Annotated in this window: 50 protein-coding genes (1 of these 50 only partly in view); 23 read left to right on the top strand and 27 right to left on the bottom strand. The window is 72.4% G+C overall.

Annotation, left to right across the window (positions count from 1 at the left end):
* The 3 genes from AB0J97_RS36115 to AB0J97_RS36105 form a co-directional block, all read left to right on the top strand.
* Positions 1–184, top strand: the 3' end of a protein-coding gene (locus AB0J97_RS36115; RefSeq protein ID WP_364097387.1) for an ATP-binding protein. 908 nt of this gene lie to the left of the window's left edge; 184 of the gene's 1,092 nt are visible here — the last part of the coding sequence; its start codon lies beyond the left edge, outside the window; the stop codon is at positions 182–184.
* 156 nt (positions 185–340) lie between these two features.
* Positions 341–1,381 carry a phenylalanine--tRNA ligase subunit alpha gene (gene pheS / locus AB0J97_RS36110; RefSeq protein ID WP_357703426.1) on the top strand — a complete coding sequence of 347 codons (1,041 nt, stop codon included), beginning with the start codon at positions 341–343 and terminating at the stop codon, positions 1,379–1,381.
* Positions 1,381–3,936 carry a phenylalanine--tRNA ligase subunit beta gene (locus tag AB0J97_RS36105; protein WP_364097384.1) on the top strand — a complete coding sequence of 852 codons (2,556 nt, stop codon included), beginning with the start codon at positions 1,381–1,383 and terminating at the stop codon, positions 3,934–3,936. The genes pheS and AB0J97_RS36105 overlap by 1 nt, the downstream gene beginning before the upstream one ends.
* Before the next feature lie 42 nt (positions 3,937–3,978).
* Here the strand turns inward: AB0J97_RS36105 and AB0J97_RS36100 are convergent, their stop codons facing one another.
* Complete coding sequence (locus AB0J97_RS36100) at positions 3,979–4,593, bottom strand: Uma2 family endonuclease (protein ID WP_364097382.1); 615 nt, start codon at positions 4,591–4,593, stop codon at positions 3,979–3,981.
* 80 nt (positions 4,594–4,673) lie between these two features.
* Here AB0J97_RS36100 and AB0J97_RS36095 point away from each other — a divergent pair, with 80 nt between their 5' ends.
* Complete coding sequence (locus tag AB0J97_RS36095) at positions 4,674–4,907, top strand: hypothetical protein (RefSeq protein WP_364097379.1); 234 nt, start codon at positions 4,674–4,676, stop codon at positions 4,905–4,907.
* A gap of 120 nt (positions 4,908–5,027) precedes the next feature.
* On the opposite strand, the gene AB0J97_RS36090 is transcribed toward AB0J97_RS36095, so the two are convergent.
* From AB0J97_RS36090 to AB0J97_RS36075, 4 genes are all read right to left on the bottom strand, one after another.
* Complete coding sequence (locus AB0J97_RS36090; RefSeq protein ID WP_364097376.1) at positions 5,028–6,332, bottom strand: MFS transporter; 1,305 nt, start codon at positions 6,330–6,332, stop codon at positions 5,028–5,030.
* A gap of 98 nt (positions 6,333–6,430) precedes the next feature.
* The gene (locus AB0J97_RS36085; RefSeq protein ID WP_357703333.1) at positions 6,431–6,790 is read right to left on the bottom strand and encodes a nuclear transport factor 2 family protein; all 360 of its coding nucleotides are present in this window, start codon (positions 6,788–6,790) and stop codon (positions 6,431–6,433) included.
* Positions 6,791–6,840: 50 nt separating this feature from the next.
* A complete protein-coding gene (locus tag AB0J97_RS36080) occupies positions 6,841–7,245 on the bottom strand; it encodes a hypothetical protein (protein WP_357703335.1) in 405 nt (134 codons plus the stop codon).
* Positions 7,246–7,422: 177 nt separating this feature from the next.
* Positions 7,423–9,084: a class I adenylate-forming enzyme family protein gene (locus AB0J97_RS36075; RefSeq protein ID WP_364097372.1), complete on the bottom strand. Its 1,662-nt coding sequence runs from the start codon at positions 9,082–9,084 to the stop codon at positions 7,423–7,425.
* Between the two features lie 275 nt (positions 9,085–9,359).
* Here AB0J97_RS36075 and AB0J97_RS36070 point away from each other — a divergent pair, with 275 nt between their 5' ends.
* The 4 genes from AB0J97_RS36070 (at position 9,360) to AB0J97_RS36055 (ending at position 14,199) form a co-directional block, all read left to right on the top strand.
* Entirely contained in the window at positions 9,360–11,021 is a 1,662-nt protein-coding gene (locus AB0J97_RS36070; protein ID WP_364097369.1) for an endo-1,4-beta-xylanase, read from the top strand.
* A gap of 254 nt (positions 11,022–11,275) precedes the next feature.
* On the top strand, positions 11,276–11,845 hold the full coding sequence (locus AB0J97_RS36065) for a dienelactone hydrolase family protein (RefSeq protein WP_357703341.1): 570 nt from the start codon (positions 11,276–11,278) through the stop codon (positions 11,843–11,845).
* A gap of 228 nt (positions 11,846–12,073) precedes the next feature.
* A complete protein-coding gene (locus tag AB0J97_RS36060; protein ID WP_364097366.1) occupies positions 12,074–13,123 on the top strand; it encodes a TOMM precursor leader peptide-binding protein in 1,050 nt (349 codons plus the stop codon).
* Positions 13,120–14,199, top strand: coding sequence for a hypothetical protein (locus AB0J97_RS36055; protein WP_357703345.1), 1,080 nt, complete (start codon positions 13,120–13,122; stop codon positions 14,197–14,199). The genes AB0J97_RS36060 and AB0J97_RS36055 overlap by 4 nt, the downstream gene beginning before the upstream one ends.
* 54 nt (positions 14,200–14,253) lie before the next feature.
* Here AB0J97_RS36055 and AB0J97_RS36050 read toward each other — a convergent pair whose 3' ends face one another.
* From AB0J97_RS36050 to AB0J97_RS35995, 12 genes are all read right to left on the bottom strand, one after another.
* A complete protein-coding gene (locus AB0J97_RS36050; RefSeq protein WP_364097363.1) occupies positions 14,254–17,352 on the bottom strand; it encodes a DUF87 domain-containing protein in 3,099 nt (1,032 codons plus the stop codon).
* Complete coding sequence (locus AB0J97_RS36045) at positions 17,349–17,984, bottom strand: hypothetical protein (RefSeq protein ID WP_364097360.1); 636 nt, start codon at positions 17,982–17,984, stop codon at positions 17,349–17,351. Before AB0J97_RS36045 ends, AB0J97_RS36050 begins: the two co-directional genes overlap by 4 nt.
* Before the next feature lie 3 nt (positions 17,985–17,987).
* Entirely contained in the window at positions 17,988–19,004 is a 1,017-nt protein-coding gene (locus AB0J97_RS36040; protein WP_364097357.1) for a DUF559 domain-containing protein, read from the bottom strand.
* 55 nt (positions 19,005–19,059) lie between these two features.
* Positions 19,060–19,734 (bottom strand): sensor domain-containing protein, encoded by a 675-nt coding sequence (locus AB0J97_RS36035; protein WP_364097354.1) that lies wholly within the window; start codon positions 19,732–19,734, stop codon positions 19,060–19,062.
* A gap of 92 nt (positions 19,735–19,826) precedes the next feature.
* Positions 19,827–20,261, bottom strand: coding sequence for a helix-turn-helix domain-containing protein (locus tag AB0J97_RS36030; RefSeq protein ID WP_364097351.1), 435 nt, complete (start codon positions 20,259–20,261; stop codon positions 19,827–19,829).
* Positions 20,262–20,301: 40 nt separating this feature from the next.
* Positions 20,302–21,900, bottom strand: coding sequence for an ABC transporter ATP-binding protein (locus tag AB0J97_RS36025; protein WP_364097348.1), 1,599 nt, complete (start codon positions 21,898–21,900; stop codon positions 20,302–20,304).
* Positions 21,897–22,994, bottom strand: coding sequence for a serine hydrolase domain-containing protein (locus tag AB0J97_RS36020; protein WP_364097345.1), 1,098 nt, complete (start codon positions 22,992–22,994; stop codon positions 21,897–21,899). Before AB0J97_RS36020 ends, AB0J97_RS36025 begins: the two co-directional genes overlap by 4 nt.
* Complete coding sequence (locus tag AB0J97_RS36015) at positions 22,991–24,169, bottom strand: anhydro-N-acetylmuramic acid kinase (RefSeq protein WP_364097342.1); 1,179 nt, start codon at positions 24,167–24,169, stop codon at positions 22,991–22,993. The genes AB0J97_RS36020 and AB0J97_RS36015 overlap by 4 nt, the downstream gene beginning before the upstream one ends.
* On the bottom strand, positions 24,166–25,065 hold the full coding sequence (murQ, locus tag AB0J97_RS36010; protein ID WP_364097339.1) for an N-acetylmuramic acid 6-phosphate etherase: 900 nt from the start codon (positions 25,063–25,065) through the stop codon (positions 24,166–24,168). Before murQ ends, AB0J97_RS36015 begins: the two co-directional genes overlap by 4 nt.
* On the bottom strand, positions 25,062–25,889 hold the full coding sequence (locus tag AB0J97_RS36005; RefSeq protein WP_357703364.1) for an ABC transporter permease: 828 nt from the start codon (positions 25,887–25,889) through the stop codon (positions 25,062–25,064). Before AB0J97_RS36005 ends, murQ begins: the two co-directional genes overlap by 4 nt.
* Complete coding sequence (locus tag AB0J97_RS36000) at positions 25,886–26,854, bottom strand: ABC transporter permease (protein WP_364097336.1); 969 nt, start codon at positions 26,852–26,854, stop codon at positions 25,886–25,888. The genes AB0J97_RS36005 and AB0J97_RS36000 overlap by 4 nt, the downstream gene beginning before the upstream one ends.
* Complete coding sequence (locus AB0J97_RS35995) at positions 26,854–28,401, bottom strand: ABC transporter substrate-binding protein (RefSeq protein WP_364097333.1); 1,548 nt, start codon at positions 28,399–28,401, stop codon at positions 26,854–26,856. The genes AB0J97_RS36000 and AB0J97_RS35995 overlap by 1 nt, the downstream gene beginning before the upstream one ends.
* Positions 28,402–28,485: 84 nt before the next feature.
* Here AB0J97_RS35995 and AB0J97_RS35990 point away from each other — a divergent pair, with 84 nt between their 5' ends.
* Together AB0J97_RS35990 and AB0J97_RS35985 are read left to right on the top strand one after the other, a co-directional pair.
* Positions 28,486–29,370 (top strand): MurR/RpiR family transcriptional regulator, encoded by an 885-nt coding sequence (locus AB0J97_RS35990; protein ID WP_357703370.1) that lies wholly within the window; start codon positions 28,486–28,488, stop codon positions 29,368–29,370.
* A 135-nt stretch (positions 29,371–29,505) separates the two neighbouring features.
* Entirely contained in the window at positions 29,506–30,024 is a 519-nt protein-coding gene (locus AB0J97_RS35985; RefSeq protein ID WP_364097330.1) for a peptidoglycan recognition family protein, read from the top strand.
* Here AB0J97_RS35985 and AB0J97_RS35980 read toward each other — a convergent pair.
* The 7 genes from AB0J97_RS35980 to AB0J97_RS35950 form a co-directional block, all read right to left on the bottom strand.
* Positions 30,021–30,557, bottom strand: a complete 537-nt coding sequence (locus tag AB0J97_RS35980; protein WP_357703374.1) for an NUDIX hydrolase family protein — start codon at positions 30,555–30,557, stop codon at positions 30,021–30,023. The two genes, AB0J97_RS35985 and AB0J97_RS35980, sit on opposite strands and share 4 nt — an antisense overlap.
* Before the next feature lie 208 nt (positions 30,558–30,765).
* Entirely contained in the window at positions 30,766–31,770 is a 1,005-nt protein-coding gene (gene nrfD, locus AB0J97_RS35975) for an NrfD/PsrC family molybdoenzyme membrane anchor subunit (protein ID WP_357703376.1), read from the bottom strand.
* Positions 31,767–32,546: a 4Fe-4S dicluster domain-containing protein gene (locus AB0J97_RS35970; RefSeq protein ID WP_357703428.1), complete on the bottom strand. Its 780-nt coding sequence runs from the start codon at positions 32,544–32,546 to the stop codon at positions 31,767–31,769. Before AB0J97_RS35970 ends, nrfD begins: the two co-directional genes overlap by 4 nt.
* Before the next feature lie 63 nt (positions 32,547–32,609).
* Positions 32,610–35,846: a formate dehydrogenase gene (fdh, locus tag AB0J97_RS35965; RefSeq protein WP_364097325.1), complete on the bottom strand. Its 3,237-nt coding sequence runs from the start codon at positions 35,844–35,846 to the stop codon at positions 32,610–32,612.
* Complete coding sequence (locus AB0J97_RS35960; protein ID WP_364097322.1) at positions 35,843–36,133, bottom strand: hypothetical protein; 291 nt, start codon at positions 36,131–36,133, stop codon at positions 35,843–35,845. Before AB0J97_RS35960 ends, fdh begins: the two co-directional genes overlap by 4 nt.
* Positions 36,134–36,237: 104 nt before the next feature.
* Complete coding sequence (locus AB0J97_RS35955; protein WP_364097319.1) at positions 36,238–37,650, bottom strand: rhamnulokinase family protein; 1,413 nt, start codon at positions 37,648–37,650, stop codon at positions 36,238–36,240.
* Complete coding sequence (locus AB0J97_RS35950) at positions 37,647–38,660, bottom strand: substrate-binding domain-containing protein (protein WP_364097316.1); 1,014 nt, start codon at positions 38,658–38,660, stop codon at positions 37,647–37,649. Before AB0J97_RS35950 ends, AB0J97_RS35955 begins: the two co-directional genes overlap by 4 nt.
* A 133-nt stretch (positions 38,661–38,793) precedes the next feature.
* On the opposite strand from AB0J97_RS35950, the gene AB0J97_RS35945 reads away from it, so the two are divergent.
* The 4 genes from AB0J97_RS35945 to AB0J97_RS35930 all read left to right on the top strand — a co-directional run bounded on the left by AB0J97_RS35945 (position 38,794) and on the right by AB0J97_RS35930 (position 43,886).
* Positions 38,794–39,111, top strand: a complete 318-nt coding sequence (locus AB0J97_RS35945; RefSeq protein WP_357703384.1) for an L-rhamnose mutarotase — start codon at positions 38,794–38,796, stop codon at positions 39,109–39,111.
* Positions 39,112–39,121: 10 nt separating this feature from the next.
* Positions 39,122–40,276, top strand: coding sequence for an L-rhamnose isomerase (gene rhaI, locus AB0J97_RS35940; RefSeq protein WP_357703386.1), 1,155 nt, complete (start codon positions 39,122–39,124; stop codon positions 40,274–40,276).
* A 5-nt stretch (positions 40,277–40,281) separates the two neighbouring features.
* On the top strand, positions 40,282–42,321 hold the full coding sequence (locus AB0J97_RS35935; protein ID WP_364097313.1) for a bifunctional aldolase/short-chain dehydrogenase: 2,040 nt from the start codon (positions 40,282–40,284) through the stop codon (positions 42,319–42,321).
* A 167-nt stretch (positions 42,322–42,488) separates the two neighbouring features.
* Positions 42,489–43,886, top strand: coding sequence for an alkaline phosphatase PhoX (locus AB0J97_RS35930; protein WP_364097310.1), 1,398 nt, complete (start codon positions 42,489–42,491; stop codon positions 43,884–43,886).
* On the opposite strand, the gene AB0J97_RS35925 is transcribed toward AB0J97_RS35930, so the two are convergent.
* Positions 43,877–44,416 carry a hypothetical protein gene (locus AB0J97_RS35925; RefSeq protein WP_364097307.1) on the bottom strand — a complete coding sequence of 180 codons (540 nt, stop codon included), beginning with the start codon at positions 44,414–44,416 and terminating at the stop codon, positions 43,877–43,879. The two genes, AB0J97_RS35930 and AB0J97_RS35925, sit on opposite strands and share 10 nt — an antisense overlap.
* Before the next feature lie 164 nt (positions 44,417–44,580).
* Here AB0J97_RS35925 and argC point away from each other — a divergent pair, with 164 nt between their 5' ends.
* The 8 genes from argC to AB0J97_RS35885 all read left to right on the top strand — a co-directional run bounded on the left by argC (position 44,581) and on the right by AB0J97_RS35885 (position 52,575).
* The gene (argC, locus tag AB0J97_RS35920; protein WP_364097304.1) at positions 44,581–45,603 is read left to right on the top strand and encodes an N-acetyl-gamma-glutamyl-phosphate reductase; all 1,023 of its coding nucleotides are present in this window, start codon (positions 44,581–44,583) and stop codon (positions 45,601–45,603) included.
* Positions 45,600–46,751, top strand: a complete 1,152-nt coding sequence (gene argJ, locus AB0J97_RS35915) for a bifunctional glutamate N-acetyltransferase/amino-acid acetyltransferase ArgJ (RefSeq protein ID WP_364097301.1) — start codon at positions 45,600–45,602, stop codon at positions 46,749–46,751. The genes argC and argJ overlap by 4 nt, the downstream gene beginning before the upstream one ends.
* Positions 46,748–47,623: an acetylglutamate kinase gene (argB, locus tag AB0J97_RS35910; RefSeq protein ID WP_364097298.1), complete on the top strand. Its 876-nt coding sequence runs from the start codon at positions 46,748–46,750 to the stop codon at positions 47,621–47,623. Before argJ ends, argB begins: the two co-directional genes overlap by 4 nt.
* Complete coding sequence (locus tag AB0J97_RS35905) at positions 47,620–48,786, top strand: acetylornithine transaminase (protein ID WP_364097295.1); 1,167 nt, start codon at positions 47,620–47,622, stop codon at positions 48,784–48,786. Before argB ends, AB0J97_RS35905 begins: the two co-directional genes overlap by 4 nt.
* Positions 48,783–49,730, top strand: coding sequence for an ornithine carbamoyltransferase (gene argF / locus AB0J97_RS35900; RefSeq protein WP_364097292.1), 948 nt, complete (start codon positions 48,783–48,785; stop codon positions 49,728–49,730). Before AB0J97_RS35905 ends, argF begins: the two co-directional genes overlap by 4 nt.
* Positions 49,727–50,233: an arginine repressor gene (locus AB0J97_RS35895; protein ID WP_357703405.1), complete on the top strand. Its 507-nt coding sequence runs from the start codon at positions 49,727–49,729 to the stop codon at positions 50,231–50,233. Before argF ends, AB0J97_RS35895 begins: the two co-directional genes overlap by 4 nt.
* A 78-nt stretch (positions 50,234–50,311) precedes the next feature.
* The gene (gene argH, locus AB0J97_RS35890) at positions 50,312–51,733 is read left to right on the top strand and encodes an argininosuccinate lyase (RefSeq protein ID WP_364097289.1); all 1,422 of its coding nucleotides are present in this window, start codon (positions 50,312–50,314) and stop codon (positions 51,731–51,733) included.
* The gene (locus AB0J97_RS35885; RefSeq protein ID WP_364097286.1) at positions 51,715–52,575 is read left to right on the top strand and encodes a DNA-3-methyladenine glycosylase; all 861 of its coding nucleotides are present in this window, start codon (positions 51,715–51,717) and stop codon (positions 52,573–52,575) included. The genes argH and AB0J97_RS35885 overlap by 19 nt, the downstream gene beginning before the upstream one ends.
* Here AB0J97_RS35885 and AB0J97_RS35880 read toward each other — a convergent pair.
* Entirely contained in the window at positions 52,515–52,916 is a 402-nt protein-coding gene (locus AB0J97_RS35880) for a PH domain-containing protein (protein ID WP_357703411.1), read from the bottom strand. The genes AB0J97_RS35885 and AB0J97_RS35880 overlap by 61 nt on opposite strands.
* Before the next feature lie 85 nt (positions 52,917–53,001).
* On the opposite strand from AB0J97_RS35880, the gene tyrS reads away from it, so the two are divergent.
* On the top strand, positions 53,002–54,267 hold the full coding sequence (gene tyrS / locus AB0J97_RS35875) for a tyrosine--tRNA ligase (RefSeq protein WP_357703413.1): 1,266 nt from the start codon (positions 53,002–53,004) through the stop codon (positions 54,265–54,267).
* Positions 54,268–54,330: 63 nt separating this feature from the next.
* On the opposite strand, the gene AB0J97_RS35870 is transcribed toward tyrS, so the two are convergent.
* Entirely contained in the window at positions 54,331–55,830 is a 1,500-nt protein-coding gene (locus AB0J97_RS35870; protein ID WP_364097283.1) for a glycosyltransferase family 39 protein, read from the bottom strand.
* Positions 55,831–56,742 lie beyond the last annotated feature (912 nt).

The following is a 56,742-nucleotide window of genomic DNA, read 5'->3' as shown; positions in this document are numbered from 1 at the left end:
CTTCCGGCAGTTCTGGCGGGGCGGCAACAGCCGCCGCCGCGGCGGCACCGGGCTCGGCCTGTTCATCGTGAAGGGCCTGGTCGAGGCACACGGCGGCACGATCACCGTGCAGCGCGCGCCCGAGGGCGGCGCGGAGTTCCGATTTACCGTGCCCACCGGCACACCCGACTTCGCCACGGTCTGAAGCCCCGAGCGGCTTGCCGCCTGAGCCCGTCGAAGTCGGTCCGGTGGGCGGGCCCCACTAGACTCGTTTCCGCTCAAGCCCTGGATACGGAGCTCACTCTTGTCTGACTACGACCCCGTCGAGGTGACGCCGTTGCACGCCGACGAGCTGTCCCGCATGGAGGCCGACGCCCTCACGGCGATCAAGGCGGCCGACAGCCTCGACGCACTCAAGCAGGCCAGGCTGGCGCACGCGGGCGACCGCTCGCCCATCGCCCTGGCCAACCGCGAGATCGGCGCCCTGCCGCCGGCCGCCCGAGCCGAGGCCGGCAAGCGCGTCGGCGGCGCCCGCAGAGCGATCGGCGAGGCGCTGGCCGCCCGCCAGGCCGAGCTGGAGGCCGAGCGCGACGCCCGGGTGCTCGTCGAGGAGACCGTCGACGTCACCCTGCCGTGGGACCGCCGGCCGCGCGGCGCCCGCCACCCGCTGACCACGCTGCAGGAGCGCATCGCCGACGCGTTCGTCGCCATGGGCTACGAGGTCGCCGAGGGCCCCGAGCTCGAGGGCGAGTGGTTCAACTTCGACGCGCTCAACATCGCCACCGACCACCCGGCCCGCTCCGAGCACGACACGTTCTTCGTGGACTCCACCGAGTCGGGCATGGTGCTGCGCACCCAGACCTCGCCGGTGCAGATCCGCGCGTTGCTGCAGCGCGAGCTGCCGGTCTACGTGATCTCGCCGGGCAAGACGTTCCGCACCGACGAGCTCGACGCCACCCACACCCCGGTCTTCCACCAGACCGAGGGGCTGGCCGTCGACGAGGGCCTGACCATGGCCCACCTCAAGGGCACGCTCGACAGGTTCGCCGAGGTCATGTTCGGCAAGGGCATCACCACCCGGTTCCGGCCGAACTACTTCCCCTTCACCGAGCCGTCCGCCGAGATGGACCTGAAGTGCTTCGTCTGCCGCGGCGCCTCGGCGATCCCCGGCAACCCGCCGTGCCGCACCTGCAAGTCCGAGGGCTGGATCGAGTGGGGCGGCTGCGGCATGGTCAACCCGCGGGTGCTCATCGCCTGCGGCGTCGACCCCTCGCGCTACTCCGGGTTCGCGTTCGGCATGGGGATCGAGCGCACGCTGATGTTCCGCCACAACGCCGAAGACATGCGAGACATGATCGAGGGGGACGTGCGCTTCACGCTCCCGTTCGGAATGGAGATCTGATGAAGGTCCCGCTTTCCTGGCTGCGGGAGTACGTCGATCTCCCGGCGGCCACCGCGCACGAGGTGGCCGACAGGCTCACCATGGCCGGGCTCAAGCTCGAGGCCATCACCTCCTACGGCCACGACGTCAAGAACGTCGTCGTCGGCGAGGTGCTGGAGATCGAGGAGCTGTCCGGTTTCAAGAAGCCGATCAGGCACTGCAAGGTCGAGGTGGGCGAGGCGACGCCGCGCGAGATCGTCTGCGGCGCCACGAACTTCGTCGCCGGCGACCGCGTGCCGGTCGTGCTGCCCGGCGGCGTGCTGCCGGGCGGGTTCGAGGTGGGGGCGCGCAAGACGTACGGGCGCATGTCCGAGGGCATGATCTGCTCCGAGCGCGAGCTGGGCCTCGGCGACGACCACAACGGCATCATGGTGCTGCCCGCCGACACGCCCATCGGCACCGACGTGGTCGAGCTGCTCGGCCTGCGCGACGACGTGATCGAGCTGGAGATCACGCCCGACATCGGCTACGCGCTGTCCGTGCGCGGCGTGGCCCGCGAGGTGGCCACCGCGTTCGGCGTGGCCTTCCGCGACCCGGCCGACGTCGAGGTGCCCGCCGAGGCCGAGCCGTCCTGGCCGGCCTCCATCGGCGACCCGACGGCCTGCGACCGGTTCGTGCTGCGCGAGGTGCGCGGCTTCGACCCGGCCGCCCAGAGCCCGCTGTGGATGCGGGTGCGGCTGAGCCGGTCCGGCATGCGCCCGGTGTCGCTGGCCGTCGACGTCACCAACTACCTGATGCTGGAGCTCGGCCAGCCGCTGCACGCCTTCGACCGGTCGAAGCTGACCGGCGAGATCGTCGTACGGCGGGCCCGGGAGGGCGAGCGGCTGGAGACGCTCGATCACGTCGTGCGCGAGCTCGACCCCGACGACATCCTCATCACCGACGAGTCGGGCCCGATCTCCATGGCGGGCACGATGGGCGGGCTGGAGACCGAGATCTCCGACGGCTCGACCGACATCGTCATCGAGGCCGCCCATTTCTCGGCCACCGGCATCTCGCGCGAGTCGCGCCGGCACGGGCTGGTGTCGGAGGCGTCCAAGCGGTTCGAGCGCGGCGTCGACCGCGAGCTGCCGCTGGTCGCCTCCTGGCGGGCGGTGCAGCTGCTGGCCGAGCTGGGCGGCGCGACCGTGCAGCCCGGGGTGACGCACGCCGAGGTCGACGTCACGCCGGCGCGCATCGCGATCCCGGCCGGTCATCCGTCGGCCGTGGCGGGCCTCCCGTACGCCAAGGAGGTCGTCGTCGGCCGCCTGGAGCAGGTGGGCTGCGTCGTGACCGACGGCGACGACCCGGCCGTGCGCCAGGGCGGCGTCGACCCGACCGGCGTCGTGACCGGCGGCGAGCTGGCGGCCAGGCTGGCCGTCACCGGGCCGGACATGATCACGGTGACCCCGCCGTCCTGGCGGCCCGACCTCACCGACCCCAACGACCTGGCCGAAGAGGTCATCCGGCTCGAAGGCTACGACCGGCTGCCGTCGGTGCTGCCCAGCGCGCCGGCGGGCGCCGGGCTGACCGAGGGGCAGCGGCTGCGCCGGCGGGTCGGCCGGGCGCTGGCCGAGGGCGGCTACGTCGAAGTGCTCAGCTACCCGTTCATCGGTGCCGACGACTTCGACCGCCTCCAGCTGCCCGCCGACGACGCGCGGCGCCGGGCCATGCGCCTGGCCAACCCGCTGTCGGAGGACGAGCCGCTGATGCGCACGACGCTGCTGCCCGGCCTGCTCAAGACGCTGGTCCGCAACGTCGGGCGCGGCTTCGGCGACGTGGCGCTGTTCGAGACGGGCGCGGTCTACCGGCCCAGGGAGAACGCCCCCGCGGCCGCTCCGGTGCTCGGCGTCGCGCGCCGTCCCACCGAGGAGGAGCTGGCCTCGATCGAGGCGGCGCTGCCCGACCAGCCGCTGCGGGTCGCGGTCGTGCTGGCCGGGGAGTTCGAGCGGTCCGGCTGGTGGGGCTCCGGCCGCGAGGCCTCGTGGGCCGACGCTGTGCAGGCCGCCCGGCTGGTCGCCGCCGAGTCGCGGATCGAGCTGTCCATCAGCGCCGACCAGCACGAGCCCTGGCACCCGGGCCGGTGCGCCGCCCTCTACGTGGGCGACACGCTGGTGGGGCACGCCGGTGAGCTGCATCCGCGGGTCATCGAGGCGTACGGGCTGCCGCCGCGTACCGCCGCCATGGAGCTGGAGCTGTCGCGGCTGGAGTCGGGCATGCCGGGGCCGGTGCAGGCGCCGCCGGTGTCCCCGTACCCGGTGGCGACACAGGACGTGGCGCTGATCGTGCCCGACTTCACGCCGGTGGCCGACGTGGAGGCGGCGCTGCGCGACGGGGCCGGGGAGCTGCTGGAGTCGGTGCGGCTGTTCGACGTCTACGCGGGTGAGCAGGTGGGCGAGGGGAACAAGTCGCTCGCCTACACGATGCGGTTCCGGGCGGCCGACCGTACGTTGACGGTCGAGGAGACGACGGCGGCCAGGGACGCGGCGGTGGCGATGGCGGCCGACCGCGTGGGAGCGCAACTGCGCGGCGTCTGACGTCACGGGATCGGGCCGGTACGGATCGCCGTACCGGCCCTTTTACTTGCGGCGCCCGCCGAGGGTGGTGAGATCGATGTCGAGGTCGAACGGCACAGTCAGTTTGAGCCGGTCGTGGTGCACGCCAGTACCGACGTAGACGCCGGTGGCGGGGTCGATCTCGTAGACGTAGACCACCGGGAGGGCGCCGGCCTTCTCGATGCGCCAGAAGTGCGGGATGCCCGCCTCGGCATAGAGGGTGGGCTTACGCTTCCTGTCGCGCACCTCAGAGTCAGGGGAGACCACTTCGACGGCGAGGATGACATCCTTGGCCTGGTAGCAGGTGACGCCCTCGTCGGAGGGCGCCTCCGGACCCAGGACGATCAGGTCGGGTTCGGGCCGTTGCTTGGGCCCCAGCTTGACGGTCATCTCCTGACAGACCTGGAGGGGGTCAGACGCGGCGTCGGCGAGCGCTCGGTGCAGGCCGAAGATCACGTTCTGGTGGAAGCGTTGCTGGGGGCTCACGAAGACCAAGCTTCCATCAATCAACTCTGTGTGCGCAGGCAAATCCGGAATGTGATCGAGGTCTTCGGCGACGTAGCCCTGCGGCGGCGGGAAGGCCCAGTCGGGGAGTGAGGAAGAGGACTCCATCTTGAGGATCACCGCTTCGGCAGTCATGGTCCAACGCTAACCAATGTATTCCGCTTACGCCTCGTGAACGAACGTACACGTGTTCAAGGCGCGGGAGAATATGGGGCATGAGGCAGTTGCTGGTGTTCGGCGAGCGGGAGGATGCCGAGGAGGTCGCCGAGGTGCTGGGCGAGTGGTTCCCAGGGCTCGGGGTGCCGAGGGTGGTACGGGAGACGCTCGCCGGCGAGGACGACGCCGAGGACGCCCAGTGGCTCGTCGTCCTGGAAGGGCTCGACGAAGGCTCGCTGGCGAAGGTGGACGAGCTGGTGGAGCGGTACGAAGGGTGGCGGGAGGCGGAGTAGGCCCTCGCCTGCCACCCATCGCCCATTGCCTGCCGCCCGCCCGCCTCCCGCCCGCCTCCCGCCGGACGTTGACCGCCGTCTGTCGCTGGTGCCGGTCGGGTGGGGCCCGGGGTGGGGCGGTCAGGCGGGGGTGGGTTCGGTGGACTGGGCGGCGCGGCGGGTGCGTTCCGCGATCGCGTGCTCGTCGGTCCTGGAGTCGTAGCGGCGGAATCCGGGGAGCGCGGCGGCCAGGCCCAGGACGGCGCCCACGCACAGCAGGCCGCCCGCGCCCAGCGAGAAGCGGGTGCCGCCGAAGTTGGCCATCAGGCTCGCGCGGGCGTTGCCCAGCATCGGGCCGCTGGCGTAGGAGAGCAGCTCGATGCCCGCCAGCCGTCCGCGCAGCTCCTGCGGGATGGTCTGGTTCCACATCGTCGTGCGGAAGATGCCGCTGATCATGTCGGCCGCGCCGGCGAGCGCGATGCAGAGGAAGACCAGCCACACGCTGGGGGCCAGCGCGGTCAGCGTCATCGCCACGCCCCACAGCGCCGCCGCGACGATCACGCCGAGGCCCTGCCGCTGCACGCGGGCCGTCCAGCGGCCGGTCACCGAGGCGGCCAGGGCGCCCACGGCGGCCGCCGAGTACAGCAGGCCCAGTGACTCGGGCGAGCCCAGCTCGTCGGCCAGGAACGGGAACAGCGCGTTGGCCATGGCGAACACCATGGCCGCGATGTCCACCAGGTACGTGCCCATGAGGTCGCGGCGGCCGGTGGCGTACCGCACGCCCTCGACCAGGGACCTCAGGGAGGCCGGGGCGGCGTCCTCGACGGGCGGCAGCGACCTGATGCGCCACAGCAGCGCCAAGGAGAGGGCGAAGGTGATCGCGTCGATGGCGTAGGCGACGTGCGTGCCCATCTGGACCAGCAGCAGGCCGCCCAGCGCCGGGGCCAGGATCGCGCCGAAGTTCCAGCGCAGGCTGTTCAGCACCGCCGCCGCGGCCTGCTGGTCGTGCCTGACGACCTGCTGCATCACGGCCTCCAGGCTCGGACGCTGCAGGCAGGCGATGCCGGTGGACAGGGCGCCCATCACGTACAGGACCCAGACCTGCGGGTGGGGGAGCATCGCGTTGACCATGAGGGCGGCAGTGGTCACCAGCAGGCCCAGCTCGCTCAGCACGATGATCCGGCGGCGGTCGAGCGCGTCGGCGATCGCGCCGCCCCACAGGCCGCACACCACCATCGGCACGAACTCCGCCAGGCTCATCATCCCGACCGCGACGTAGGAGCCGGTCAGCTCCTTCATCTGGAACGGCAGCGCCACCATGGTGATCATCGTGCCGAACATGGTGATGACCCCGGCGCCGAACAGCAGGCGGTAGTCACGGGAGTCGCGCAGCGGGGTCAGGTCAGGGGAGAGGTGACGGAGCAGGCGGGTGAGTCGTGCGGGCACGAAGTCTGATTCTGCGATGACGTGCGTGGCCAGGGCAAATCATTTTGGAACGGCGAAGGCCCCCGGGGGGAACCGGGGGCCTTCGCAGGAGGGGGGCGTCAGGCGCCGGGGACCTTGTCGAGGAAGCCGAGGACCTTGCGGATCCTGCCGTCCTCGGCCAGCTCGACCACGTCGAAGCCGACGGCCAGGGGCTCCTCGCCGGCCGGGCCGAGGTGCCAGGTGAAGCGGGCGATGTCGTGGTGGGCGTCGAACACCTCGCCGGGGGTGAACACCAGGCCGGGGAACATGCCCTGCGCGCCCTCGATCACGGCGGCGATCCCGGCGTGCCCGGCCACGTCGGCCATCGGGTCGGTGTAGGTCGCGTCCTCGGTCCACAGCTCGGCCACGGCCTTGGCGCGGGCGTCGGCGTCGGTCTCGTTCCAGACGGCCAGGTAGCGTTCGACGAGTTCGGCGGTCATGATGATCTCTCTTTCCTCAAGGTGTTGCGGTCTGGGGTCTTCACAGGGAGTCAGTTGCGGGCCCGGCGCAGGCCGGTGATCTGGAGCTCGGCGAACACCCCCACGACCAGGGCCTGGGCGATGGCCCAGACGGCGCCGATCGTGCTGAACCCGAGCGCGCCGGTCACGACGGCGGCGACGCTGCCGAGGGTCCAGACGATGTTCAGGGCGATGAAGGCCTTGACGGCGGTCTGGTTGATCGTGGGGCGCGCGGCCACCAGGCCGACGGCGGCGCCGTACACGAGCAGGAAGATCCCGATCTCGCGCAGCAGGCCCGCGCCCGGGCCGAGCAGGTCGCTCGCGGGGGCGGCCAGCGCCAGGTAGGCCAGCCCGTTGACGCCGGTGACGACGGCGTCGGCGACCAGCGCGAGGCGCAGGAACTTGGTCCGGTCGGCGGTGACGGTGAGGGCGGTCATCTCGGCTCCTTCAAGTGCTCGTTGCGACACTTGAAAGATGTCAGCCGGGGCGTAGGGGCCGCGATTACGCGCCAGGTAATGAGGGCTGCGAACCGGCCGCCGACCTGCGGGTTCTTCGGGAGAAAAAGAAGGGGGCGCCCCCTTGCGGAGGCGCCCCAAGAGGGGTTCAGGGGAGGGTCAGGAGCCGAGGATCTCCCGGCGCAGGTGGGTCTTGAGGATCTTGCCGCCCGGGTTGCGGGGCAGTTCGCCCTCGCGGAACCACACGTGCACCGGGATCTTGAACTTGGCGATCCGGTCGGCCAGGAACGAGCGCAGCTCCTCCGCCGTGACCGACCGGCCCGGGGCCTGCCGGATCACCGCGCCGACCTCCTCGCCCAGCTCGTCGTGCGGGACGCCGATCACCGCCGCGTCGTCCACGGCCGGGTGCTCGAACAGGGCCGCCTCGACCTCGGCGCAGTAGACGTTCTCGCCGCCCCTGATCACCATGTCCTTGGCGCGGTCCACGATGTAGACGAAGCCCTCCTCGTCGATCCTGGCCAGGTCGCCGGTGTGCAGCCAGCCGTCCACGAACGTCTGGGCCGTGGCCTCGGGCTGGTTCCAGTAGCCCATGATCACGTTCGGGCCGCGTACGCACAGCTCGCCCACCTCGCCGGCGGGCAGTTCGGCGCCCATGGGGTCCACCACGCGCACGTCCACCACGGCCGACGGCATGCCGATGCTGTCGGGCCTGGCGTGGTACTCGGCGCCGCCGTTGCCGATGGCCAGGGCGGTCGTCTCGGTCATGCCGTAGCCGTTGGAGGGGGCGCGGTCGGGCAGGTTCGTGGTGATGCGCTCCAGCAGCTTGGGCGGGGCGGGGGCGCCGCCGTAGCCGAGGGTGGTCAGGGACGACAGGTCGTACTTGCCGAAGTCCGGGTGCGACATGAGCTGCCAGGCGTTGGTCGGCACGCCGATCATCGTGGTGACGCGCTCCCGCTCGATCAGCCGCAGCGCCTGCTCGGGGTCCCACTTGTACATGAGCACCACGCCGCCGCCGGTGAACATCGAGGTGGTCATGCCGGAGAAGCAGCCGGTGACGTGGAACAGCGGCACGGTCAGCAGCGTCACCCGGCGCACGCCCGCCGCCGCGCCCGCGTCCTTGCCGGCCATGGTGAGCGAGCGCATGAGGCCGTAGGCCACGGTCATGGGGGACTGGCCGAGGTTGCGGTGGCTGCCGAGCGCGCCCTTGGGGCGGCCGGTGGTGCCGGAGGTGTAGAAGATCGTCGCCGGGTCCTCGGGGGAGAGCTCCACGTCGGGCAGCCGCACGTCGGCGGTGACCTCGCCCAGCACGTCCCCGAACGGGCGCGCGCCCTCGGGGACCTCGCCCCTGGTCACGATCATCGGCACGCCCGTGGAGGCCAGCCGGACCGCCCGCTCGCCGTCGGCGATCAGGACCTTGGCCCCCGAGTCGCTCACGCCGTAGGCCAGCTCGGCCTCCGTCCACCAGGCGTTCAGCGGTACGGCGATGGCTCCGGCGGCCAGCGCGGCCGAGAACGAGACGACCCATTCCGGGTAGTTGCGCATGGCGATGGCGACGCGGTCGCCCTTGGTCACGCCGTACTCGTCGACCAGGCGGTTGGCCAGGGTGGCGACGCGGCGGAAGTGCTCCTCGAACGTGATGTGCTCGTCCTCGTAGGCCAGGAAGACCTGCTCGCCGTGGAACCTGCTGATCTCCAGCAGGGCTCGGAAGTGTCCCGGCGCGTGCTTCCATGTGCGTACCCCGGCGTCGCCGATCTCCTCGGTCTCGAAAAGCTGGCCGGGGCCGGTGAGCTGGGCTTGGACCTGGGCGTGCGAAAGGGACATGCGCAGAACTCCCGCATCAGAGGATTATTCCGGTCCATTCACAGTACCGACCGGTAGGTACGTCGCGCTAGAGCAGCGGAAACCGACGCCCGGAGGCCTCGCCAGGTCTCCTGTGAAAGTTTCATGAATGTGGCGATATTTTCAGCCTCCGAGCTGCCGGTTTGGCAGCGGTTGGCGACTGCCATTGACCGTCCTCGCGCATGTCAATACCGTCTGCGATGCGATCCGCCGAGGATCGAAAGTTTTCGCAATCGAGTGCCTGCCTCCGGAGGTAGATGCCCGTGCTCTCGTCCCTGTTCGTCAGAGTCCTCGCCCTGCTGGGGATTCTCGCAGCGTTCCTCCTCCCCGCCACGTCGGCCGACGCCTCGGCGCCCCTGCGGACGCACGCGGCCGCCAAGGGCAAGTTCATCGGCACGGCGCTCGCCACCGGTCCGCTGGCCGGTGAGACCTCCTACAAGAACATCGCGGCGACCGAGTTCAGCCAGGTCACCCCCGAGAACGCGATGAAGTGGGACGCCACCGAGCCCAGCCAGGGCCAGTTCAACTACTCCGGCGCGGACGCGATCGTCGCCTTCGCCGCCCAGAACGACCAGCAGGTGCACGGCCACACCCTCGTGTGGCACAACCAGACGCCGGGCTGGGTGCAGGGCCTGAGCGCGTCCGCGATGCGCGCGGCCATGCAGAACCACATCTCCAACGTGGTCGGCCACTTCGCCGACAACCCGGCCGTGGTCTCCTGGGACGTCGTCAACGAGGTCTTCGACGACAACGGCAACCTGCGCACGTCGTTCTGGTACAACACGCTCGGCTCGGGCTACATCGCCGACGCCTTCCGCGCCGCCCGCGCCGCAGACCCCGACGCCAAGCTGTGCATCAACGACTACAACACCGAGGGGATCAACGCCAAGAGCACGGCGATCTACAACCTGGTCTCCTCACTGCGCCAGCAGGGCGTTCCCGTCGACTGCGTCGGCTTCCAGTCCCACCTGGCCATCCAGTACGGCTTCCCCGGCGACTTCCAGCAGAACCTGCAGCGCTTCGCCGCCCTCGGCGTCCAGGTGCGGATCACCGAGCTGGACGTGCGCATGCAGACCCCCAGGGACGCCACCAAGGACGCCACCCAGGCCACCTACTACCGCAACGTCGTCAACGCCTGCCTGGCCGTGACCGCCTGCCAGGGCGTGACGATCTGGGGCTTCACCGACAAGTACTCCTGGGTGCCCGACACCTTCCCCGGCCAGGGCGCGGCGCTGATCTACAACGAGAGTTACCAGCAGAAGCCGTCGTACACCGCCGTGCACGACGCGCTGGCGGGCGGCACCACGACCGACACCACCCCGCCCACCACGCCGGGCGCCCCGGCGGCGGGCAACGTCACCGCGAACGCGGCCACCCTCACCTGGACCGCCTCCACCGACAGCGGCGGCAGCGGCCTGGCCGGCTACAACGTCTACCGCGAGCAGGGCAGCACCGACACCCAGCTCGGCCAGTCCACCGGCAACACCATCAACCTGACCGGCCTGACCGCCGGCACCCAGTACCAGGTCTACGTGCGGGCTCGCGACGGCGCGGGCAACCTGTCCGGCGACTCCCCGACGGTCACCTTCACCACCCTCACCGGGGGCGGCACGGGCGGCTGCACCGCCGCCGGCACCGTGCAGACCCAGTGGAACGGCGGGTACGTCATCCAGCCCGTGACCGTCACCAACACCGGCACCTCGGCGATCAACGGCTGGACGGTCACCTTCACCCTGCCCGCCGGGCACACCGTGACCGGCTCCTGGAACGCCGCGCTCACCGTCAGCGGGCAGAACGTCACCGCCAGGAACGCCGGGTACAACGGCACGCTCGCGCCCGGCGCGAACACCAGCTTCGGGTTCCAGGTCGCCAGGCCGGGCGGCGACAACGCGACGCCGTCCGGCTACACCTGCGCCTGACCCCGCGAGCCCCCCGGGCGGACATGGCCACCGCCCGGGGTCCCGCCCTCCGCCCGGGGGCCGTTCAGCGGCCGGCCGCCCTGCGCGTGGCACCAGGTGACGCGGTGGTCGCCGCCCATCCGGCCGCGAGCGCCCCCGGCCGGGGAGCCTCGGCCGGAGGCCGTGCGGCGCGGGCGCCGGGAGCGACGGGAGCGACGGGAGCGTGGCCGAACGGGCCCCTTGGTGGGGCCTTCGCGCGGTGGTACACAGTGCACATGGCAGAGATCATCCTGTTGCACTCCGCACAGGGCCTGCGACCGGGGGTACTGGGAGCCGCGGAGGCGCTTCGCGAGGGCGGGCACGTCGTGCGCACGCCCGACTACTACGACGGCGAGATCTTCGACGACCTCGAATCCGGGCTGCGCAAGCGGGACGCGGTCGGCTTCGGCGAGCTCGAACGCCGCTGGCGGGAGATCGCCGGGCAGGCGCGCGGGCCGGTCGTGTTCGCCGGGTTCTCGCTGGGAGGGTACGCGGCCCAGCTCCTGGCCGCCACGCACCCCCTGGCCCGGGGGCTGCTGCTCTACCACGGCTGCGCGGCCGTGCCCGAGGTGTGCGGGGAGGGGTGGCCGGTCTCGGTGCCGGTGCAGCTCCACTACGCGGAGGGCGACCCGTGGGTGGACGCCGACGACGTCGGCAATCTTCGTACGGAGCTGGGGCCGATATTCGAGTGCTTCATTTATCCGGGAAATGTGCACTTGTTCGCCGATCCCGATCTTCCCGGATACTCGGCGGAGTCGGCCGCGCTTATGTGGAAACGATCACGCGACTTTATTGCACGGATATAAGACGGTTTCCCGGATATTTCGTACTTGGGTCTATCAAAAGGGGCGATCTTTACTTTATGATCGCAGCGGCCCATCAAGATCGACGGAAGGACCGCTCATGACGATCGAGATCAAGAAGGTCGAAGAAGTCGAGACCACCGGAAACAGCAACAGCTGCTGACCGTTTCGGGCCTCCCGCGACGCGGCCCAACCCCGCGGGAGGCCCTCACTCGTCCGGGAGCCGCCTTCATGCCCAGGATTCAGGTGAATCCGGTCTTCCCCCTGTTCATCGACGACGTCCGCGGACGCGTACGGCTCGGCGACTTCCCCCCGACCGGCCAGATCCTCGACCCCGCGCCGCCGCCCCTGCGCCGCCTGCTGCGCCTGTGCGCCGAGGCCCCCGTCGAGCAGTCCGACCTGTACGCCCTCCTCGACGAGCTCACCCCCGCCGAGATCGACTCGGCCGTCGAGCAGCTGCGCGCGGCCCGCTTCCTGGTCACCGACGACGAACTCGGCACGCTGGCCGCAGACGCGAGATTATCCAGGTTCGCCCTGTTCATGGCGATGTTCCACCCGGCCGACCGGGCCGTGGGCGCACTCGGCGACCTCGCCGGCCGGCACGTGGCGGTGCTCGGCGCCGGTGCGATCGGCGGCCAGGTCGCCCTCCATCTCGCCACCTCGGGCGTCGGCCGCCTGACCCTCCTGGACGACGACCGCGTCGAGATCGGCAACCTGCACCGCCAGCACCTCTACACCGTCCGCGACGTCGGCGAGCCCAAGACGGCCGCGGCCGCCCGCAGGCTGCGCGAGCACTGCCCGGACCTCCGCGTCACCCGCGTCGAGCGGCGCATCACCGGCCCCGCCGACGTGGTCACCGACGCCGACCTCGTGGTCAACACCGTCGACACCCCGCAGCCGCACATCCGCCGCTGGGTCAACGAGGCGTGCGTGCGGGCCGGCACGCCGTTCCTCACCGGCGGGTTCAACCAGCACGTCGGCCTGCTCGGCCCGCTGGTCGTGCCCGGCAAGACCGGCTGCCTGGCCTGCCAGGAGGCCGCCCTGGCCGAGCGGTACGGCTCGACCGTCCTGCCCGTCAACGACAACCCCGGACGGGCCATCCCGTCGTTCGGGCCGTTGTGCGGGATCGTGTCGGGCATGCTCGCCGCCGAGGTGATCCGCTTCCTGACCGGCACCGGCGCCCCGGCCGTCGAGGGCCGCAGCCTCTGGCTGGACCTGCTGACGCTGACCACCACGGCCTACGAGTTCGCCCGCCTGGACGGCTGCGAGGTGTGCGGGTGAAGACCGAGCCGCTGACCGACCTGTCGTTCCTCAGCGTGGTGGCCGACGGCCCGGACGACTACGTGATCGGCAACGGCGAGACGTTCGTCAACGTGCCGGGCGTGGCGGCGGCCGTCGTCGAGGCGCTCGACGGCACCAGGACGGCCGCCGAGGCCCGCGCCCTGGTCCTGACCGAACACGGCCTGGACGTGGACGTGGCCGAGTTCGTGACCGGGCTCGGCGCGGCCGGGCTGCTCGGCCGGCCCCGGCGCCCGCCCAACCTGTGGGACCGCATCCGCCCCGGCCACGTGGCCTGGCTGTTCTCCCGCCCCGCGCACGCCGTGCTGGCCGCGCTGACGCTGTGCGCCCTGGCCGCGGCGGTCGCCAGGCCCGGCGTGCTGCCGTCCTTCTCCTCGCTGGTCTGGTCGGACAGCCTCACCTTCACCGTCGCCTTCGCGGCGGGCTCGTGGCTGCTCGTCCTGGTCCACGAGCTGGGCCACATCGCCGCCGCCCGGTCGCTGGGCGTGCGGGCCGAGTTGTCGCTCGGCACCCGCCTGCAGTTCCTCGTCGTGCAGACCAGGATCACCGGCATCTGGGGCGTGCCCAGGCGCGCCCGCTACCGCGCCCACCTGGCGGGCATGCGGGTGGACTGGTTCCTCGTCTGCGCCGGGACCTGCCTCCTGTACGTCGCCGACGTGCCGGTGGTGCGGCTCGTCGTGGTCATCTGCCTGTCGCAGATCGCCTGGCAGTTCCTGTTCTTCATGCGCACCGACGTCTACTACGCCATCGCGAACGCCGGCGGCAACAAGAACCTCATGGCCGACGCCCAGGCGTACCTGCGGGCGCGCCGCACCCGTACGGCGCCGCGCGGCGTACGGGTCTACGCCTGGTTCCTCGTCGTGGGGCGGGTGCTCGGGCTGGCCTTCTTCGCGCTCTACACGATCCCGGTGACGGTCGCCGTGTGCCGCCGGGCCGTCGAGGAGCTGCCGGGCTGGCAGCCGGTCGCCGCCCTGGCCGTGATCGGCGCCGGCTGGGTGCTCTACCTGGCCGTACTGGCCCACCGCCTCCTCACCTCGACCCGCCGCCCGGCCGTCTGAGCCGACCGGTGGGGACCGCGGCGGTCCCGGCCGGCGCGGCCGGGACCGTGACGATCAGGTGCGGCCGCGGCTTCTGGCGACGACCTCCTCCGTGGTGAGCGGCGCCTTCGGGTGGTGCGTCAGGCACATCGGCACGCGCGCCTTGGCGAACCCGCCGCCCTCGCCGGCCACGTAGAACTCGCCCGAGCCCAGCCGGGAGATGTCCGGCACGTCGCCGCCGCCCTTGAACTGGGCCATCTCCCTGGCGGCGCTGATCTGGATCGGGGCGTTCAGCAGGCCGAAGAACTGGGTGGCGCAGTTGCCGGGGATCTGGTTGTGCAGCCCCTTGGGCGCCTGCGTGGCGAAGACGAGGCCCAGACCGTACTTGCGGGCCTGGGAGGCGAGCATCACCGTGCTGCGGGTGGAGACCGACGCGCCGCCCACCGCGGGAGCGAACGTCTGGGCCTCGTCCATGACGAACAGCGCGCCCAGCGGACGGTCCTGGGCGGGATGCCGCTTGAACCAGACGAACAGCTCCATCTCCAGCCGGCTGACGAAGCTCTGCCGCTGCTCCAGGCTCGGCAGCCCGGCCAGGCTGATCACCGAGACGCGGGCCCGCCTGCCCGGTGGCGGTGTCACCAGCAAGCCGGGGTCGACCGGCTCGCCGGCCCCGCCGAACAGCGGGTCGTTGTCCATGGCCGCGGTCAGCGACTGGGACAGGTCGGCCGCGACGCGCCGGGCGCTGGACAGCTCGCTGACGCCGTCCGGCAGGTCGGCCAGGTACGCCGCCAGGCCCCTCAGGCTGGTCGCGCCGCCGCCTCCGTAGGCGGCCAGGGCCCGCCTGAGCACGGCCTGCCCGCGCAGCGCCTTGTCGGTGTTGGCGTCCAGCCTGACCCGCGGCACGATGAACGCGACCGCCGCCTCGACCGCCTCGGCGAACTCGTCCGGATCGCCGGCCAGGCTCGCCAGATCGGGCAGCGGCTGGAAGCTCAGCGGCCGTCCGCCCGTCCGTCCCGGCGTCCAGACGGTCACGTCGGTGGCCGCCAGGTACTCCTCGGCGCGGCGCGCGTCCCCCTCCTCCCACGTGCGCGGCGGCTCGGGCCACGGCTCGTCCAGCCTGGCCAGGTCGTTGTTCGGGTCCAGCACGATGGAGGAGACACCTCGCAGCGCGCACTCCTCGACCAGCCGCCTGATCAGCACGGTCTTGCCCGATCCGGAACCGGCGAAGATCGCCGTGTGCTTGCGCAGCGCCTCCAGCGCGATCCGCACCGGCGCGCCGTCCGAGATCCGCCGGCCGATCGTCAGGGACTGGTCCTGGTCGTCGCCCTGGCGCCTCGCCTTCACAGGCATCTCAGGGGTCGGTACGGCGGGAACGCTCCACACGTCCGACAGAGCCTCGGTGAGGAAGCCGATCCCGGACGTCGGCCGCCGCGCGGCGAGCCAGGCGGCCAGGCCCGGCGGGTTCGCCGAGACCAGGTCCCGGAGGGCGGCCAGGACCAGCAGGTCCTGCCGGCTCATCCGCAGCGTCCGGCCGCCCGCCCGCTCGAACGCCGCGATCGCCTCCCGCGTGGCCGGTCCTTGCGACCAGGGGGTGTCGCGCAGCAGGAACAGCCGCCGCTTGGGCACCTCCGCGTCCAGCCCGGCCGCCACGCACGCCTTGCGGACGCGGTTCAGCGCCGCGTTCCCGTGCGTCGCGCTGACCGCGCGGAAGGCCCAGTGGACCTCGTCCTCCCTGCTCTCGTCGAGCGTGCGGCGCAGGCGGGCGTGCAGCGGAGGCTTGGCGCTCGGCGGCGGGTCCACGCTGAAGGCCCGGCCGGCCTCCCCCTGCTCGGCGATCCACGCGTGCAGGCCGGCGGCCAGCAGCGCCGGCATCACGGTGTCCTCGCCGCCCTGGTCGATCACCGGAGCCTGCGCGGTCTCCAGCAGTTCGGCGAAGCGGGCGTCGAGCGCGCCGAGGTCGGCCGTGGGGGCGGGCGGCCGGGGACGCGGCGCCGGCACCGTCGTGAACCCGGTCAACTCCCTGACCTCGCCGTCCAGCAGGCAGGCGTGGACATGCCGGTCGATCCGGATGAGCAGCTCCCGCGGGGTGAACCCGGGCGCCTGCTCGAACGCCTCCGGCCGGACCGGCCAGGTCGGGTACGGCGGCTTGACGCCCGCCTCGCCGTACTGCACCTCGAAGCGCGTGGCGACCAGGGTGCGGGCGGTGGCCGCGTCGGGGATGGTCATGAGCTGGACCGCCTCGCGGAAGCGGTCGCGCACGGTGTCGACCGCCACCCGTACGACGAGCGCCCACGTGGCGGGGATGCACGTCACGACCGTCAGGGTCCGGCGGGTGACCTCGCGCAACGCCATCAGCCCGCCCGCGATGCGCTCGATCATGAGCTGCTCGGCCGGGTCGTGCTCGGCGCCACCCTCGGTCGTGGCCCGCGACTGGGCGACGAGCGGGTCGATCTGGTCCACGGCGACGATCGTCGGGCCGGTGAGGGCCATCAGACGCGAGAGGTCCCTGACGATCTCCTGCGGCGTCCGGTCGAGCCCGCGGATGCCCCACCGGGCCCGCTCGCCCGGCTCGCCCTCCGGCGCCGACGACAGGTACGCCTCGCCCAGGTCCTGCAGGCCCGGATCCTCGCCCGCCAGCAGGACCAGAGCGCGCGCGGCGTCCTGGCTGTCGCGGCCGACCTGGCCCCCGACGCGACGGAACGCGGTGACGAAGGCGTCCAGCTCGTCCCTGGTGAGGCCGCGCTTGCCGGTGATCGAGCGGCGTGCCATGCGGGACAGCCCCGCCATGATGGCCAGGCGGTCCAGGAGCACGGTGAGCTGCGTCTGCCCGTCCTGGCGTGGCCGGGAGAGGCTGTCCAGGAGGGAGACCACGACGCTCTCCCAGAAGCCCTTGGCGTCCAGCAGGCCGACCAGGACGAAGTAGCCGCCCTCGCGCTGGGCGCGTTCGCGCAGCCAGCCGAGCAGGTGGGTCTTGCCGGTGCCGCGCTGGCCCTGCACGACGACGCCGATGGGACTGGCCTCAGGCCGGTGGGCGGCCTCGGCCAGGCCGTCGAGGAGGACCTTCGTCGACGCGCCGTGCAGGCCCTCGACGTGGAAGGGGGAGCGGCGCCAGACGTCGTCGGCGCCCTCGGTGTAGTTGAACGTCAGCGCGGCCAGATCCGCGACGCCGCTCACAGCTCGCCGATCCACAGCAGATGCTTGTCCTGCCCGCCTATGATCACCGCCGCTTCGCGGTCCTCGGGCGTGAGCGTCTTCTGGTTCGACTCCGGGACGAGGTTCACGTCAGGGAGTCGTTCCATCAGGACGAGTGCCTCGTCCACCGCCGCCTTCGGCATGCCGGTCAGCAGCCGCCGGAGCCGCGTCAGGCTCACCCACGCACCCGGCTGGGCGGCCAGTTCGGCGTACGCGGCGCGGATGCGGGACTCCGGACCGGCGGCGGGCGCGTCCGGCTCGGGCTGGAAGATCTCCGACAGCCGCTGGTCGGTCCGCCGCATGAACCGGGGCAGCCATTCGAGCAGGGCCCGCGCGACGGCCCCCGACGAGCCGGTCTGGGGCGGGATCGTCCCGGTCTGCAGATCCTCGGCGAGCCTCGCCCATCCGGAGTCGGTCAGCACGTGCACGAAGGCGCGCCCGCGCGTGGGCCGCCGGCTCTCGACTAACTTCAGGTCGTTGAGCCTCAGCCGCCTCTGACCGTCGATGGTCAGCTTGTAGTGCTCCTTGAGCTCGCTGTTGGAGATCTCGCGGGCTTCGACGGCCAGCACCAGCAGGGCAGTGAACTCGGGCAGCGACAGCCCTTTGTCTGGCATATCTCATCCTTCCGCTCTGCGGCGGTTCCGCAGAAACTGGCCGATCTGACGGACCACGGTGTCCATGTCAGTCAATACTTGACCATCGGAGAAGCGCAGCACGGCGTAACCATCGAGTTGCAGCAGCACGTCCCGCTGCCGGTCCGCGGCGAACTTGGCCGGAGCCCGATGGTCGGGACCGTCGATCTCCACGACGCAGCGTTCCCGCGCCCAGAGCAGGTCCACCCGGATCGGGACGGCCAGCGGGCCCGGCCGGTACGTCTGGTTCCAGGCCCGCCCCCCGGCCCACGCCCGCGAGGACAAGGCGGCCTCCAGCGCCCGCTCGCTCGCGCTGCCCGGATGCGGCCTGCCCGCCACCGGCGGGTACGCGACGGCGGGCGCCTGATCGGCCGTCGCGGGAACCGGGACGGCTTCCCCGGCGCCGTCGAAGGCTGCCGGGAGCGGGACGGGGACCGTCCGCACGCGGTCGTCGTCCAGGGGCGCGCCCGCCAGCCAGACGCCGGCCCTGCCCCGGTGCGCCAGCCATTCGCACCCGGCGACCAGCACTTCCCGTGCCGCCGTGCCGAGCTCGTCCGGAACCCGTACCAGGATCGCCAGCCGGGCCCGGCCGAAGCTGTCGGCCAGCACCCTGACCAGCCCGGCCGCCCGGACCTCCGGCGCCAGCCCGCTGGGACCGCCCGTCAGCGCCCGCCGGGCCAGCTCGGCGAGGAACGGCCCGAAGTGGCCGGTGACCGAGGCCCTGCCCCGGGCCAGCGCCTGGACCGCGGCCACGTTCACCCCGGACGGGCCCTCGATGCCCTCGGCGCCCGGCAACCAGGCCGGGAACAGCGCGATGGCCGCCTTGTCCAGCTCACGCAGGACAGAGGCGGCCAGGTCGGCCACGGAACGTTCCTCGGCGGCGAAGTAGGTGACGACCGCCGGAGCGTCGTCCGGCAGGGGATCGAGGGCCAGCGCCACGGCGTCGGGGTCGGCGTCCAGCCGTACCACCCGGCCGATCGGCAGCTCTGCCCACGACGGCACGGCTCCCTGCCCTCACAAGATCGGAAACTTCGGCACTTGGGAGGGTAGCCCGTCCCTATCGGGCTGTCACCCAGGCCGCGGACGCGGTCTCCAGGGACGGGCTCTCCAGGGACGGGACGTGGGCGCGGGTCAGGAAGGCCTGGGAGACGCTCGCCTTCACCAGGGCGGCCGAGCGCAGCACCGGGACCAGCGTGAGCGCGAACAGCAGGCCGACCGCCGTGTTGAACACCACGAACGGCACGGTCCCGGTGCCGAGGCCGAGCAGCGCGGGCAGGCCGCCGTCCACGCCGGGGATCGCGGCGATCGCCCAGCCGTAGACCGGGAAGGTCAGCCCGAGCACGGCGCCCGCCCACCACACCGCGCTCACGACGGCGGCGGCCAGCGAGACCGGGAAGGTGATGATCGCGTGCAGCAGGTCCAGCGCCGCCTGGCCGGAGGCCAGCGGGTTCATCATGCGGCGGAACAGACCCGCCCCCGCGGGGGTCTGCGCGTAGCGGGGGCGGGAGATCGGGTGGCCGAGCACGCCGGGCAGCGCGGCGCGCTCCAGGTCGGCGAAGTGGCGGGCCGAGGCGGCGGTGGCGGCCAGGACGGGCAGCCCCACGAACGCGACCGCCGCGCCGAGACCGGCCGAGACGCCGGCCACGGCGAGGGTGAAGGACGCGGTGGCCATGGGCAGGCCAAGCAGGACGTAGCGGGTGTCGGCGGCGACGCGGTGCCGGAGGGATGTCATGGCCATGACGCTACGGATCCGGCGCCCGCCGATCGATCCTGGCTGCGGGCCGGTACGCGGTAGGGTAAGCCCTACCACGCGCCGGACAAAGGCTACCGCGGCTGGTCCACCCGGATCACGGTCAGCTCCTGCGGGCGCACCGGCTCCCGGCAGCTCGCGCACACCGTGAGCGGCTCCAGGGGCTCGCCGCACGAGTGCCGCCACACGGTGGGCGGCTCGCCCTCGGTGACGTACCGGTCGCCCCAGTCCATCAGGGCGAGCAGGACCGTGTGCAGGGCCTGGCCCGCATCGGTGAGGACGTACTCGTGGCGCGGCGGGTGCCGCTCGTACGGCACCCGCTCCAGCAGGCCCACTTCGACCAGTTTGCGCAGCCGGGCGGTGAGGATGTCGCGGCTGGCGCCGGTGTTGCGGGCGATCTGGTCGAAGCGGCGCACCCCGAGCATGATCTCGCGCATCGCCAGCAGGCTCCACCGCTCGCCCACGACGGCCAGCGCGTTGGCGATCGAGCACTGTCTCGGGCGGGACAAGGCCCCTCCGCTCAGCTAGGTCCGGATTTCCAACTTACCATCAGGCGGCCTGACCCGGGATGGCGGCGAGCAGCTCGCGGGTGTAGTCGGCCCGCGGCGAGTCGAAGATCTCGGCCGCCGTGCCGCTCTCCACGATCCGGCCCGCCTGCATCACGTGCACCCGGTGCGAGATCATCCGTACGACGGCCAGGTCGTGGCTGATGAACAGGTAGCTGAGCCCGAGGTCGCGCTGGAGGTCGGCGAGCAGCTCCAGGATCTGGGCCTGGACCAGCACGTCCAGCGCGGAGACGGCCTCGTCGAGCACGACCAGCTCGGGGGAGAGCGCCAGCGCCCGCGCGATGGCCACCCGCTGCCGCTGGCCGCCGGACAGCTCGTGCGGCAGCCGCTCGGCCACCGACGCCGGCAGCGACACCTTCTCCAGCAGCTCGGCGACGGTCTTCGCGCGCTCGGCCGGGGTGCCCACGCGGTGCACGCGCAGCGGCTCGGCGATCGACTTCTCCACGGTGTAGCGGGGGTCGAGCGAGGCATACGGGTTCTGGAAGACCGGCTGCACCCGGCGGCGGAAGGCGAACAGCTCCCGGCGGCCGAGCGAGGTCAGGTCGGTGCCGTCGAACAGGATCCGGCCGGAGGTGATGCCGTCCAGGCCGAGCAGCAGGTTCGCGGTGGTCGACTTGCCCGAGCCCGACTCGCCCACCACCGAGACGGTACGGCCGCGCGGGATCGTGAAGGAGACCCCGTCCACCGCCGTGAACGCGCCGGAACCGCCTCTGAGCGGGAACACCTTGCGCAGGTCCTCCACCACGACCAGGTCCCCGGCCGCCTCCTGCGGGCCGGGCTCGGCCACCCGCACCGACGACAGGCTCGGCACGGCCTTCAGCAGCCGCCGGGTGTACTCGTGCCGTGGGTCGGCCAGCAGCTCGGCCGCCGGGCCGGTCTCCACGATCTCGCCCTTGTACATGACGGCCACCACGTCGGCCCGCTCGGCGGCCAGCGCCAGGTCGTGCGTGATGAGGAAGACGGCCGTGCCCATCTCGGCGGTGAGCTGCCCGAGCTGGTCGAGGATGCGGCGCTGGACGGTCACGTCCAGGGCGGAGGTCGGCTCGTCGGCGATGAGCAGCTTCGGCCGGCAGGCCAGGCCCATGGCGATGAGCGCCCGCTGCCGCATGCCGCCGGAGAACTCGTGCGGGTACTGCCCGGCCCGCCGCTCCGGATCGGGGATGCCGACCATGTCCAGCAGCTCGGTCACGCGGGCGCGCGCGGCCCTGCCCGCGGCCAGGCCGTGCACCTCCAGCGCCTCGCCGATCTGGTCGCCGATGCGCATGAGCGGGTTGAGGTTGGACATCGGGTCCTGGGGCACCAGGCCGATGCCCGCGCCCCGGACCGCGGTCATCTCGCGCTCGCTCACCCCGGCCAGGTCACGGCCGTCGAACAGCACCTGGCCGGTCGTGATGCGCCCGCCCGCGGGCAGCAGCCGGTTGACCGCGGCGGCCGTGGTGGACTTGCCCGAGCCCGACTCGCCGACCACGGCCACGGTCTGCCCCGGCAGGATCTCCATCGAGACGTTCCTGACGACGGTGACGTCCTGCTTGCGGGTGCGGAAGGCGACGGAGAGGTCGCGGATCTCCAGGAGCGGGGTCATGCGGTCCTCGATCGGTGGGTGATGGCCTGCAGCAGGCCGGTCCAGAGGGCGTCGGTGGGCGTCGGCACGCCGGGCGTCAGCAGGCGGTTGCTCGCCAGCGCGATCGCGACGTCCCGGCCGGGGACGAACCCGACGACGCAGCCGACGTAGCCGGGGTGGCCGAGCACGGTGACGGTCTCGTCGCGCAGGACGAGCTCGTAGGTGCGGAAGCCGAGCGCCTGGCCGGGGTCGGGGCCGGGGCGGAAGAACTCGCGGGCCACCTCGGGCCGCCACAACCGGTCGTGCTCCTCGTAGCGGGACAGCGCGGTGGCGTAGCGCAGCAGGTCGGGGACGGTGGAGAACAGCCCGGCGTGGCCCGACACCCCGCCGAAGGCGTGGTAGGCGTTGCCGTCGGCGACCTGGCCGAGCACGGGCCCGCGCCGCCAGCCGGCGAAGTCCGCGGCGCGGAAGGGCACCGGGTACGGCTCGGAGGTGTCGAGCATGCGCATCTCGACCCGGTCGTCCAGGGCGCTCATGGCCACCTCGGGGCCCGCCGGCCGCGCGTACGTGGTGTCGTCCAGCCCGAGCGGGCCGGTGACCAGCTCGGCCACCGCCCGGTCCAGGGACGTGCCGGTGACGGTCTCGACCACCCGGCCGAGCAGGATGAAGCCCAGGTCGGAGTAGTGCCGTTCGCGGCCGGGCGGGTAGCGCGGGGCGGGCACCCGCGGGTCGAGGTACATCGGCCACCACTCCCACAGTCCCGCCCGGTGCAACAGCAGGTCCCGCACGCTGACCTGTTCCGGGCAGCCCGCCGGCAGGTACGCCCCCGCCCGCTCGTCCAGGTCCACCAGCCGGTCGGAGACCAGGCGGATGAGGGCCGTCGTGGTGGCGACGACCTTCGTGACCGAGGCCAGGTCGTGGTACGTGCCGAGGGTCATGGGCGCGTCACCGGCGAGCGCGCCGCCGTCCGTGCCGTCGTCCGTGCGGCGCACGGTGCGGTGGCCGGCGCACTCGGTCAGGTCGAACCACGGCGTGCGCGCCGCCCGCACCACGCCCGCGGGCGCGGCAGGGGCGGGGGCGGGGGCAGGGACGGCGGCGTCGGGGGCAGGGCTCATCGGCGCAGCACCAGGGAGCGCGGGGGCGTGGGCAGCGGGGCGGGCAGGACGAGCGGGTCCGCGCCCGGCGTCAGCGTGCCCAGCACGCGGGCGGCCTTCGCGCCCGTGCCGCCGGGGACCGTGCCCGGCAGGCCGTGGGCGGTCAGCCAGCCGATGAGCGCGAAGGCGATGGCCTCCTTGTCGTCGGCCGGGGCGCCGAGCTCGTCCGACAGGGACACCCGCACGCCGGGCAGCGCGGCACGCAGGCCGTCCATGATGACCGGGTTGCGGCAGCCGCCGCCGGAGACGACGAGCACGTCCACGCCCGCCGCGGCGACGTCGGCGGCCACCGTGCGGACCGTCAGCTCGGTCAGCGTCGCCACCAGGTCGGGTCCGGACGGCTCGCGGCCCGCCTTCGCCGTCGCCGCCTCGACGTAAGCGAGGTGGAACAGCTCCTTGCCGGTGCTCTTCGGCGCGGCCAGCCGGTAGTACGGCTCGTCGAGCAGCACGGCGAGCAGGTGCTCGTCCACCTGCCCCGAGGCCGCGATCCGGCCGTCCTCGTCGAAGCCGCGCGGGTTCAGGCCCCGGCCGGCGACGACGGCGTCGATGAGGGCGTTGGCCGGGCCGATGTCGTAGGCGCTCAGGCCGCCGTCGCGCACGACGGTCATGTTGGAGATGCCGCCCAGGTTGAGCGCCGCCGCGCCGCGCTCGTGGCCGTCCCGCAGCAGGCCGCCCAGCAGCAGGTCGTCGAGCACGGAGACCAGGGGGGCGCCGTGCCCGCCCGCGGTGATGTCGCGGATGCGCACGTCCGAGAGCACGGGTGAGCCGGTGCGCTCGGCGACCCACGCGGGCTGGCCGATCTGCAGGGTGCCGCGCGCGTGCGCGCCCTCCACCCAGTGGAAGACCGTCTGGCCGTGGGAGACGATCAGGTCGGCCGGACCGGCCTGCTCGGCCGCGGCCTCGGCGGCCTCGGCGAAGCACTGGCCGATGAGCGTGTCGAGCACGCACACCTCGGCCAGCGTGACCGGGGCGGGCGGCAGCGCGGCCACCAGCCGGGCGCGCAGCTCGGCGGGGTACGGGGTGCTCGCGGTGTGCAGCACGCGGCCGGTCAGCACGTCGCCGTCCAGGGCGAAGTCGACCAGGGCCACGTCGATGCCGTCGTGCGAGGTGCCGGAGATCATGCCGAGGATCTTCATGCCGGCTCCCCCAGCGCCACCCGCAGCTGCCCTTCGCTGCGTGCCAGCAGCGCCGCGGCCTCCTGCGGGCCGAGCCCGAGCCGGGCTCCGAGCACCGCCTGCTTGACGTTGAAACCGTGCTGGTCGAGCACTCGTTCCGCCTCCTCGCGGTCCACACCGGCGATCGTCCGCACGATCCCGATCGCCCGTTCCCTGAGCTTGCCGTTGCTGGCCTTGACGTCGACCATCAGGTTCCCGTACGTCTTGCCGAGCCGGACCATGACGATGGTCGAGAACATGTTGAGCACGAGCTTCTGCGCCGTGCCCGCCTTGAGCCGGGTCGAGCCGCTGACCACCTCGGGGCCGACCAGCACCTCGATCGCGTGCTCGGCGGCCGCGCTGAGCGGGGTGCCGGGGTTGCAGGACAGGCCCACGGTCAGCGCGCCGCGCTCGCGGGCCCGCCGCACCGCGCCCAGCACGTACGGCGTGCGCCCGCTGGAGGCGATGCCGACCACCGTGTCCAGCGGCCCGATGCCGGCCGCGTCGATCGCCGTCGCGCCTGCCTGCGCGTCGTCCTCGGCGCCCTCGCACGGGTGCACGATCGCCCGCTCGCCGCCGGCGATGACGGCGAACACCTGCTCGGGCGGGGTGCTGAAGGTGGGCGGGCACTCGGAGGCGTCCAGCACGCCGAGCCTGCCCGGCGTGCCCGCGCCCACGTAGACCAGCCGGCCGCCCGCGCGTACCAGCTCGGCGGCGGCCTCGATGGCCCCGGTGATCTGCGGCAGCGCCGCGGCGACCGCGCCGGGGACGGTGGCGTCGGCCGCGTTCATGGTCTCCGCGAGCTCGGCCACGCTCATGGTGTCGATGCCCGCGAAACGCGGGTCTGCCGATTCCGTGGTCAGTTCTGAGAGGTTCACCGCTTGCCTCGGGTTCTGGGGTCGAGAGTGTCACGCAGGCCGTCGCCGAGCAGGTTCAGGCCCACCACCAGCAGGACGACGACCGCGCCCGGCGCGATCAGCGTCCAGGGGGCGATGAACACCAGGCTGCGCGCCTCGAAGATCATCGAGCCCAGCGAGGGGGCGGGCGGCGGCGTGCCCAGGCCGAGGAAGCTCAGCGACGCCTCGGTCAGCACCGCCCACGACAGCGACAGCGCCACCTGGATGACGATGATCGAGGTGATGTTGGGCAGCACGTGCCTGAGCATGATCTGCCAGCGGCTCTGGCCGGTGGAGACCGCGGCCTTGACGTACTCGATCTCCCTGAGGGAGAGCACGGGGCCGCGCGTGACACGGATGAAGATGGGGACGTACACGATCGCGATGGCGACGGCGACCGTGAACCAGTTGCGGTCCAGCACCGAGGCCAGCGAGAGCGCGAGCAGCAGCGGCGGGAACGCGAACAGCACGTTCGTCACGCCGCCGATGGCGCCGTCGGCGAAGCCGCGGTAGAAGCCGGACACCAGCCCGCCCAGCGTGCCGACCACGGTGGCGAAGGCCACCGCGACCACCGCGATGAGCGCCGAGTTGCCGACGCCGGACGCCACCCGGGAGAAGACGTCCCGGCCGAACTGGTCGGTGCCGAACAGGTGCGCCCCGGACGGCGCCAGGAACCGGTCGGGCGGATTCTGGGCGATCGGGTCGTAGGGGAGCAGCCCGGCGAACGACAGCGCCGCCACCACGGCCAGCACCAGCAGCACGATCGTGCCCGCCAGCATGGCGGGGCTCCTGCGCAGCGCGGTCACGACGCCCTCACCCGCGGGTCGATGATCCGGTACAGCATGTCGGTCAGCAGGTTGACCAGCACGAACGCCAGCGCGATGACCAGGACCGTGCTCTGCACGACCGCGTACTCCTTCTGCTGGATGCCGAGCAGCACCTGCCGGCCCACGCCGGGCACGGAGAAGATCTGCTCGACCACGACCGCGCCGCCGAGCAGGTAGCCGAACTGCAGCCCGGTCATCGTCACGATCGGCACCAGCGCGTTGCCGAGCACGTGCCTGACCTGGAGCCGGCGTGGCGGCACGCCCTTGGCGCGGGCGGTGCGCACGAAGTCCTCCGAGCGCACCTCCAGCACCGCGGTACGGGTGGTGCGCAGGATCGGCGCGGCGATGCCGAAGCCGAGAACGAGCGCGGGCAGGAACATCTGCTGGAGGTTGAGCAGCGGATCCTCGGCGAGCGTGGCGAAGCCCTGGCCGTTGGGGTTGAACCCGAACGACGCCGCGAAGATCGACAGCAGCGTCGTGGCCAGCAGGAACGCCGGGACCGACAGCCCCGCCAGGCTCACGACCTGGCCGAAGGCGTCACGCGGCGAGTTCGTCCTGGACGCCGACAACATGCCGAGCGGCACGCCCAGCAGCAGCGCCAGCACGATCGAGAACACCGCCAGCTCGAACGTCACCGGCAGCGAGTGCAGCGTCATCTCCAGCACGCCCTGCTGAGAGCGGGCCGAGTAGCCGAAGTTGCCGGTGAGCATGTTGCCCAGCCAGGAGAAGAACTGCGTGACCGGCGACTGGTCCAGCCCGTAGTACTGCTCCAGGGCCACGCGCTGCGCCGGGGTGAGCGCGGCCGCCTCCGTGCCGAGCCCCGCGGTGATCTGGTCGCCGGGGATCGCCCGGAGCATGACGAAGACGAACACGGCCACCCCGAACAGGGTGCCGATCGTCGAGGCCACGCGCCGGACGGCCCGGTTGGCGAGGATCCGGCGCATCAGGCGACGGACGTCGTACGCAGGTACTGCAGCGACCCGCTGACCATCGGCACGAACCCGGACACGTTGGAGGTGGTGCCGGTGTAGGTGTAGCTGGTGAACAGCCAGATCCAGGGCGCGTTGGCCTCCAGCTCGGCCGACACCTTCTCGTAGATCGCCTTGCGGGCGGCCGGGTCGGTCGTGGCCTTGCCCTCGGCGAACAGCTTGTCCAGCTCCGGCGAGCTGTACCCGGCGACCTTGTTCAGATTGCCCTTGCTGGTGAAGTAGCGGGCGTAGGAGCCGTCGGGGTCGGGACGCCCGCCGTTCAGCGCGACGGCCGCGTCGAAGTCGGCCGCCACCCAGCGGTCCACGAACGCGCCGGACTCCAGCACCTCCAGGTCCAGGGTGATCTTCGCCTCGGCGAGCTGCGCCTTGAGGTTCTGGGCCTCGTTGACGGAGGTGGCGTACTCGCCCTGGGAGACGATGGCCTTGACCGTCACGCCGCCGGACTTGCCCGCCTTGCCGAGGTACTCGGCGGCCTTGGCCAGGTCGCGGCTCGGGCAGGGCCGCTGGGCCGGGTCGGACTTGAAGGCCGGGGCGGTGATCGGCCCGGTCACCTCGCCCTCGCCGAGCGCGGCGGTGTCGAGCACCTGCTTGCGGTCGATCGCGCACTGGATCGCCAGGCGCACGTTGACGTCCTTGAGGTCGCCGTGCTGCGCGTTGAGCTGGAGGGCGTGGTAGCTGAGCTGCGGCGTCTTGGTGACGGTGATCGTGCCGCCGCCCTGCGCGGTCTGGGCGACCAGCGGGTCGTTGAAGACCGCGAGCTGCACGTTGCCCGACTGCATGGCCGAGACGATGGACGACTCGTCGGGGATCACGCGGAACTCGACGCTGCCCACCTTGGGCTTCTCGGCGCCCCAGTACTTGTCGTTCCTGGCCAGCGTCAGCGACTGGCTCGGGACGCGCTTGCCCAGCGTGAACGGGCCGGTGCCGTTGGGGGTGGCGTTGAGCTTCTCCTCGGTGTCGTCGGAGGAGAGCATCGCCATGTTGACGGTGGCCAGGTTCGCCGGGAGCGCGGCGTCGGGGCCGGTCAGCTCCAGCACCACCGTGCTCTCGTCGGGGGCCTCGACGGACTTCACCGACGCCAGCGACGCCCGCGCCACGGCGGCCGTCTTCTCGTCCATGATCTTCTCCAGGGACGCCTTGACGTCCTTGGAGTCGAACGCGCTGCCGTCGCCGAACGTCACGCCCTTGCGCAGGGTGAGGGTCAGCTTCTTGCCGTCCTCGGACGTCTGCCACGACTCGGCCAGGCCCGGCACGACGTTCAGGTCCTTGTCGAACTCGGTGAGGGTGCCGTAGATGTTCTGCAACACGTTCACGGCGGTGAACTGGGTGGCCTTCCAGGGGAAGAGCGTGTCGGGGTCGGAGGTCACGCCGACGACCAGGGCGCCGCCGGACTTGCCCGTTGCGCCGGTGCTGGTCACGGGCCCGGAAGATGATGAACAGGAGGTCAGGGCGATGGACAGCACTGCGGCGGCGCCGATCGCGGAGAGCGCGCCACGGGGCATGTGGTCTCCTCAAGAGCAGTAGGTCATAAAATTACGCAGACCCTACCACTGGTGTACTAAATTTCCTCAAGGGGTGGATGACGAATGGTCGAGGACGACGGAAGCCTGCTGATCCGTATCCGGGCCGCCATGCCGGCGTTACGGCCGTCGGAGCGGCGGATCGCCGAGACGTTCACCGGCGATCCGGCCGCCGCCGCGAACCTGTCCATCGCCGAGCTGGCCGCCCGCTGCGCCACCTCGACCACCTCGGTCGTGCGCTTCTACCAGCGCATGGGGTACGCGCACTTCAAGGACTTCCGGATCGACCTGACCAGGGCCGCCGCCCGGGAGGAGCTGACCAGGTCGAGCCTGCCGGAGGTGTCGGGCGACATCGACCGTCACGACAGCCTGGAGGGCATCGTCTCCAAGGTCGCCACCAACGAGACGCTGTCGATCGCCGACACGGCCCGCTCCCTCGACATGGACGCTCTGGCCAGGGCGGTGTCGCTGCTGCTGGCCGCGCGCCGGATCGACACCTTCGGCGTGGGCGCGAGCGCGCTGGTCGGCCTGGACCTGCAGCAGAAGCTCTCACGTATCGGGCGTACCGCGATCAACTGGCACGACGCCCACTCGGCCTGGACGTCGGCGGCCACGCTCGACGCCACCTGCGTGACCGTCGCGGTCTCGCACACCGGCGCGACCGTGGACACGGTCGAGTTCCTGTCCATCGCCCGCCGGTCGGGCGCGGCCACGGTGGCGATCACCAACTTCCGCGACTCGCCGCTGGCCGCCGCCGCCGACGTGACGCTGACGACCGCCGCCCGCGAGACGCAGTTCCGCTCGGGCGCCCTGGGCAGCCGCATCGCCCAGCTCATGGTCGTCGACTGCCTGTTCACCGGCGTCGCCGCGGCCAGCTACGACGAGTCGATGGCGGCCCTGCGCAACACCTACGCCGTCGTGCACGAGCGCACGGTGTACAAGCGGGGCTGAACCGGCGCAGGGCGGCCTGACCAGCACGGAAGGCTTTCTTTTGCGGCACGTGAATCTAGTGACAAAAAGTGATGACACAACTACTTTAAGTTGACATTCTGGTGGCGAGGCATCGTCTACCAGGAAAGACACCACATGCAACTGATCACCCGTGCCGACTGGCACGCGAAGAAGCCCAGCACCAGCTACACCCGGCTGGCCTCCACCAAAGGCGTCAAGATCCACTACACCGGCGGGAAGGTGCCCTCCGACCTGCCGGACGCCGACAACCACGACACATGCGTCGACCTGGTGAGGGACATCCAGCGCATGCACATGTCCGGCGGGCGCGGCGAGACCTACATCGACCTCGGCTACAACATGGTGTGCTGCCCGCACCGGCGCACCTTCATGGGCCGTGGCCCGCACGTCCTGCCCGCCGCCAACGGCCCGGGGCTCAACTCCGGGCACTACGCCGTGCTCGCCCTGGTCGGCAACACCGGGTTCACCGAACCGAACGACGACCTGCTCAACGCGCTCGTCGACGCCATCGAGTACCTGCGCGAGCACGGCGACGCGGGCAACGAGGTCAAGGGCCACCGGGACGGCTACGACACCGACTGCCCCGGCGACCCCCTCTACCACTGGGTGCGAGGAGGCGCCGAACGCCCTTAGACCAGGCGGCTCACGTGGGCCAGAGCCTGCTTGAGCAGCACTCCCTGGCCGCCGGTCATCTCCTGCTGCACGGCCGGCGAGGCCGCCTCCTCGGGGGTGAACCAGACCAGGTCCAGGGCGTCCTGCCGGGGCCGGCAGTCACCGGCCACGGGCACGATGTAGGCCAGGGACACCGCGTGCTGGCGCGGATCGTGGTACGGCGTGACGCCCGGCGTCGGGAAGTACTCCGCGACGGTGAAGGGCTGCGGGGAGACGGGGATGCGGGGAAGGGCCACAGGCCCGAGGTCCTTCTCCAGGTGACGCAGCAGCGCGTCGCGGACGCGCTCGTGGAGCAGCACCCGCCCCGACACCAGCGCCCGGCTGACCGTCCCGTCCGCCGCGATCCGCAGCAGCAGGCCCACCCGGGTCACCACGCCGGTCTCGTCCACCCGCACCGGCACGGCGTCGATGTAGAGGATCGGCAACTGGCCGCGCACCGATTCGAGCTCTTCGGGGGCCAGCCATCCAGGCGCGGTTTCGGTCTTTTCGGTCATCTGCCGATCGTATGCCCCGCGCCGCCGCTGACAGCGTAAGCCCCACCGACCGATCCGCGCACGGACCCGGCCAGACCCGGCCGGATCCGGCCGGGCCCGCCCGCACGGGCTCAGGCGCGCCTGGCCGGCCTGCTCCTGCCCGCGATCCAGGACGCCGTGCAGACGACCAGCACGATGCCCATGAACGGCAGGTACTCGGCGACTCTTCTCATGTGAGATCACGCTCCGCTCTCGACTTGGCGAGCCGCTGTCGTTGCGGCTCGACGGTGTACCGGGGGTCGCGCGCCGAGGCCGTCCCGGCGTGGAAGACGCCGAACCGGGTGCACACCGACCCGGCCAGCAGGGCAGCCCCGGCGGCCATCGCCGCGACCCTGCTGCGGCGGCCGAGGCCCTGCCCGAGCAGCGCGCCCGCGACCGACAGCGCCTGACCCGCCTTGAGCAGCCGGCTGCGCCGCAGCGGCTCGGCGGTCAGGCCCATCCGGCGTTCCATGCGGACGGCCGCCGCGCACTCCAGAGCCGCGCCCAGCAGCGCCACCCGCCGGGCCGGGGCCGCCTGCGCGAGCGGCGCGGCCAGCATGCCGAGCCCGCCCGCCGACGCCGCGGCCGAGCCCGCGAACAGGAACGGCATCTCCCTGAACCCGTCGTGCCAGGCCGGGACCGCCGTGTCGCAGATCAGCGCGGCGGTGTAGGTCGCCAGCGCAGGCCCGGCCAGCCCCGCGCCCACCGTGGCCGCCCGGCCCAGCCGGGGGAACCGCCCGGTCAGCTCGGTGGCCGCGGCGAGCCCGGCCTGCGGCCCGTACGCGCTCAGGATCCAGGTGCCGACGCTCATCGGCGAGGTCACCTTGAACACCCGCAACATGTTGAGGAAGCGCGACGGCTTGCCCAGGTCGTGGATCAGCGCGTACAGCGAGCCGCCGACCGCGCCCACGGCGGCGACCTTGGCGGCGCGGGCCAGCGCCGGACGTCCGGTCAGCTCGGCGGCGGCCGCCAGCGTGGAGGAGGCCCCGGCCAGGCCGCCGAGGAACAGGTAGCCGGCGATGTCGTGGTCGCTCCAGGGCGTGCCGTTCAGGACCGGCAGGCCGTAGTACGACTCGGCCTCCGGCTCGGGCGGACGCAGGGAACGCCCGCCGCGGCCCGCCGAGCCGGGCGTGGCCTCGCGCTCGGTGCGCAGGCCGGGCGCGTCGTCCAGGCGCACGTCGGTCTGGTTGCTCATCTGCCCCTCCTCCAGGCCGCCACGGCCATCCCGGCCAGCAGCACCAGCGCCGCCGCGCCGGCGTGCCGCCACATCGACGGCAGATCCGCGGTGGTCACCACCGGGTCCGGCGGCAGGCCGTACACCTGCGGCTCGTCCAGCAGCAGGAAGAAGGCGCCGGTGCCGCCCACGCCGTCGGCGGGGTCGTGGCCGTACAGGCGGGCCGAGGACGCGCCCGCCGCGCGCACCTGCTCCAGGCGGCGGTCGGCGCGTTCACGCAGCTCGTCCAGCTCGCCGAACTGGATGGAGTCCGTCGGGCACGTCTTGGCGCAGGCCGGCTCCTGGCCGACCTCCAGCCGGTCGTAGCACATCGTGCACTTGGCGGCCGTGCCGCTCGTCTCGCGCCGGCCGATCACCCCGAACGGGCAGGCGGGCACGCAGTAGCCGCAGCCGTTGCAGACGTCCTCCTGGACGACGACCGTGCCGTACTCGGTGCGGAACAGCGACCCGGTCGGGCAGACGTCGAGGCAGGCCGCGTGCGTGCAGTGCTTGCACACGTCGGAGGCCATCAGCCAGCGGAAGTCCATGTCACGGGCGCCGGTCTCCTGGTGGCCGAGCGGCTTGCGCTGCTCGACGAACGCGACGTGCCGCCAGGTGTCGGCGCCGAGCCCGACGGAGTTGTCGTAGGACATGCCGGTGAAGAGCAGGCCGTCCTCGGGCACCGCGTTCCACTCCTTGCAGGCCACCTCGCACGCCTTGCACCCGATGCAGATGCTGGTGTCGGTGAAGAAGCCCATGCGCTTCGGCGGGTCGTCGTATCCGGCGTCGAGCGGCGCCCGGTCGAGGTCGAAGGCCACGGCTCACACCTCCGTTCCGGTGTCCTCGGTCACGCCCGCCCGCCGCCGGTAGGCCAGCACCAGCTCCGGCAGGGCCGGGCCGCGTGGCCTGCGTCCCGGGCGGATGTCGGCCGACAGGGCCTTGACCTCCTGGATGTGGGAGTTGGGGTCGAGCGTGATCGAGACCAGCTCGTTGGCCGCGTCGCCCCTGGCCAGACCGTTGGGACCGAAGTGGAACGGCAGCCCGATCTGGTGGATGACCTTGCCGTTCAGGTGCAGCGGCGCGATCCGGTCGGTGACCAGCACGCGCGCCTCGATGGCGCCGCGCGCGGTGATGACCGTGGCCCACTCGCCGTGCACGAGCCCGCGCTCGGCGGCCAGCTCGGGCGAGACCTCGCAGAACATCTCCGGCTGCAGCTCGGCCAGGTACGGCGTGTGCCGGCTCATGCCGCCCGCCGTGAAGTGCTCGGTCAGCCGGTACGTGGTCACCACGTACGGGTAGACCGACGCGCCCGGCTCCTCCCCGCTCGGCTGGTAACGGTTGTCCTCGTGCCGGTAGAGCTTGCGGGCCGGGTTGCGCTGCCGCCCGTAGAGCGGGTTGGCGACCGGAGAGTCCTGGGGCTCGAAGTGGCTGGGCAGCGGGCCGTCCACCACGCCCGAGGGGGCGAACAGCCAGCCCTTGCCGTCGGCCTGCATGATGAACGGGTCGATGCCCGACAAGGCCGCCGGGCCCTGCGCCCCCGGCTCGGGCCGGTAGGACGGCGGTTTGCCCTCCTCGAAGTCCGGCACGTCGAGCCCGGTCCAGCGGCCGGCCTCCTCGTCCCACCAGACGAGCTTCTTGCGCTCGCTCCACGGACGGCCGTCGGGCGCGGCCGAGGCCCGGTTGTAGAGCACCCGCCGGTTGGCCGGCCACGCCCACGCCCACCCGGCGGCGACCCAGTCCTGTTCGGCGGCCGGTTGACGCAGGGCGGCCCGGTTGACGCCGCCGGCGTACACGCCGCAGTAGATCCAGCAGCCGCACACCGTCGAGCCGTCGTCCTTCAGCTGGGTGTAGGCGTCGAGCGGGCGGCCCTCGGCGTCCCAGCCGTTGATCTCGGCGAGCACCGCCTCGGCGACCGGCTCGGCCGTCTCGCCCTCGACCGGGTAGTCCCAGGTCAGGTCGAGCAGGGGACGGTCCATCGGGTCGGCGGAACCGGCCAGTTTGCGCCGGATGATGCGCCCGAGGTGGTACATGAACCACAGGTCGCTGCGCGCGTCGCCGTCCGGCTCGACGGCCCGGTGGTGCCACTGCAGCCAGCGGTTGGTGTTGGTGAAGCTGCCGCTCTTCTCGGTGTGGGCCGCGGCGGGGAAGAAGAACACCTCGGTGCCGATCTCGGAGGTGACCAGCTCGCCGGTCTCGATCTCCGGGCCGTCCTTCCACCAGGTGGCGCTCTCGATCAGGTTGAGGTCGCGCACCACCAGCCAGTCGAGCCGCGCCATGCCGAGGCGCTGCATCCGGGAGTTGGCCGAGCCCACGGCCGGGTTCTCGCCGAGCAGCAGGTAGCCCTTGCAGGTGCCGTCGAGCTGCGCCAGCACGGTGTCGTACGTGCTGTGCGAGCCCGTCAGGCGCGGCAGGTAGTCGAAGCGGAAGTCGTTCTCGCGCGTCGCGGCCGGCCCCCACCACGCCTTGAGCAGGCTCACCAGGTAGGCGGGCATGTTCGCCCAGAAGCCGCGGCAGGAGGCGTCGGCGCGCAGGAAGTCGCGCATCTTCTCATGCTCGTGGGCGTGCGGCATCGGGATGTAGCCGGGCAGCAGGTTGAACAGCGTCGGGATGTCGCTGGAGCCCTGGATGCTGGCGTGCCCGCGCAGCGCCTGGATGCCGCCGCCGGGGCGGCCGATGTTGCCGAGCAGGAGTTGCAGGATGCTGGCCGTGCGGATGAACTGCGCGCCGTCGCTGTGCTGCGTCCAGCCCACGGCGTAGACGAACTCGGCGGTCCGCTCCGGCCCGGAGTTCTCCGTCAGGTGCCGGCAGACCTGGGCGAACAGCTCCGGCGGCACCCCGCACACCCGCTGCACCATCTCCGGCGTGTAGCGGGCGAAGTGGCGGCGCAGGACCTGCAGCACGCAGCGCGGGTGCCGCATCGTCTCGTCCCGCCGCGGCTCGCCGCTGAGCGGGACGCCGGTGCCTCCCTGCACCTCGGGGCGGCCGGCCGGCATGCTGCCCGCCGGGCGGTCGTAGTCCTCGTCCCGCTCGCCGGAGGCCGCGACGGTGTGCATGCCCTCGTACTGCCAGGTGTCGTCCTCGTAGCAGCGGTTCTCCGCGTCGAAGCCGGAGAACAGGCCGTCGAGGTCCTCGGCGTCGCGATAGTCCTCCCGCAGGATGGTCGACGCGTTGGTGTAGTGCAGGACGTAGTCGCGGAAGAACAGCTCGTTCTCCAGCACGTGGTTGACGATCGCGCCGAGGAAGGCCACGTCCGAGCCCGCCCTGATCGGCACGTGCAGGTCGGCCAGCGCACTGGTACGGGTGAAGCGCGGATCCACGTGGATGACCACCGCGCCGCGCGCCTTGGCCTCCATCACCCACTGGAACCCGACCGGATGCGCCTCGGCGAAGTTCGACCCCTGGATCAGCACGCAGTCGGAGTGCTGGAGATCCTGCAGGAACGTCGTGGCCCCGCCGCGCCCGAACGACGTGCCCAGCCCCACCACGGTCGAGCTGTGGCACACCCGCGCCTGGTTCTCGATCTGCACCACGCCGAGCGCGGTGAGCAGCTTCTTGATGAGGTAGTTCTCCTCGTTGTCCAGCGTCGCGCCGCCCAGGCTGGCGATGCCCATCGTGCGGGCCACCCGGCGGCCCTTGTTCTCCCACTCCCAGGTCGCCCGGCGGGTGGCGATGATCCGGTCGGCCACCATGTCCATGGCGGTCTCCAGGTCGATCTCCCGCCAGTCGGCGGCGCCCGGCGGACGGTGGAGCACCTTGTTCAGCCGGCCCGAGCCGGTGGTGAGCTGGAGGCTGGAGGCGCCCTTCGGGCACAGCCGGCCCCTGCTGATGGGCGAGTCGGGATCGCCCTCGATGTGCACGACCTTCTCGTCGCTGACGTAGACGTTCTGGGCGCAGCCCACCGCGCAGTACGGGCACACCGACTTGACCACGCGGTCGGCGGCGGCCGTCCGGGCCGGGTGCTCGCCCGTGCGCGGCGACTTCACCGCCGCCGCCCGGCCGAGCCTGTCCTTGCCGGTGAGCTGCCGCAGCAGCGGCCAGGAGAACCCCATGCCGCTCATGCCCCCGCCTGGCGCATGCGCCGGTCGCTCCAGGCCCGCTCGCGCATCCAGGCGTGCACGTCGCCACGTTCGACCGGCCCGACCTCGCGCGGGTTGACCAACTGCTGGGTACGGCCGGTCAGCAGGCCCGGCCGTCCCCGGCGGCGCGCCACGGCGTCGCTCCCGTCGGCCGGCACGCCCGTCGCGATCAGGTACGCCCGTCCCGCGGGCACCCCCAGCAACCTGGCGATCTCGGCGTAGTCCAGCCCCTGCGACAGCAGCCGCAGCACCCGCTCCTTGCTCGGCATCGCGTTCCCCCCGGCGCCCGTGCCTCTGGACTTCGTCCTCCCCCTCGCCGCCAGGAGGAAACCGAAGTGCCAGGTCAAAGGCGTACTTGCGGGGACGGGCCGGGTCAGGTCAGGCGGGCGGCGGCCTCGTCCCAGGCGCTCGCGTCGCCGGAGGGCTCGTACCGGCGCAGCTCCTGCGTGGAGGCCACCAGGGCGCGCATCCCGGCCAGGTCGGAGACCAGCCCGGCCGCCCGCGCCTGCACCAGGACGTTGCCGAGCGCGGTCGCCTCGGCGGGCCCGGCCACGACCGGCAGGCCGCAGGCGTCGGCCGTGAACCGGCACAGCAGCTCGTTGCGCGACCCGCCGCCCACCAGATGCACCACCTCGACGTCGCGGCCCGACAGCTCCATCGCCTGCCGGATCGCGTGCCGGTGCCCCAGCGCCAGGCTCTCCAGCACGCAGCGCACGAAACCCGCGGGCGTGGAGGGCGGCCGCTGCCCGGTGCGGCGGCACTCGGCGGCGATCCGCGCGGGCATGTCGCCCGGCGGCAGGAACGCGGGCAGGTCCGGGTCGACCACGGCGGCGAAGGGACGCTCCCGGGCCGCCGCCGCCAGCAGGTCCTCCAGCGAGGAGCCGGGCCAGGCCCGCAGGCACTCCTGCAGCAGCCACAGCCCCATGACGTTGCGCAGATAGCGGACGGTGCCGTCGATCCCGGCCTCGTTGGTGAAGTTGGCCGCCCGGCCCGCCTCGGTGAGCACGGGGCCGGTCAGCTCCACCCCGGCCAGCGACCAGGTGCCGCACGAGATGTAGGCGAAGGCGGGCCCGCCGGCCGGCACGGCCGCCACCGCCGAGGCGGTGTCGTGCGAGGCCACCGCCCGCACCGGCGCGGAGAAGCCGATCTCGGCCGCGACGTCGCGGCGCAGCCCGCCGACCGGCTCGCCGGGCTGCCGCAGCCGCGGGAAGATGCCCCCGGGCAGGCCCAGCCGGTCGATCAGCGGCGCCGCCCAGGACCGGGTGCGCACGTCGAGCAGGCCCGTGGTCGAGGCGTTGGTCACCTCGGCGCCCAGCTCGCCGGTCAGCCAGTAGCCGATCAGGTCGGGCACCAGCAGCATCGTCGCGGCCTGGTCCAGGCGGTCGTCGGCCAGGAGCTGGTAGACGGTGTTGAACGGGAGCACCTGGAGCCCGGACACCGCGTACAGCGCCTCGGCGCCGACCGTCTCGGCCACCTGCCCGGCCACCCCCCGCGTACGGTCGTCGCGGTAGTGGACCGGGTTGCCGAGCAGCGCGCCGGACTCGTCGAGCAGGCCGTAGTCGACGGCCCACGAGTCGACCCCGATCGAGCCGACCGGGCCGGCCGCCCGCAGGCCGGTGAGGATCTCGCGGTAGAGGCCCAGGACGTCCCAGTGGAGGCGGCCGGCCAGGCGGACCGGGCCGTTGGGGAAGCGGTGGACCTCGGACGTGGCGAGCCCGTCCGACAGGTCGGCGACCATCACCCGGCCGCTGGAGGCGCCCAGGTCCACGGCGGCGAATCGGCTCATTGGGTGGACTCCCTCTCGACCAGTTCGGGCTGGAACATGATGTGCTGGTGGGCGTGCTCGTCCGGGTTGTCGCACTCGTCCAGCAGCAGTTCGGTGGCGATGCGGCCGAGCTGGTACGTCGGCTGCCGCATCGAGCTGAGCGACACGGCGGAGGCGGCGGCGAAGTCGATGTCGTCGTAGCCCATCAGGGCCACGTCGTCGGGCACCCGCACCCCGGCGCGCAGCAGGGCCCGCAGCACGCCCAGCGCGAGCAGGTCGTTGGCGCAGAACACGGCCTCGGGCAGGCCGTCCGCCATCAGGTCGGCGGCGGCCTTCTCGCCCGCGCGGGCGGTCATCGCGGCCGCCTCGGCCACCCGCAGCGAGCCCGGGTCCAGCCCGGCCGCCGCCAGCGCCTCCGCCGCGCCCCGCCGCCGCTCGGCGCACTGGCGGATGGTCAGCGGCCCGGTCACGTACGCCACGCTGTGACCGCTCGCGTGCCCGCCTCTGGCCAGCAGGTGCGCCACCGCGGCCCGGCCGCCCGCCACGTCGTCCACCGCGACCGCGCACTGGTCGGGGCGGTGGGCCGGATGGTCGACGAGCACCACGCTGATGCCGCGCTCGCGCAGCCGGTCCAGCCGGGCCGGGTCCTCGCCCGAAGGCGTGATCAGCACGCCGCGCACCCGCTGCTCGGCCAGCACGCCCAGGTTGCGCTCCTCCTTGCCGGGCGAGCCCGCCGAGTTGCCGAGGATCACCGCGTAGCCCAGCTCGCTGGCGACGTCCTCGACCCCGGCGGCGACCTCGGTGAAGAACGGGTTGCCGATGTCGATGACGCTCAGGCCGATCGTCCTGCTGTGGCCGGCGCGCAGGGTCGAGGCCGAGCCGTGCCGGACGAACCCCAGCTCCCGGATCGCGGCCTCCACCCGTTCGCGGGTCGCCGTGGCGACCTTCGCCGGTCTGTTCAGCACGTTGGAGACCGTGCCGGGGGAGACGCCGGCGTGGGCGGCGACGTCCTTGATGCTGACCATGGCCATGGCGCCCTATTAAAACGTACCAACGTGATGTTGGCCAGTGCTGCCCACGTGGCAGGGGGGACGCATTGACAGCGGTCCGCGAGAGATCGTAGTTTTCCGGCGACGCATTAAAACGTTTTGAAGAGGGGTGACCGTGCGACGCGCCTGCTTCCTGCTCAAGGTCCGTCCCGAGCGGCTGGCGGAGTACCGCGAACGCCACCGGGCCGTCTGGCCGGACATGCTCGACGCGCTGCGCCGCGCCGGCTGGCACAACTACTCGCTCTTCCTGCGGGACGACGGCCTGCTCGTGGGCTACCTGGAGACCGCCGACTTCGAGGCCGCGAAGGAGGCGATGGCCGCCACCGAGGTCAACGCCCGCTGGCAGGCCGAGATGGCGCCCTTCTTCGAAGACCTCGACGGCCGGCCCGACGAGGGCATGCGGCCGCTGGACGAAGTGTTCCACCTGGACTGATCGGGAAGTCATGACCACTGACATCAAGGCCGCCCTGCGCGCGCTGCACATCGAGACCCCGTCGTGGGCGTACGGCAACAGCGGCACCCGGTTCAAGGTGTTCGCGCAGCGGGGCGTGCCGCGCGACCCGTACGAGAAACTGGCCGACGCCGCCCAGGTGCACGCCCACACCGGCGTCGCCCCCACCGTCGCCCTGCACATCCCCTGGGACAAGGTGGCCGACTACGGCCACCTGGCCGCCCACGCCCGCGAGCTGGGCGTCGGCATCGGGGCGATCAACTCCAACGTCTTCCAGGACGACGCCTACATGCTCGGCAGCGTCACCAACCCCGACCCCGCGGTCCGCCGCAAGGCGCTGGCGCACCTGCTGGAGTGCGTCGACATCATGGACGCCACCGGCTCGGCCACGCTCAAGCTGTGGTTCTCCGACGGCACCAACTACCCCGGCCAGGACGACATCCGCGCCCGCCAGGACCGCCTGGCCGAGGCCCTGGCCGCGGTGTACGCCCGGCTCGGCGGGGACCAGCGCTTCCTGCTGGAGTACAAGCTGTTCGAGCCCGCCTTCTACACCACCGACGTGCCCGACTGGGGCACCGCCTACGCCCACTGCCTGAGGCTCGGCCCCAAGGCGCAGGTCGTCGTGGACACCGGTCACCACGCGCCGGGCGTCAACATCGAGTTCATCGTGGCGTTCCTGCTGCGCGAGGGGAAGCTCGGCGGCTTCGACTTCAACTCCCGCTTCTACGCCGACGACGACCTCATGGTGGGCGCGGCCGACCCGTTCCAGCTCTTCCGCATCATGTACGAGGTCGCGCGCGGCGGCGGCCTGGAGGCGGGCGTGGCGTTCATGCTCGACCAGTGCCACAACATCGAGCCCAAGATCCCCGGCCAGATCCGCTCGGTCATGAACGTCCAGGAGGCCACCGCCAAGGCGCTGCTGGTCGACCGGGACGCGCTGGCCGCCGCCCAGGCCGGGGGAGACGTGCTGGGCGCGAACGCCGTGCTCATGGACGCCTACAACACCGACGTGCGGCCGCTGCTCGCCGAGCTGCGTGAGGAGACGGGCCTCGCGCCCGACCCGATGGCCGCGTACGCCAAGTCCGGATACTTCGAGAAAATCGCCGCCGAGCGGATCGGCGGCACGCAGGCCGGCTGGGGGGCCTGACCACCATGCACGTCATCAACGAACTGCTGGGCCGCTCGCACCGACTGGGCGCCGACCCGCGCAACACCAACTTCGCCGGCGGCAACACCTCCGCCAAGGGCCACGCCCCCGACCCGGTGACCGGCCAGGACGTCGAGCTGCTCTACGTCAAGGGCTCGGGCGGCGACCTCGGCACGCTCAAGGAGGACGGCCTGGCCGTCCTGCGCCTGGACCGCCTGCGCGCGCTCGCCGGCGTCTACCCCGGCGTCGAGCGCGAGGACGAGATGGTCGCCGCCTTCGACTACTGCCTGCACGGCCGGGGCGGCGCCGCCCCCTCGATCGACACCGCCATGCACGGCCTGGTCGAGGCCGCCCACGTCGACCACCTGCACCCCGACGCCGGGATCGCCCTGGCCACCGCCCGCGACGGCGAGGAGCTGACCCGGCGCGTCTTCGGCGACCGCGTGGTGTGGGTGCCCTGGCGGCGGCCCGGCTTCCAGCTCGGCCTGGACATCGCCGCCGTCAAGGAGGCCAACCCGCAGGCCGTCGGGTGCGTGCTCGGCGGCCACGGCATCACCGCCTGGGGCGCCACCTCGCAGGAGTGCGAGGCCCGCTCGCTGGAGATCATCCGCACCGCCGAGGAGTACCTGGCCGCCAACGGCCGCCCCGATCCGTTCGGGCCCGTGCTGCACGAGCCGCTGCCGGAGGCCGAACGGCACGCGCGGGCCGCCGCGCTGTTCCCGGTCGTGCGGGGGCTGGCCTCCTCCGACCTGCGGCAGGTCGGCCACTACACCGACACCCCGGAGGTGCTGGACTTCCTCTCCCGCGCCGAACATCCGCGCCTGGCCGCGCTCGGCACGTCCTGCCCCGACCACTTCCTGCGCACCAAGGTCGCCCCGCTGCTCCTGGACCTGCCGCCGGACGCGCCCCTGGAGCGGGCCGTCGAGCGGCTGCGCGAGCTGCACGCCGCCTACCGCGCCGACTACACCGCCTACTACGAGCGCCACGCCGGCCCGGACTCGCCGCCGATGCGCGGCGCGGACCCGGCGATCGTGCTGGTGCCCGGCGTCGGCATGTTCTCCTTCGGCAAGGACAAGCAGACCGCCCGCGTGGCCGGCGAGTTCTACGTCAACGCGATCAACGTCATGCGCGGCGCCGAGTCCGTCTCCGCCTACGCGCCCATCCCGGAGTCGGAGAAGTTCCGGATCGAGTACTGGGAGCTGGAGGAGGCCAAGCTGCGCCGGATGCCGAAGCCGAAGCCGCTGGCCGGGCGGGTGGCGCTGATCACCGGCGCGGGCTCGGGCATCGGCGCGGCGACCGCGCGGCGGCTGGCGGCCGAAGGGGCGTGCGTGGTGCTCGCCGACCGCGACCTGGCCGCCGCGGAGAAGGTCGCCGCCGAGATCGGCGCCGGGTCGTACCGGGCGTCCGACGCGGCCGTGGCCGTGGGGGTGGACGTCACGTCCGAGGAGCAGGTCGTGGCCGCCGTACGGGCCGCCGTGCTCGCCTTCGGCGGCGTGGACCTGGTGGTCAACAACGCCGGCCTGTCGTTGTCGCGCTCCCTGCTGGAGACCAGCCTGGACGACTGGGACCTCCAGCACGACGTGATGGCGCGCGGCTCGTTCCTGGTCTCCCGCGAATGCGCCCGGGTGCTGATCGGCCAGGCGATGGGCGGGGACATCGTCTACATCTCCTCCAAGAACGCCGTCTTCGCCGGGCCGAACAACGTCGCCTACGGCGCGGCCAAGGCCGACCAGGCCCACCAGGTCCGCCTGCTGGCCGCCGAGCTGGGCGAGCACGGCGTCCGCGTCAACGGCGTGAACCCCGACGGCGTCGTGCGCGGTTCGGGCATCTTCGCCTCCGGCTGGGGCGCCAACCGCGCGGCGGTGTACGGCGTGGAGGAGGAGCGCCTGGGCGAGTTCTACGCCCGGCGCACCCTGCTCAAGCGCGAGGTCCTGCCCGAGCACGTGGCCGCGGCGGTCTTCGCGCTCGCCGGGTCCGAGCTGACCCACACCACGGGCCTGCACGTCCCGGTGGACGCGGGCGTCGCCGCCGCCTTCCTGAGGTGACCCGTGGCGGGCCGTCCCGTGGCGGCCCGCCCTCCGCCCCTGACCGAAATATCCAAAATGCGATCGGCGTGGATTCCGCGCCGCATCTGTGCGACACATGGAGACGGGTCCTCCGCAGACCCGCGGAGGACCCGCGGCACCCCCGACCCTCCAGGGAGGCGAAGCCCGTGTCAGCACCGGTGTCCCGTCGTTCGTTCCTCCGCGGCGGCGCGGCCGGCGGTCTCGGCGTGGTTCTCGCGGGCAGCGTGGAGGCCATCGCCGGCCCCGGCGCGGCCCGCGCCGCCACCCGGGCCGAGGCCGGGTACGGCCCCCTCGTCCCCGACCCGGCCGGCCTGCTGGCCCTGCCCGCCGGGTTCTCCTACACGCTCGTCGCCGAGACCGGCCGCACCCTGCTGGACAGCGGCGAGCCCACCCCGAGCGACCCCGACGGCATGGCCTGCTTCACCGGCCGCCGGGGCACCGTCCTGATCTGCAACCACGAGATCGGCGGGAGCGAGCCGTACCGGGTGCCCGCCCTGCCCGGCCTCACCTACGACCCCGGCGCGGGCGGCGGCACCACCACCGTCGAGGTGAGCCGCCGCGGCGCGCGCGTCAGGGAGTACGTCAGCCTGGCCGGCACCCACAACAACTGCGCCGGCGGACGCACCCCCTGGAACACCTGGCTGACCTGCGAGGAGACCGAGCAGCGGGCCGGCGGCGCCTTCCAGCGCGACCACGGCTACGTCTTCGAGGTGGACGCCTTCGACCAGCGCTCCAACCAGGACCCGGTGCCCCTGAAGTTCCTGGGCCGCTACTCCCACGAGGCCGTCGCCGTCGATCCCCGCACGTCCGCGATCTACCTGACCGAGGACGCCACCGCCCCCCACGGCCTCTACTTCCGCTGGACCCCGCCGCCGGGCTTCCACGGGGGCAGGGGCGCGCTGCGGGCCCTGGCCACCTCCTCCGGCGGCGACACGGCGGGCCGCCTCCAGGCGATGAGCTGCTACGACGGCTCCCGGCAGGTCGCCGACCTGTCGGAGGCCACCGCTCCGGGCACCCGGTACCGGGTGCGCTGGGTGGACGTCCCCGACCGCGACGCCCGTACGGTCTCGGTGCGCTCCCAGTTCGCCGACGGCCAGGTGACCCGCTCGCGCAAGCTGGAGGGCGCCTACTGGGGCGACGGCGGCGCCTACTTCGTGGCCAGCTACGCCCGCGCCGCCGACGGCAGCCTCAAGGAGCACGACGGCCAGGTGTGGTTCCACGACCCCCGGTCCGGCACGGTCACCCTGCGGACCGTCTTCGGCCTCAACCCCGACCCCGCCCAGGACACCTCCTTCGACGGCCCCGACAACATCACCGTCTCCCCGTACGGCGGCGTGATCCTGGCCGAGGACGGCGAGGGCGTCAGCCATCTCGTCGGCGTCACCAGGAAGGGCGCGGCCTACCCGCTGGCCCGCAACGAGCTGAACGAGAGCGAGTTCACCGGCCCCACCTTCGACGCCACCGGCTCCACCCTGTACGCCTGCATCCAGTCGCCGGGCCACGTCTTCGCCATCACGGGACCATGGCGGCGTCCTCAGGAGTAGGCGGCGACCATCCCCACGACCGTCACCAGCGCGCCGGTGGCGGTGATCACCCAGCCCGCCGCCGCGGCGGACCGCCTGGCCCGCCGTCCCGCCCCGGACCAGTAGAGGAGCACGTAGGGCAGGAACCCGATCCCGCCCAGCCCCACCCCGGGCAGGGCCGCCGCGGCCAGCACGCCCCTGGTCCCGGCCGGCGCCGCCCGGTCGCCCTCGGGCGTGAGCTGGGCCCGCGTCACGTCGCCGGCCGAGGAGTCGGGGGAGGCGTCCACCGGGACGGCCGGGCCGCCGGAGTCGGGCGTGAAGCGTCCCTTGCAGTCGTAGCGGCCCTGGCCCAGGTCGGCGCAGGAGAGCACGGTCAGCGTCCCCGGCGTGCCGGTCCGGCCGGTCGCCAGCCGGAAGTCGGAGATCGAGAGCACCGCCGGCAGCACGCAGATCCCCACCCAGAGCAGCACGAGGACGGCGCGCCCGAACAGCCCGGGACCGCGCCCGCGCGAAGGGGTGACGAAGGTGAGATCGGGCAGGAAGTCGCTCATGCCCGGCAGCATCCCGCCCGCCACTTGGGGTTGGCCTGGAAAGGACTGGGACATGCCCCTGTCACCGGCGCGGGCCGTCTCAGCTTGCATAATCATCCTCTTGAGTGCATCATCTTCACAAGCAAGGTCATGAGATAGGGTGCATAACTATGCAGGAGGGCCGGATGAGAGCAGCGATCGCGGGAGCGAGCGGCTATGCCGGAGGTGAGCTGCTCCGCCTCCTGCTCGGCCATCCCGAGTTCGAGATCGGCGCGCTCACCGCGGCCTCCAGCGCGGGCGACCTGCTCGGCGCCCACCAGCCGCACCTGCCGCAGCTCGCCGACCGCGTCCTGGAGGAGACCATGCCCGGCGTGCTCGCCGGGCACGACGTGGTCTTCCTCGCGTTGCCGCACGGCCACTCGGCCGCCGTCGCCGCCCAGCTCGGCGAGGACACGATCGTGGTCGACTGCGGCGCCGACCACCGGCTCGCCGACCCCGCGGCCTGGCGGGAGTTCTACGGCGGCGACCACGCCGGCACCTGGCCCTACGGCCTGCCTGAGCTGCCCGGCGGGCGCGAGGCGCTGAAGAAGGCCCGGCGCATCGCCGTCCCCGGCTGCTACCCGACCTCGGTCCTGCTGGCCCTGTGGCCGGCCTTCGCCGCGGGCCTGGCCGGTCCCGACGTGGTCGTGGTCGCCGCCAGCGGCACCAGCGGCGCGGGCAAGGCGCCCAGGTCCCATCTGCTCGGCAGCGAGGTCATGGGCTCGGTCAGCGCGTACGGCGTGGGCGGCGTCCACCGCCACACGCCCGAGATGGAGCAGGGGCTGTCCGCCGTCGCCGGCGCACCCGTACGCGTCTCCTTCACCCCCACCCTGGCCCCCATGAGTCGCGGCATCCTGGCCACCTGCACCGCCCCCGCCGCCCCCGGCCTCACCCGCGAGTCGCTGCGCACCGCCTACGAGGTCGCGCTGAAGGCCGAGCCGTTCGTCCGGCTCCTGCCCGAGGGCGTCTGGCCGGCCACCTCCATGACGTACGGCGCCAACACCGCCGCCCTTCAGGTGACGCTCGACGAGCGCGCCGGCCGCGTGGTCGCCGTCATCGCCATCGACAACCTCACCAAGGGCACGGCCGGAGGCGCGATCCAGAGCGTGAACCTCGCCCTCGGCCTGCCGGAAGAGCTCGGCCTTCCCCTGACAGGAGTTGCTCCATGAGTGTCACCGCCCCCTTGGGCTTCCGGGCCGCGGGCGTCGCCGCGGGCATCAAGTCCGGCGACGCCCGTGACCTGGCCCTCGTCGTCAACGACGGCCCCAGCCGCGCCGCCGCCGGCGTCTTCACCGCCAACCGCGTCAAGGCCGCCCCCGTGCTGTGGTCGCAGCAGGTCCTGGCGGGCGGGCGGCTGCGCGCGGTGGTGCTCAACTCCGGCGGCGCCAACGCCTGCACCGGCCCCGAGGGCTTCCAGGACACCCACGCCACCGCCGAGAAGGTCGCCGAGGCCCTCGGCGACAGCGCGGGCGAGATCGCGGTCTGCTCCACCGGCCTGATCGGCGAGCGGCTGCCGATGGAGGCCCTGCTGACCGGCGTCCAGACCGCCGCGGGCCAGCTGTCCCGCGACGGCGGCCTGGCCGCGGCCGACGCCATCCGCACCACCGACACCGTCTCCAAGATCTCCTTCAAGCGGGCCGACGGCTACATGGTCGGCGGCATGGCCAAGGGCGCCGGCATGCTCGCCCCCGCCCTGGCGACCATGCTCTGCGTGATCACCACCGACGCCGACCTGACCAGCGAGGAGCTCGACGCCGTCCTGCGCGCCGCCACGGCCACCACCTTCGACCGGCTCGACTCCGACGGCTGCATGTCCACCAACGACACCGTGCTGCTGCTGGCCAGCGGCGCCGCCGGGGTCAGGCCCGACCTGACCGAGTTCGGGCAGAAGGTGCAGGAGGTCTGCGCCGACCTGGCCAGGCAGCTCCTCGTGGACGCCGAGGGCGCCTCCAAGGCGATCGCCGTCGAGGTCGTCGGCGCCGCCTCCGAGGACGACGCCGTCGAGGTGGGCCGCACCGTCGCCCGTTCCAACCTGCTCAAGTGCGCCATCCACGGCGAGGACCCCAACTGGGGCCGCGTCCTGGCCGCCGTCGGCACCACGAAGGCCGCCTTCGAGCCCGACCGCGTCAACGTCGCCATCAACGGCATCTGGATCTGCCGCGACGGCTCCGTCGGCGACGACCGCACCAAGGTCGACATGCGCCCCCGAGACGTGACGATCACCATCGACCTGTCGGCCGGCCGCCACAGCGCCACGATCCACACCACGGACCTGACCGCCGAGTACGTCCACGAGAACTCGGCGTACTCCTCGTGAGGGCCGTCACCGCGGCGACCAAGGCCGAGGCGCTGATCGAGGCCCTGCCCTGGCTGACCCGCTTCGCCGGCGCGACCGTCGTCATCAAGTACGGCGGCAACGCCATGACCGACGAGTCCCTCAAGGAGGGCTTCGCCGAGGACGTCGTGTTCCTGCACCACGCCGGCCTGCGCCCGGTCGTCGTCCACGGCGGCGGGCCGCAGATCAGCAGCGCCCTCGACAGGCACGGCATCGAGTCCACCTTCACCGCGGGCCTGCGCGTCACCACGCCCGAGGCCATGCAGGTCGTCAGGATGGTCCTGGTCGGCCAGGTGGGCCGCGACATCGTCGGCCTGGTCAACCGGCACGGCCCGTTCGCGATCGGCATGTCCGGCGAGGACGCCTGCCTGTTCACCGCCGAGCGCAAGCCCGTCATCGTCGACGGCGAGCCCGTGGACATCGGCCAGGTCGGCGAGATCGTCAAGGTCGACCCGGGCGCCGTGCGCGCGCTGATCGACGACGGCCGCATCCCGGTCGTCTCCAGCGTCGCCGTCGGCGCCGACGGAGAAATCTACAATGTAAATGCGGACACCGCGGCCGCCGCGCTGGCCGTGGCGCTGGGCGCGCAGAAGCTGATCGTCCTCACCGACGTCGAGGGCCTGTACGCCAACTGGCCCGACGACACCGACGTGATCGACGAGCTCGACGCCGACGAGCTGGAGAAGCTGCTGCCCAACCTGTCCAGCGGCATGGTGCCCAAGATGGAGGCGTGCCTGACCGCCGTGCGCGGGGGAGTGCCCCAGGCGCACGTCCTCGACGGCCGCGTGCCCCACTCGATGCTGCTGGAAATCTTCACCAACGAAGGAATCGGAACCATGGTGATGCCCTCATGAGCCTCCACGAGCGGTTCGAGCAGGCGTTCATGCCCAACTACGGCGTCCCCCCGATCGCCCTGGCGCGCGGCGAGGGCACCCGCGTCTGGGACGTCGACGGCAAGGAGTACCTCGACTTCATCGGCGGCATCGCGGTCAGCTCGCTCGGCCACGCCCACCCCGCCCTGGTCGAGGCAGTCTCCAAGCAGGTCGCCACGCTCGCCCACACCAGCAACCTGTTCCTGCACGAGCCCGAGGTGCTGCTCGCCGAGCGGCTGCTCGACCTGCTCAACGCCCCCGCCCGGATCTTCTTCGCCAACTCCGGCACCGAGGCCAACGAGGCCGCCTACAAGCTCGCCGTCAAGTACGGCAAGCGTGAGGGCCGCTCCTACTTCGTCGCCGCCGAGAACGGCTTCCACGGCCGGACCATCGGCGCCCTGTCGCTGACCGGCAAGAAGGCCATCCGCGACCAGTTCGGCCCGTTCCCCGTCGACGTGCGCTTCGTCCCGTACGGCGACGCCGACGCGCTCAAGGAGGCCGTGACCGGCGACTGCATCGCGGTGTTCCTGGAGCCGACGCAGGGCGAGGCCGGCGTGGTCCCGCCGCCCGAGGGCTACTTCGAGGCCGCCCGCGAGATCTGCGACGCCACCGGCGCGCTGCTGGTCGCCGACGAGATCCAGTCGGCGATCGGCCGTACCGGCCACTGGTTCGCCCACCAGGCCGACGGCGTCACGCCCGACATCCTGACCCTGGCCAAGGGGCTGGGCGGCGGCCTGCCGATCGGCGCGTGCGTCGGGTTCGGCGAGGCCGGCCGGCTGTTCGACAAGGGCGACCACGGCTCGACGTTCGGCGGCAACCCGGTCTCGTGCGCGGCGGCGCTGGCCGTCCTGGACAACCTCGACCTCGACCACGTCAAGTCGGTGGCCGCCGGGCTGCGCGGCGGCCTGGAGGCGGTCCGCCACCCGCTGCTGAAGGGCGTGCGCGGCCGCGGCCTGTGGCTGGCCGCCGTCCTGACGGAGGAGCGTTCGGCGCGGGTGCAGCAGGCCGCCGCCGAGGCGGGCTTCCTGGTCAACGCCCTCCAGCCGGACGCCGTACGCCTCGCGCCGCCGCTGGTGGTCACCCACGAGGAGGTGAACGCCTTCGTCGAGGCGTTCCCCGCGATCCTCAAGGAGGCCGCGGCGTGACCAGGCACCGCGCGGACTCGGCGCAAGTCAGACACTTCCTGCGGGACGACGACCTGACGCCCGAGGAGCAGACGGAGGTCCTCGACCTGGCCGCCGCGATGAAGAAGGACCGGCTCGGCTACCGGCCGTTCGAGGGCCCCAAGACCGTCGCCGTCCTGTTCGACAAGCCCTCGGCCCGCACCCGCGTCTCCTTCCACACCGGCATCGGCGAGCTCGGCGGCCTGCCGCTCGTCGTCGACAACGTGGCGGTGCTGATGGGCAGGGGCGAGCCCACCGCCGACATCGCCCGCGTGCTCGACCGCCAGGTGGCCGCCATCGTGTGGCGCACCACCGGGCAGCGGCTCGTCGAGGAGATGGCCGCCGCCTCCGCGGTGCCCGTCGTCAACGCGCTCACCGACGACTTCCACCCCTGCCAGATCCTCGCCGACCTGCAGACCGTCCGCGAGCGGCTGGGCGGCACGGCCGGGCTGACGCTGACCTACGTCGGCGACGGCGCCAACAACATGGCCCACTCCTACCTGCTCGGCGGCGCCACGGCCGGCATGCACGTACGGATCGCCGCCCCGGCCGGCTACCAGCCCGACGCCGAGATCCTCGGCCAGGCCGCCGCCGTCGCGGCCAGGACCGGCGGATCGGTGGCCGCGACGACCGACCCGGCGGCCGCCGCCGAGGGGGCGCACGTGATCGCCACCGACACGTGGGTGTCGATGGGGCAGAGCGGCGCCGACGAGCGGGCGGCCGCGTTCCTGCCGTACCAGGTCAACGCGGAGCTGCTGGCGCACGCCGCGCCCGAGGCGATCGTCCTGCACTGCCTGCCCGCCTACCGCGGCAAGGAGATCACCGCCGACGTCCTCGACGGCCCGGCCAGCGTCGTGTGGGACCAGGCGGAGAACCGGCTGCACGCCCAGAAGGCGCTGCTCCACTGGCTGGTGACCCGCGGATGACCATCCCGATGACCAAGGCCGCGCGGCAGGCGAAGATCACCGACCTGCTGCAGCGCAAGGCCGTGCGCTCCCAGCCCGAGCTGGCCAAGCTGCTGGCCGAGAGCGGGGTCGAGGTCACCCAGGCCACCCTCTCCCGCGACCTGGACGAGCTCGGCGCGCTCAAGCTGCGCGCCGACGACGGCTCCCTGGTGTACGCGCTGCCCGGCGAGGGCGGCGACCGCATCCCGCTCACCAGGACCGGCGGCGGCGAGACCCCGGCGGCGCGGCTGCACCGCATCGCCGAGGAACTGCTCGTGGCCGCCGAGGCCTCGGCCAACCTGGTCATGCTCAGAACCCCGCCGGGCGCCGCCCAGTTCCTCGCCTCCGCCATCGACCACGCCGACTGGGAGTCCATCCTCGGCACGGTCGCGGGCGACGACACGATCCTGGTCATCAGCCGCGATCCGATGGGCGGCCAGGCCGTCGCGGAGGCGCTGCTGCGCGTGGCGGACCGGCGTGGTTGACCCGATCGCCGGGATCGCGGTCGCCCCTGACGCAAAGAAGGGCTGAGTTGCACTATGGTCGCGTGGGAAATGGAGGAGATGACGGTGAGTGATGGCAAGCCGATGCGGCTGTGGGGCGGACGCTTCGAGAGCGGCCCGTCCGACGCGCTGGCCCGGCTGTCGGTGAGCGTGCACTTCGACTGGCGGCTGGTGCCGTACGACCTGGCGGCGTCCAGGGCGCACGCCCGCGTGCTGCACAGGGCGGGGCTGCTGAGCGACGACGAGCTGGAGCGCATGATCGGCGCGCTCGACGACCTGGAGGCCGCCTGCAAGGCGGGCGAGTTCCGCCCGACCGTGGCCGACGAGGACGTGCACACCGCCCTGGAGCGCGGCCTGCTGGAGCGGCTCGGCTCGCTCGGCGGCAAGCTGCGCGCGGGCCGCAGCCGCAACGACCAGATCGCCACCGACCTGCGCCTCTACCTCCGCGACCACGTGCGTAGCATCGTCTCCCGCCTGGTCGAGCTGGAGACCGCGCTCATGGCCCAGGCCGAGGAGCACGCCGAGACCGCCGCGCCGGGCATGACGCACCTGCAACACGCCCAGCCGGTCTCCTTCGGCCACCAGCTCCTGGCCCACGTCCACGCCTTCACCCGCGACATCGACCGCCTCACCGACTGGGACAAGCGCGCCGCGGTCTCCCCGCTCGGCTCCGGCGCCCTGGCGGGCTCCTCGCTGCCGCTCGACCCGCAGGCCGTGGCCGAGGAGCTGGGCTTCTCCGCCGCCGCGCCCAACTCGATGGACGCCGTCGCCGACCGCGACTTCGCCGCCGAGTTCCTGTTCGACGCGGCGATGATCGGCGTGCACCTGTCGCGGCTGGGCGAGGAGATCGTCCTGTGGGCCTCGCAGGAGTTCCGCTGGATCGAGATGGACGACGCCTACTCCACCGGCTCGTCGATCATGCCCCAGAAGAAGAACCCCGACGTCGCCGAGCTGGCCCGCGGCAAGTCCGGCCGCCTGATCGGCAACCTGATGTCGATGCTGACCACGCTCAAGGGCCTGCCGCTGACCTACAACCGCGACCTGCAGGAGGACAAGGAGCCGGTGTTCGACTCGGTCGACACGCTGCTGCTCGTCCTGCCCGCGATGGCCGGCCTGGTCGCGACCATGCGCGTCAACACCGCCCGCATGGAGGCGTCGGCGCCCGACGGGTTCGCCCTGGCCACCGACCTGGCCGAGCTGCTGGTGCGGCGCGGCGTGCCGTTCCGCGACGCGCACGAGGCCGTCGGCCATCTGGTGGTCTGGTGCCAGGTCAACGACAAGGACCTCGGCGACCTGTCCGACGACGAGCTGGCCAAGGTCTCGTCGCACCTGACGCCCGACGTCCGCGACGTGCTCAACGTGCCCGGCGCGCTGGCGGCCCGCAAGGCCCACGGCGGCACCGCCCCCGACCGCGTACGCGACCAGCTCGTCGCCCTGCGCGAGGCGGTCGACGCCCAGGCGGCATGGGCCTCGGGAAACTGAGCGCCGCGCCGCTGCCGCGGAGTTTCTTCGACCGGCCCTCGCACGAGGTCGCGCCCGACCTGCTCGGACGCGTCCTCGTGCACGGGCCGGTCGCCGTCCGCCTCACCGAGGTCGAGGCGTACGGCGGCCCCGGCGAGGACCCGGCGGCCCACACCTACCGCGGCAGGACACCCCGCAACGCCGTCATGTTCGGCCCGCCCGGCCACCTGTACGTGTACTTCACCTACGGCATGCACTTCTGCGCGAACCTCGTCTGCCTGCCCGAGGGCCATGGCTCGGCCGTGCTGGTCCGCGCCGGCGAGATCGTCGCCGGCCTCGACGAGGCCCGCACCCGCCGCACCCCCGCCCCGGCCTCCACCGCCGGGTCCGCTGCGGCCTTCGACGGGGGACGGTCCGCCCCCGCCTCTGCCGCGGGACGGGCCGCCGCGGCCGGACGCGCCAGGGGCGTGCCTGACCGTGACCTGGCCCGCGGCCCCGCCAGGCTGGCCGTCGCGCTGGGCCTGCTGCGCGAGCACAACGGCCTCGACGCGATCTGGGAAGGCTCACCCGCGGCCCTGCCACCCCTGACCGGGACCCCCGGAAGCCCCGGGCGTTTCGGCCACGGACCGGAGCACGCCACCTGGCTCACCGGCCTGCCCCACGGCTCGGCCGCCGTCCTCGAAGGCCGGCCCGCCGACCCCGGCACGATCAGGTCAGGCCCGCGCACCGGCGTCTCGACCGCCAAGGACACCCCGTGGCGGTTCTGGATCGACGGCGACCCGACCGTGTCGCCGTACCGGGCTCACGTGCCGCGCCGGCGCAGCTCCGCGGCCACCTCCGTGGGGGAGACCCCCAGCTCGTGAGCGCTGAAGACGTGCAGGTGGTCGCCGGTGTCGATCTCCAGCATCTCGCTGCGCAGCCCGAACCGCCGGCGCACGTCCACCTTGACGTCCTTCACCGCCTCCCACGGCACGTGCCGCCGCCCGGCGAACCCGTGCACCACCGTGATCCCGTCGGCGTCGGCGGCCAGCCGCACCGGCACCAGCACGTCGCGCAGCCCCATCCCGCCCACCAGCACGGCCGCCGGCACCGCCAGGATCACCCCGCGCACGTCCCCGTCGACCCACCAGAAGACGGCGAGCCCGGCGCACGCCAGAGCCCCTAAGATCTTGAAAACGGCCAGCTCGCGACGGACCCTCCACATGGACACCGAGCGTATCCAAGTGGCGGTCACCCCGGACGATCGGGCACGCTGTAACCACCTCAACGTCTACTGGAAAGCCAGCACCGTGACCGACATTCTCGATGAGCTCGAATGGCGCGACGTCCTCGCGCAGACCACCGACGTCGAAGCCCTGCGTGAGGCGCTGTCGAAGGGTCCGATCACGGTCTATGCGGGCTTCGACCCGACTGCGCCGTCGCTCCATGTGGGCAACCTGGCCACGCTGCTCATCCTCACCCGCTTCCAGCGGGCGGGCCACAAGCCGATCGGCCTGGTGGGCGGCGCCACCGGCCTGATCGGCGACCCCAGCGGACGCAGCACCGAGCGGGTGCTCAACACCTCCGAGGTCGTGGCCGAGTGGGTGGCGAAGATCCGGGTCCAGGTGGAGAAGTTCCTGTCGTTCGAGCCCGGCCCCAACGCCGCGACGCTGGTCAGCAACCTCGACTGGACCTCCGAGCTGTCGGCCATCGACTTCCTGCGCGACGTCGGCAAGCACTTCCCGGTCAACCGCATGCTGGCCCGCGAGTCGGTCTCGGCCCGGCTGGCGGGCGAGGGCCTGAGCTACACCGAGTTCAGCTACCAGATCCTCCAGGCCAACGACTACCTTGAGCTCCACCGCCGGCACGGCTGCGACCTCCAGGTGGGCGGCAGCGACCAGTGGGGCAACATCACCGCCGGCGTCGACCTGGTCAGGCGCGTCGAGGGAGCGCACGTCCACGCCCTGACCGGCAAGCTGATCACCAAGGCCGACGGCACCAAGTTCGGCAAGACGGCCGGCGGCGCGGTCTGGCTCGACGCCTCGCTCACCTCCCCGTACGCGTTCTACCAGTACTGGCTCAACGCCGACGACCGCGACGTGGTGCGCTTCCTCAAGGTGTTCACGTTCCGCTCCCGCGAGGAGATCGAAGAGCTGGAGAAGGCCGTCGCCGACCGCCCGTTCGCCCGTGAGGCGCAGCGCGCGCTGGCCGAGGACCTCACCACCCTGGTTCACGGGGGCGAGGAACTGGCCGCGGTGGTGGCCGCGTCGAAGGCGCTGTTCGGTCAGGGCTCGCTGGACGAGCTGCCCGCCGCCACCCTGGAGGCCGCCCTGGCGGAGGTGCCCAAGGCCACCGTCACCGAGCTCGGCGCGACCTTCGTCGACCTGCTGGCCGACAGCGGCCTGGTCGAGTCGAAGTCGGCGGCCAGGCGCGCGGTCAAGGAGGGCGGCGCGTACCTGAACAACGTCAAGATCACCGACGAGGCGTACGTGCCCGAGGCGTCCGACCTGCTGGCGGGCCGGTTCATGGTCCTGCGCCGTGGCAAGAAGTCGATCGGCGGCGTCGAGGTCGCCTGACCCCGCAGCGGCGAGGCGGGTCCTTCGGGGCCCGCCATTGTCATTTTGCTGTCGCTTCCGCCGTCACTTCCGCTCGAACAGGGCCACCGTCAGCCCCGGCAGGTCCGCCGAGTGCTTGACGGACACGGCCTCGAACCCCGCCCGCCGCACCTGCGCCACCCGGGGCACGGAGTCGCCCTGCAACCCCGCCTGCTTGGTGCCGCGCCACACCACCCACACCCGTTCGCGCCCCTTCAACGCCGCCGCGACCTCCGGCCTTTCCGGATAGCCGAATCCGTCGGGCTCGGGCGCGTCACCCGTCTTCAGGACGTCGTCGGGCATCGCCGAGTCCGCGTAGTAGTCGAACCCGGCCCGCAGCGGGCTCTGCCCGTACACGATCGCGTCCCCGGGCTCGGCCCTGACCACCCGCAACCCCCACGGGACGTTCTCGAACCGGCCGTTCTCCTCGCGTACCGTCATGTGGTCCGAGACCGCGAGCAGGCCCCCTACCAGCACGACCACGACCCCCGCCGGAACCGGGAAGCGCGGCACCGCCGCCACGGCCACGCCCGCCAGCAACGCCAGCGCCGGCGCCGTCACGAACAGATACCGGTCCACGTACGCGGGCGTCACCAACTGCGAGACCGCGAGCAGCAACACCGGCGGCAACACCAGCCACCCCACCCCCGCAACAGCCCACCGCACCCCCTCGCCGGGCACCGGATCACGCCTGGCCGATCGCTCCTCGTTCCCCCGCACCGCATCCCGCTGCGACGATCGCCCCTCGATCCCCGCCGCCGAATCCCGCCCCCGCCCCTGGTCCCCGGCGCTCCGGCCGGCCTTCGTCCTCCACAGCACCACCGCCCCGGCCAGGGCGACCGCGAACAGCAGCAGCCCGAGCCCGGCCGAACCCGCCGCCATCTTCGGGAACTTGAGCCACACCTCCGGCCCCCGCTGCGGGATCCAGCTGATCGCATGCCGCTCTCCGAACCCGACCAGCCCCAGCACGACCGCCGGCAGCCCGCCGACCCCCAGCGCCGCCGCCATCCGCAACAACATCCCGCGCCGGGCGAGCGCGAGATGCGCGGGCAGCGCCAGCACCGCGAACAGATGCGTGCAGCACACCAACGCCACCGCCACCCCGTACGCCACCCACCGCCGCCCACCCGGACGCTCCACCGCCCGACGCAACGCCCAGAACGAGAACACCACCGCGGCCGCCGCGAACGCGTAAGACCTGGCGAACGCCCCGTAATAGGAAACGGACGGCAGGAGCGCGAACAGCGCCGCCCCGATCACCCCCGCCCGCACACTGTGCAGCCGCCTCCCGAGATCGGCCAGAAACCAGGCCGCCACGCCGATCGCCACCGCCGACGGGAACCGCAGCCACAGCTCAGCCGTGCCCGCCTTCACCCAGAAGTGCATGAACAGGTAGTACGGCAGGAAGTGCCCGTCGATATTCTGGGCCAACTCCCACAACCCCGGCAGTGACCGGGAAGCCGCGCTGATGGTCGCCAGCTCGTCACCGTTCAAGGTGGCCGCACCCGTCCCCGAGAACGCCACCGCCCCCGCGACCAAGGCCATCCACCAAGGGGCGGAGGAGCGGGGGCGGGTCGCGGGTGGGACTGCGGGAACAATTGTGGCGGCAGTGGTCACCGGGGCAGAATACGCGCCCCCCGAGCCCCGCCCGCCCTCTTAACTGACCCCCATCCGGTATGCCGGAACGGGCCCCTCCACCCGACCATCGTCTCCGGTCCCCGATCACCCCCGCACCTCCACCGGCCCGACACCCGAAGAGTCGACGGTCTGTATCAACGCCCCGACCTGTGCACTCTCACGAGAACGCCGCAGCGCCTGGCACCAAGCCCTCCACACGCCCCCTTGCTCGCCGAGCCAGGCGGAATCCGCCCCTCCGGCCATGCCGACCACCGCCGACCGCTCAACTGACTCCCGCAAACCCGCCCAGCGATCCGACATGGCTCGTTCGACGTCCGTCACCAGCGCCGTCGCTCCTTGATCCGGCCCCCCTTCCGCCATGTCCCCGTCCGGCGATTTGACGTGTCGCGGATCGCGACCTAATCTTTCACTTCGTCCCCGGAGCGAGCCGGACGCCGACAAGGCGGACGGGCCCCGGGACAAGCCCCTTGAGATGACAAGCCACCTCGGTCGAGGCGCTTCAACGCGCTTTGGCATGGGTTGTCCTCGGGCGCCCGAAGCACGCCGAATAATCGGTTGATTCGACAGGTGCCGGATGACACGGTAAGTTACGAGGGTTGCCTCGGCAGCGAGGCGCCCAATCCTAGCTAGGTTCGGCCCGGTTTGTTCAAGTCTCCGGATTTGACACTGAATCGGCGGACTTGCTAAGATTGAGACACAACGAAAGAACGCAAGACGAAATGAACGCCTCTGAACGAGGATCCGGGAACGGGTTCTGGTGAGGAAGTACGCGTCCGTTTCTTGAGAACTCAACAGTGTGTTAAAAGCCAGTGCATGAAA

This window comes from Nonomuraea sp. NPDC049607, from assembly GCF_040675375.1.
Taxonomy (GTDB): domain Bacteria; phylum Actinomycetota; class Actinomycetes; order Streptosporangiales; family Streptosporangiaceae; genus Nonomuraea.
This window is presented reverse-complemented; position numbering and strand designations above follow the sequence as displayed.

Coding starts and splice junctions, on each gene's coding strand:
- AB0J97_RS35960 (WP_364097322.1), bottom strand. CDS start 36,133: ATGCCGAGCAAGGAGCGGGTGCTGCGGCTGCTGTCGCAGGGGCTGGAC.
- argJ (WP_364097301.1), top strand. CDS start 45,600: ATGAGTGTCACCGCCCCCTTGGGCTTCCGGGCCGCGGGCGTCGCCGCG.
- AB0J97_RS36100 (WP_364097382.1), bottom strand. CDS start 4,593: ATGACTGCCGAAGCGGTGATCCTCAAGATGGAGTCCTCTTCCTCACTC.
- AB0J97_RS35880 (WP_357703411.1), bottom strand. CDS start 52,916: ATGTGGAGGGTCCGTCGCGAGCTGGCCGTTTTCAAGATCTTAGGGGCT.
- AB0J97_RS35870 (WP_364097283.1), bottom strand. CDS start 55,830: ATGGCCTTGGTCGCGGGGGCGGTGGCGTTCTCGGGGACGGGTGCGGCC.
- AB0J97_RS36015 (WP_364097342.1), bottom strand. CDS start 24,169: ATGAAGATCCTCGGCATGATCTCCGGCACCTCGCACGACGGCATCGAC.
- argH (WP_364097289.1), top strand. CDS start 50,312: ATGACGGTGAGTGATGGCAAGCCGATGCGGCTGTGGGGCGGACGCTTC.
- AB0J97_RS35935 (WP_364097313.1), top strand. CDS start 40,282: ATGCACGTCATCAACGAACTGCTGGGCCGCTCGCACCGACTGGGCGCC.
- nrfD (WP_357703376.1), bottom strand. CDS start 31,770: ATGAGCAACCAGACCGACGTGCGCCTGGACGACGCGCCCGGCCTGCGC.
- AB0J97_RS35995 (WP_364097333.1), bottom strand. CDS start 28,401: ATGCCCCGTGGCGCGCTCTCCGCGATCGGCGCCGCCGCAGTGCTGTCC.
- AB0J97_RS36035 (WP_364097354.1), bottom strand. CDS start 19,734: ATGACATCCCTCCGGCACCGCGTCGCCGCCGACACCCGCTACGTCCTG.
- AB0J97_RS36060 (WP_364097366.1), top strand. CDS start 12,074: ATGCCCAGGATTCAGGTGAATCCGGTCTTCCCCCTGTTCATCGACGAC.
- AB0J97_RS35990 (WP_357703370.1), top strand. CDS start 28,486: ATGGTCGAGGACGACGGAAGCCTGCTGATCCGTATCCGGGCCGCCATG.
- AB0J97_RS35885 (WP_364097286.1), top strand. CDS start 51,715: ATGGGCCTCGGGAAACTGAGCGCCGCGCCGCTGCCGCGGAGTTTCTTC.
- argC (WP_364097304.1), top strand. CDS start 44,581: ATGAGAGCAGCGATCGCGGGAGCGAGCGGCTATGCCGGAGGTGAGCTG.
- AB0J97_RS36105 (WP_364097384.1), top strand. CDS start 1,381: ATGAAGGTCCCGCTTTCCTGGCTGCGGGAGTACGTCGATCTCCCGGCG.
- fdh (WP_364097325.1), bottom strand. CDS start 35,846: ATGAGCGGCATGGGGTTCTCCTGGCCGCTGCTGCGGCAGCTCACCGGC.
- AB0J97_RS36095 (WP_364097379.1), top strand. CDS start 4,674: ATGAGGCAGTTGCTGGTGTTCGGCGAGCGGGAGGATGCCGAGGAGGTC.
- AB0J97_RS36075 (WP_364097372.1), bottom strand. CDS start 9,084: ATGTCCCTTTCGCACGCCCAGGTCCAAGCCCAGCTCACCGGCCCCGGC.
- AB0J97_RS36085 (WP_357703333.1), bottom strand. CDS start 6,790: ATGACCGCCGAACTCGTCGAACGCTACCTGGCCGTCTGGAACGAGACC.
- AB0J97_RS36045 (WP_364097360.1), bottom strand. CDS start 17,984: ATGCCAGACAAAGGGCTGTCGCTGCCCGAGTTCACTGCCCTGCTGGTG.
- AB0J97_RS36025 (WP_364097348.1), bottom strand. CDS start 21,900: ATGACCCCGCTCCTGGAGATCCGCGACCTCTCCGTCGCCTTCCGCACC.
- rhaI (WP_357703386.1), top strand. CDS start 39,122: ATGACCACTGACATCAAGGCCGCCCTGCGCGCGCTGCACATCGAGACC.
- AB0J97_RS35955 (WP_364097319.1), bottom strand. CDS start 37,650: ATGAGCCGATTCGCCGCCGTGGACCTGGGCGCCTCCAGCGGCCGGGTG.
- AB0J97_RS36020 (WP_364097345.1), bottom strand. CDS start 22,994: ATGAGCCCTGCCCCCGACGCCGCCGTCCCTGCCCCCGCCCCCGCCCCT.
- AB0J97_RS35925 (WP_364097307.1), bottom strand. CDS start 44,416: ATGAGCGACTTCCTGCCCGATCTCACCTTCGTCACCCCTTCGCGCGGG.
- AB0J97_RS35950 (WP_364097316.1), bottom strand. CDS start 38,660: ATGGCCATGGTCAGCATCAAGGACGTCGCCGCCCACGCCGGCGTCTCC.
- AB0J97_RS35905 (WP_364097295.1), top strand. CDS start 47,620: ATGAGCCTCCACGAGCGGTTCGAGCAGGCGTTCATGCCCAACTACGGC.
- pheS (WP_357703426.1), top strand. CDS start 341: ATGGAGGCCGACGCCCTCACGGCGATCAAGGCGGCCGACAGCCTCGAC.
- AB0J97_RS35980 (WP_357703374.1), bottom strand. CDS start 30,557: ATGACCGAAAAGACCGAAACCGCGCCTGGATGGCTGGCCCCCGAAGAG.
- AB0J97_RS36070 (WP_364097369.1), top strand. CDS start 9,360: ATGCCCGTGCTCTCGTCCCTGTTCGTCAGAGTCCTCGCCCTGCTGGGG.
- AB0J97_RS35985 (WP_364097330.1), top strand. CDS start 29,506: ATGCAACTGATCACCCGTGCCGACTGGCACGCGAAGAAGCCCAGCACC.
- AB0J97_RS35970 (WP_357703428.1), bottom strand. CDS start 32,546: ATGGGCTTCTTCACCGACACCAGCATCTGCATCGGGTGCAAGGCGTGC.
- AB0J97_RS36000 (WP_364097336.1), bottom strand. CDS start 26,854: ATGCGCCGGATCCTCGCCAACCGGGCCGTCCGGCGCGTGGCCTCGACG.
- AB0J97_RS36080 (WP_357703335.1), bottom strand. CDS start 7,245: ATGACCGCCCTCACCGTCACCGCCGACCGGACCAAGTTCCTGCGCCTC.
- AB0J97_RS35895 (WP_357703405.1), top strand. CDS start 49,727: ATGACCATCCCGATGACCAAGGCCGCGCGGCAGGCGAAGATCACCGAC.
- AB0J97_RS36065 (WP_357703341.1), top strand. CDS start 11,276: ATGGCAGAGATCATCCTGTTGCACTCCGCACAGGGCCTGCGACCGGGG.